We start from the raw sequence: 53,724 nt of genomic DNA, 5'->3' as shown, positions 1-53,724 counted from the left end.
GCCCGCCCGTCGTCAGGCGGCGTCCTCGGAACGGGAGTCGGGGGCCGCCGGGGTCCGGTCGGTCAGGTCGGTCCGTCCGGCCTGACCGGTCTGCCCGGTCTGCTGCTCGGGGGCGTCGGGCGCGGTGTAGAACACCGAGCGTCCCTGACGGGTGCGCTGCGCCTGGCCCTTGGCGACGAGCGCCTCCAGCGTGGTGCGCACGACGGTGGGCTTCACGGCCCGGTCGGTGTGGGCGCGGCCGAGGGTGGTGGCGATCTCCGCCGCGGAGCGCGGCTCGGACTGCTCCGCGAGGTGCTCCCGCACCAGGTCGACCAGCGTCGGCCGGTCCGCGGGCACGGCGGCCGGCTTGTGGCTCTTGGCGGGCGTGGACGCGGGGGACTTGGCGCTCTTGCCGGCCGTGGGTGCGGCGGACGCGGGGGACTTGGTGGACTTGGCGGCCTTGGTGACCGCCTTGGCGGTCTTGCCCGCGGGGGGTGTCGCGGACTTGGCGCCAGTGGAAGCAGCCCTGGAGGCCGCAGACTTGGTGCTCTTCGCGCGGCCGGCGGCGGGCGACGTCTTCTTCGCCTGCGGCTTCTTCGGGGTCTCCGTCGCGGCGGCCACCTTCTTGCGGGGCGCGGGCACCGTGGGCGTGGTGGTCGGTCCGGCGGGGGCGGAGGGGGCGAGGCCGAGGGCCTGCTGCAGGTTCACGAGCACGGTGTGGTCGTGCTGGAGCGTGGTCAACTGCTCCTGGAGCGCGGCGATCTCGGCGCTGAGGCGGGCCTGTTCCTCGACGTTGCGCTCGAGGTCGGTGGTCACCTGCGAGGCGTACTGGGATGCCAGTTCGGTGGTGGCCGTGGTGTTCTCGGACATGGCGCTGACCTCTCCGCGGACTCGGTCGGCAGTGTCCGCCCGGACCGCTGGAAACTCGGTGGGTCGACGAGGCGTTGAGTGTCTCGTGGCTGTCGTTGCGGCGAAGGGCGACCTGACGGGTGCCGTGTGCCGTGGGAAGCGATAGTACGCATCGGCGGAGTAGTTGGTTCCCTTTCACCGGTTCCCACCTCGCGAGATGGGCAGGCGCAAGCGTCAACTCGTCATGGGCTCAGACGAGTTGTGCGGCGAGGGGCGAGTTACTTGTCCTTCTTCACCCGGGTGACGTCCTGGGCCTGCTCGGACTCGTCCGGGGTGCCCGGCGTCGGGTCCGGGGACGGCGACTCGGTGGTGGCGGACGGGCTGGGCGTGGTCGGGTCGGGGGCTCCGGTGGCCGGGGGGTGCGACGTGCCGCGGGCCGGGCTCCGGCCGGGGGTCGGTTCGCCCTTGCCGTGGGTGGCGCCGTGGCCGGGGACGTGGTCGTTGCTCGGCCGGGCGGAGGGCGCGTCGGCCTGCTCGGCGAGGCGGGCGTCACGGAGCTGTGTGGCGGCGGAGCCGGAGGAGTCGACAGATCCGGAGGTGCCGCTGGAGCCGACGGCCGGAGCGGCGGCCGGGGCACTCGGCGCCGTGCGGTCCGTTCCGGTCTTCGCCCCGGGGCTGACCGGGGCCTCGGTGCCGCTGGCCGAACGGCTGTCCGTGCGGGACGCGCGGTCACCGGACGTCTGGTCCGAGGAACCGGCGGTCACGGCGAGGGTGGCGGCCATGACGGTGGCGACCGCGGCGGTTCCGCCGACGGTCAGGAGACGCCGTCGCGTGCGCCCGCCCGTGGACGCTCCCGCGGGTGTCGACGCGCCTGCCGCGACCGCCGCCACGACCCGTTCCGGGGCGGGCGGGACGTCGTGGTGGGTCGGGTGGTCGTCCGCCTCCGGCGTACCCCGGGGGACCATGCTCGTCAGGCCGGCCGGGAGCGGCGCGGACGCGGGCCCGAGGGTGTCGGCCAGGGCGGCCAGCCGCCGCGCGCACGCGCGGGCCGACGGGCGGTTGCACTCGTCCAGGTCGGTCATCTCCCTTAGCAGGGAGGCCAGTTCGTCCGGCAGGTCGGCGGGGAGCACCGGCTCGCGGTGCAGGCGCGCGATCGCCGACTCCAGGGGGACGCCGTCGTACTCCAGGCGGCTCGTCAGGCACTCGAGGAGGACCAGTCCGAGGGCGTAGACGTCGGCCGCCGGGCCCACCGGGCGTCCGAGCACCTGCTCGGGAGCGAGGTAGGCGGCGGTGCCGATGAGCGCGCCGGTCGCCGTGCGGGACGTGGAGTCGAGGAGCCGGGAGATCCCGAAGTCGGTGAGGTGGGGGTGGCCCGAGCGGTCCAGGATGATGTTCGACGGCTTGACGTCGCGGTGGACGATCCCGGCGGCGTGCGCGTGGTCCAGCCCCTGAGCGAGGCCGGCGCCGAGCGTCGCGGTCTCGGCGGGGGAGAGGGGGCCGGCGGCTATCCGGTCCTTGAGGGTGGGGCCCTCTATCAGCTGCATCACCAGGAAGGCGGTGCCCTGGTGGCGTCCCGCGTCGTAGACGGTGACCAGGCCGGGGTGGTGCAGCCGGGCCAGGATGAGCGCCTCGTTGTGGAACCGCTCCTCCATGTCGAGGTCGGTGCCGGTGCGGAAGATCTTGACGGCCACCGGCCGCTTCAGGCGGTCGTCGAAAGCGCGGTGGACGTCGGCGGCCCCGCCTGAGCCGATGAGCGCGTCCAGGCGGTACCGCCCCGCCAGCACTCGCTCGGAACACCAGGCGGACTGGCGGAGCCTCATGTCATCTCCTACTGCGTCACGGGGGGGGGTGGCGTCGGACGGCGCCCAAGGGGAAGGGGGCGTTCCTCCACGCGTACCCGGGAGACGCGGGAGTACCCCGGGTGTGCAGCCGTTTGCCCGGACGCGCGTCCTGGACCTGCGGCGACCCCGTCCCGGCACGGGTGCCCGCGGTGCCCCAATGCGCGTGTCAGGAAGATCGGATGTGCACCGGCACCGGCACCGTCAGGTGTCGTAGGGGAGTGTCGCGAGCGCCGGTCGTGCACCGGCACGGGTCCGTGCGGTGTGCCGAGGCGCGGGGTCAGGAGTGGCGGGCGTGCACCGGACTGTGCGCGACCTCGTCCGGGCAGGTGCCGCGGGAGGACTGCGCACGCCGGTCGTGCAGCCAGTCGTACGTCGCCAGCGCCAGCGAGGCCGCCATGCCGACGAGGCCGGTGCTCAACGCGGTGACGAGCGCCCCGCGGTAGTCGTGGCCGTGGCCCAGGACGACGTAGAAGAGGCCGGGCAGCGCGGCGGTGCCGACGGCCGCGCCGAGCCGCTGCCCGGTCTGCAGGGCGCCGCCCGCCGCGCCCGCCATGCGGACCGGGACGTCGCGCAGGGTCATGGTGATGTTGGGCGAGACGACGCAGCCGCTGCCCAGCCCGCCGAGGAACAGGACCGGGGCGGCGAGCCAGGGGGCGGTGTCCAGTGGCGCGAGGCGGAGCAGCAGGGCGGTGCCGCCCAGACCGAGGATCACCCCGGACAGCCCGCACACGGTCAGCAGCCGCCCGAACCGGTCGACCAGCCGGCCCGCGATCACCGCGGCGCAGGCCGAGCCGACGGCGAAGGGGGTCACCGCGAGTCCGGAACGCAGCGGCGAGAAGCCGAGGCCGTGCTGGTAGAAGAGCGCGAAGACCAGCCAGACGCCGCTGAATCCGATGAAGTACAGGGTGCCGACGCCCGCCCCGACGGCGTACCCGCGCACGGTGGTGAACAGCCGCGGGTCGAGCAGTGGCTGGGTGTCCCGGGCGACCAGGCGCCGCTGCCACCGCACGAAGGCGGCGAGGAGCGCGGCGCCGACGAGGAACAGCCACCACAGGCCGCCGAGGCCGCCGGAGTCGGCCTGCACCAGCGGGTACATCAGGGCGAGCACACCGAGGCCCAGCAGGAGGATGCCGGGCACGTCCACGTGTCCCCGTCCCGAGCGCTTCGTGCGGGGCAGCAGGCGGCGGCCGAGCAGGACGGCGAGGATGCCGATGGGGACGTTGACGTAGAAGATCCACCGCCAGCCCTGCGGGCCCGAGGCGAGGGCCAGGATGGCGCCGCCGGCCAGGGGGCCCACGGCGGAGGAGACGCCGACGGTGGCGCCGAAGAAGCCGAAGGCGCGGCCGCGTTCGGCGCCGCGGAACATCTGCTGGATGAGCGCCGAGTTCTGCGGGGCCATGAAGCCCGCCGCGAGACCCTGGGCCAGGCGGGCCACCACGAGCAGCGTGATGCTCGGGGCGGCTCCGCAGGCGGCGCTGAACAGCACGAACCCGCTCAGCGCGAGCAGGAAGATGCGGCGCCGGTCCAGGGCGTCGCCGAGGCGTCCCGCGGTGACCAGCGCGAGGGCGAAGCTCAGGGCGTACCCGGACACCACCCACTGCACCTGTGCGGGGGAGGCGTGCAGCTCACGCTGGATGGTGGGCAGGGCGACCGCCACGATCGTCACGTCGAGCAGGCTCATGAACCCCGCCACCAGGGTGACCCAGAGGGCCCGCCACCGGTGCGGGTCGGGCTGGTGGCCGTCGTCCCGGGCGCCGGGCTGCCCACCGTCCCCCGATGCCGTCGACGTGCTCACACCTGCTCCTCTCACCTGCTGGGACCCGGGCACCAGGTTCCCCCACAGGGCAGCGGCACACACCCGCACTCCCGGCGGGGAGTGCGGGAACCCCGACGTGGCTCCGGGGCGGCCCGAGGCGGCCACGAGCCGCACGCGAGGTGGCCGCCCATCTCGCGTGCGGCTTATATGAGGGAACAGACGCTTGCCGCGGACCACTCCTGACCCGAGCGACCCGGAAGGACGAGCTGCGTTGATATCCGCTGTGGTGATCCCCCTGCTCCTGCTCGCCGCGGTGTTCGCACCCGGCCTCTACGAGGACTGGAAGACCTACGCGCGCCGGACCCGGCTGCCCCTGCCTCCGGCCCGGCCGTCCCTGCGCACGAGGCTGCGCCACGCGACGGCGACGGGTGTCCGGCGCGGCGTGGCGTGGGCCGCCGAGCGGCGGAGCGGCGCCCGCCGACCCGTTCGGCGCACCCGGGAACACCGCCGACCCGCCTGGCGCACCCAGGGACACCGCTGAGTCAAAGGCGGCCCGCCCGACGCGCGCTGGGACCGCGGGAGCCCGCACGCGGCCCCGTTGGTCGAATCGGTGTTCCATTTGTGGAGGGAGGCAGGCTAAGGTCACACTCGGCGAGATCTTGTATGGAGGTGCCCGAAATGGAGAACAACGCGCCGGTACGCCGTGGGCGGCCGCCGGGCATCCGGCCTGTCGAGGGTCGGCTGACCGCTCGGCAGCAGGACATCGTCCGGTTCATCACGGCCACGGTGCAGCGCCAGGGCTACCCGCCGTCGATGCGCGAGATCGGCCAGGCCGTGGGGCTGGCCAGCACCTCCTCCGTCGCCCACCAGTTGATGGTGCTCGAACGCAAGGAAGTCCTGTACCGCGACCCGCACCGCCCGCGCGCCTACCGCGTCCGCGAAGCGGAACTCGCCGAACTGGCCGGTCTGTCGGAGCTCTCCGGCCTGTCCGAGCCCGCCCCGACCGCGGCCGAGCAGCCGAGCAGGTCGTCCGCCGTGGACGTGCCCCTGGTCGGCCGGATCGCCGCCGGCGTGCCGCTGCTCGCCGAGGAGATGGTCGAGGACGTCTACCCGCTGCCCCGCCAACTCGTCGGCGAGGGGGAGTTGTTCGCGCTGACCGTCTCCGGCGACAGCATGATCGAAGCGGCGATCTGCGACGGCGACATCGTGACCGTACGGCGCCAGGACAGCGCCGACCAGGGCGACATCGTCGCGGCCCTGCTGGAGGACGAGGCCACGGTCAAGGTGCTGCGCCGCCAGGAGGGCAGGGTCTGGCTGATGCCCCGCAACCCGGCCTACGACCCGATCCCGGGCGACGAGGCGCGCATCCTGGGCAAGGTGGTCGGGGTGCTGCGGGTGCTGTGAGGCACCGGCGGACCCGAAGAGGAGAAGCGCGTTGCCGTAGCCGTAGCCGTAGCCGTCGCCCGGAGGAGCCGTCCGTGGTCGTTCGCCGTGTCGTGCCCAACATCCCGTCCGACGCCGCGCAGGAGAGCCGCGCCTTCTACGGCCTGCTGGGTTTCGAGCAGGTCATGGACCTCGGCTGGATCACCACGCTCGCGTCCCCGTCCCAGCCGGCGGCACAGGTGAGCCTCATGGCGTACGACAAGACCGCGCCGGTGGTCCCGGACCTGAGCGTCGAGGTGGACGACGTGGACGCGGCCTACGCGGCCGTGCGGGGGGCGGGCGCGGAGATCGTGCACCCGCTGCAGGACGAGGAGTGGGGAGTGCGCCGCTTCTTCGTCCGTGACCCGAACGGCCGGGTGATCAACGTACTGGGTCACCGCTGAACCTTCCGTCCGGCGGTCCCCCGGGTGGTTCACCCGGACGGCCCAGCCTGGTCGGCGTCGGACGGGGCAGGCGCCCTTCCGAGAGGGACGTGTTCCTGTGCACGCCCCTCTCTTGTGGGTGTGCCGACGTGAATCTCCCCCCGAGCTCGACGGCACGCCCACGGTCATGTCCGGCCGGCCATCCCCGGCCATCCCCGGCCATCCCCGGCCCTCGGCCGGTCTCGCGGCCGAGAATGATCGTCGAAAGGCCAAAAGTATTCGGTATACGACTGTGAACCGCGGGCAGGCGTAGCAGTGTGCCCGGCGTTGTTCGGCGCCAAGGCGGTGGCCGCTGAAGTCCACTGCCACGGCCTGCTCCTGGCAGGAGTTCAGGGCCGGCGGGCGAGGTGTTTGCAGGGGAGAGGGATGGTCATGCTGCTTCCGGCCGAGAAGGAACTCCGTGCTGCGCTGGCTCGGTTCGCCCAGGCGCGAATCGAGCACGACCGGCGTCCCACGGGTGACACGAGCCGTGTGCTGGAGGACGCGACCTACACGCTGTGTGTGATGACGGGTGCCCGCACGGCCGACGACGCCCTGGCCGCGGCCGACGCGCTGCTGGACCGCTACTGCGTCAACCGCCGCAGCGCCGTCACCCAGGAGGAAGAGACGCTGGCGGCGTAACCGCACCTCACACGCGGAGGCCGCGCCGAGGGACCCCCTCGGCGCGGCCTCCGCGTGTGTGACCGTGCCGGCCGGCGTCCCTCGCGGCGGGCCGGTGGGCGAGCACCGAACCCCGAACCGGACCAGAATGAGCCGAAAGGTCCGGTCCGATCGCAAGGGTGCGGTGATGCACGACAACGCCGAGAGCGCAGCGGAAGAGCCCGAGGAGCCCGAGCCGTACGACGGGGAAGCCGAGCCCGAGTACGAGCTGGAGTACGACGAAGAATCCGAGCCGGAGGACGACGAGAGCGAGGGCGTCTACGACGAGGACGTCGACGCGGCGGAGGCCGCGGCCCCCCGGGCGGACCCCGACGTCTTCCTCGACGTCCCCCTGCTGAAGGTGGACGAGATCGACCTGGACGTCGAGGACCTGCGCGCCCACGTCTCCCTCCAGGCCGAGGTGCTGGACCTGCTCAAGCTCAACGTGGGCGCGGACGTCTCGCTCGGCCGCGTCCACCTCAACATCTCGGGCGTGGAGGCGCAGGCCCAGCTCAGGGTCCGCCTCGACAACGTCGCCACGATCATCAACCGCGTGCTCACCACGCTCGACCGCAACCCCGAGATCCTGCACGAGCTGGCCCGCGGGGTGGGCTCCGCCGTGCGGGACGTGGGCAGCGGAGCCCGCGTGGCCGTCGGTGAACTGGGCACCGGTGCCGGGGCGGCGGTGCAGGACGTGGGCCGGGGTGCCGGGGCCGCCGTCCAGGACGTGGGCCGGGGCGCCGGAGCAGCCGTGCAGGACGTCGGCCACGGCGTCGGCTCGGCGGCGGTGGACGTCGGCCGGGGCGCGGGCCGTGCCGTGGAGGACGTGGGCGGCGGCGCCGGCCGTGCGGTCCAGGACGTCGGCGGCGGCGCGGGACGGGCCGTCGGGGACGTCGGCAGCGGCGTCGGCCGGACCGCCGAGGAGGTCGGCGGGGGCGCGGGCCGCGCCGTCGAAGGCGTGGGCGGAGCCGCGCGGCGGACGGTCGCGGACGTCGGTGGCGAGGCCGGGCGCGTGGTCGGAGACGTCGCCGACGCCTCCACGGCCGCCGCCGGGACGGTCGGCGAGGAGGCCGTCGGCACCACCGGAAAGGTGAGCCGCAAGCCTGCGGGCGGCCCCGCGCGCCGTCGCTCCGAATTGACCGGCCGGAGGACCGCCTCGAAGGCGGCGGCGCCCGAGGCGGCGCCCAGGGCGGCGTCCAAGGCAGCGCACGCCGAGGCCGCGGACGAGCAGCCGGAAGAGGTCGTTCCCACGGAGGCGGAGCCGGAGACGCGGCCAGGCCCGCGCCCGCGCCGCAAGCGCACCCAGGACGGCGCACTCCCTCCGCGCCCACGCCGCCGCACCACCGGAGAAGCCGAGGAACCGCCCTGAACGACGGGTGCCGCAGCCCGGCAGCCGGAGCCGGCCGCCTGGGACATCGCGTTCGAGTCGACGGTCCGTGCCGACCGGCTGCGCTTCGAGGAGGAACCGTCGACGGACGTCCGCTTCCCCGGCACCGGCCGGCGGGACTCGACGAGCCACAGCGAACGGTCACGCCTGCCCCGGCCGGTCGAGCCGGGCCGTGACTACGACGACGTCACCGTGGCGTACCGCCTCGCGACCCGGATCACCGGCACCCCGGAGGGCGACCGCGACGGGCGGGCGTGAGGGTGAGGGTCAGCAGGCGTCGTAACGCCAGGCGTCGCCCTCCAGGGCCCACGGCTGTCCCTGCTGGTCGAACTTCGGCAGGCCGCTCACCTTGTAGCTGACCTGCGCCCGCGTGCCCGAGACCTTCGCGTGCACGTCCGTCGCCTGGTGGTCGGGGCCGTAGTCGGCGGCCGCCTCCGCGAGGACCGCCTTGTAGTCCGCGGGCGTCGTCGTCCCCTGGCAGCGCTTGGACAGCATGCCGTACGCCGTGTCGGCGTCGCCGGAGAAGTACGACGCGGTGTAGACGGCGATCGCGGCCTGGAGGTCGTCGTTCTCGTGCTCGGCCGGCACGCTCACCGTGGGCTCCGCCACGGGCGTGCCGCTGTCGCTGGCGGGCGCCGCGTCGTCGTCGGAGGACGAGCAGGCGGTCAGCGCGAGGAGCGCGGCGGCGGTGAGCGCGATGGCGGTGGTGCGGCTGTCCATGAGTCCCCCGTGAGCGTGCGGTGTGTCCGGTGGTCATGATGCCGCGCGGGGCCCGTCCGGTTCCGGGCGGGTGTGGGAGAGGCCGATCCGGTGTGCCCGGCTCCGGATTCTTGCCACCGAAGATATGGACGCGGCGTTCATATTCTGCTTATATGGACTCAGCGTTCATTTACGGCTCCGGAAGGGAACCCCCATGACCACCGCATCCAGCACCCCCCGCCGCGTCGCCCTCGTCACCGGCGGTTCCGGCGGCATCGGCCGGGCCGTCGTCGAGCGGCTCGCCGCGGACGGCTTCGCCGTCGCCGTGCACTACGCCGGGAACAAGGACAGGGCCGAGGCCCTCGTCGAGGAGATCGCCGCCGCCGGCGGCCGGGCCGTCGCGGTGGCCGGCGACGTGGCCGACGAGAAGGCCATGGAGGCCGCGTTCGACGCCGTCGAGGCGACGTTCGGCGGGGTCGACGTCATGGTGAACACCGCCGGGATCATGGTCCTGTCGCCGGTCGCCACCCTGGACCTCGACGACCTGGACCGGATGATCCGCACCAACGTCCGCGGTACCTTCGTCGTCTCCCAGCAGGCCGCCCGCCGGCTGCGCGACGGCGGCGCGATCATCAACGTCTCCACCTCCGTCACCCGCACCCAGCTGCCCACCTACGGCGGCTACGTCGCGAGCAAGGCCGCCGTCGAGGGCCTCACGCTGATCCTCGCGCGGGAGCTGCGAGGCCGGGACATCACCGTCAACACCGTCGCGCCCGGACCGATCGCCACCCCGCTCTTCCTCGAGGGCAAGGACGAGGAGACCGTCGCCGCCTTCAGCAAGGCCGCACCGCTGGAGCGCCTGGGCGAGCCCCGGGACGTGGCCGAGTCGGTGGCCTTCCTGGCCGGCCCCGCCCGCTGGGTCAACGGCCAGGTCCTGTTCACCAACGGCGGCCTCGCCTGACCCCACCGTCCGCACCCACGCCCGTACCCCCGGAGGGACCCCCATGTCATCCGTCGTCCTCATCACCGGCGCCGCCACCGGCATCGGCAACCTCACCGCCCGCGCCCTCGCCGCGGCCGGCCACACCGTCTACGCCAGCATGCGCGACGTGCGCGGCCGCAACGCCGCCCGCGCGGAGGAACTGCGCGCGCTCGGCCGCCGCGAGGGCCACGACCTGCGCGTCGTGGAACTCGACGTGCAGTCCGAGGCGTCGGCCGAGGCCGCCGTCGCGACCGTCCTGGACGAGGCCGGCCGGCTCGACACCGTCGTCCACAACGCCGGTCACCTCTACGTCGGTTACGTCGAGGCGTTCACCCCCGCACCACCTCGGTCGTCGTACCGCCGTTCCTCGGCCCGTACGTCGCCTCCAAGTCCGCCGCGGACGCGCTGGCCCAGGTCACCGCGTACGAGGTCGGACAGCTCGGCATCGAGACCACCGTCGTGATGCCGGGCCCCTTCACCCAGGGGACCGAGCACTTCCCCCACGCGAGCCGCGCCCACGACGACGCACGCACCCGCGCCTACGCCGCCCTGGACCCGATGGTGGCCCGCAACGAGGAGGCCACGGAAGGGCTGTTCCCGCCCGGTGCCGACGCGCACCCGCGGGCCGTCGCCGAGGAGATCGTCCGCGTCCTGGCCCTCCCGGCCGGCACCCGGCCCTTCCGCACGGTCGTCGACTTCAGCCAGGCCGGTGTCGAGGAGGTCAACGAGGTCCTGCGCCGCGCCCAGGAGGACTTCGTCACCCGGCTCGGCTTCGGCGAACTCCTCCACGTCAGGACCGCCCCGGCCCTGGGGACGCCGTAGGGCTTCCTAGACTGATCCGGTCCCGGCACCGAGCGAGGAGGAGGACACCGTGGCGAAGCAGGCCGAGGGCGTCGACGAACGCCCGGCCCGCGGGCGGGGGCGCCGCCCGGCCGACGAGGTCCGCGCGGATGTGTTCCGCGCGGTCGGCGAGGTGCTCCTCACCGAGGGGATCGCCGGCCTGACGTTCGAGCGGGTGGCCCGCCTGTCCGGTGTCAGCAAGACCACGCTCTACAAGTGGTGGCCCTCCAAGGGCGCCCTGGCCCTCGACGGCTACTTCCACGCCGTCGAGCAGACGCTCGCCTTCGAGGACACCGGCGACATCCGCGCCGACCTCCTCCACCAGCTGCGCGCCTTCGTGCGGATCATGACCACGACCCCGGCCGGCCGCGTGGTGACCGAGCTGGTCGGCCAGTCCCAGACCGACGAGGACCTGGCCACCGCCTTCCGCACGCTCTACTCCTCCGAACGCCGGCGCCTCGCGGGCGAACGCCTGGCCAGGGCCAGGGAGCAGGGCCAGATCAGGGCGGACGTCGACGTCCAGGTCCTGGTCGACCAGCTGTGGGGCGCGGTCTACCACCGCCTCCTGATCCCCGACGAACCGGTGACGGACGACTTCGTCGTCAGCCTGGTCGGCAACCTCTTCGACGGCATCGCGCGCACCTGAGGCGCGGTCGGCCCTTCCGGCGGCGATGAGTTCCGGTCGGCCCGGGAGTCCCCCCTCGTGACCGTCGTAGGGACGGTGTACGTCGCTGCCCGCAGCCGACACCCCGGAGGACACCATGACGAGCACCCCGGACCCCTCGACCAGCGCACTGCCCGGGCGTCCGCCCGTCGTCGACATCGCCACCTGGCGGGCCGAGCGGGCGGAGCTGCTGGTGCGGGAGAAGGCGCACACCCGGGAGGGGGACGCCATCGCCGCGGCCCGGCGGCGCCTGCCGATGGTGGAGTTCGACGGCGCCGTCGAGGTCGTCGGGGCCGACGGGCCCGTGCCGTTCCTCGACCTGTTCCAGGGGCGGGACGAACTGGTGGTCTACCAGCACATGTGGCACGACGGCGCCCCGCACCAGGGCCAGTGCGAAGGCTGCACCAACGCGGCCTGGCACCTCAGGGACGCCGTCTACCTCAACGCCCGCGGGGTGTCGTTCGCCGTCCTGACCACCGGCCGCTGGGAGGAGGTGGAGCCGTTCGTCGCGTTCATGGGCTACACCCAGCCCTGGTACTCGGTGCGCGACGTGCCCCCGCCGGTGGGCGGCGACATGGGGTACGTCTCCTGCTTCCTGCGCGACGGCGACCGCACGTTCCTCACGTACTCCACGACCGGCCGCGGCAACGAGGCGTTCAGCGCGACCTTCGCCCTGCTCGACATGACCCCGTACGGCCGCGGCGAGGCGTGGGAGGACAACCCCGAGGGCCGGTCGCTGGGCCACAAGCCGTGCTGGTACTGGCGCTCGGACGCCGACGGCAACCCCACCTGGGGCCCGACCAGCCGCCCGGTACCGCAGTGGACCCGCCCCGGCGCGACCCCCGTCGACACCCTGGGCCGCCGGGGGCCCCACCGCTGACGGTGACGGGCGACCGGCCCCGGTGATGCCCCTGGCCCCTCGGCCAGGGGCGGTCGGCCGTCGGCCCGTGCGCGAGGCCCGGACCGTGCGTCAGACGACGGCCTCCGGGCGGGCCGGGTCGAGATGGTGCACGGCCGTCGCTCCCGCGTGCGGGGCGAGCAGGGTCCGCAGTTCCTCGGCCGCGGCCCGCAGGAGGTCGCCGTCGCGCTCGGCGTGCAGGGTCTCGAGGGCGAAGACCACGTGGGTGGAGTCCTCGGTGACCCGGGTGCGGTGGGTGTCGCGGTGGTTCCAGTGGCGGGTGAGGACACCGGCCGCGTCGACGTAGACGACTTCGCCAGGCCTGGGGTGCTCCACGGTGTCCGGTTCACCGAGCGGGGTGAAGGCCTCGGTGCCGTCCGCCGGGCGGATCACGACGTCCCCCTCGACCCGGTCGAGGTCGAACGCGCCCGCGGGCAGGCCGTGCCGGACGGAGACGGCGTTGTAGGAGTCGACGGCCGGGTTGATCCGGGGCAGCGACCCCTTCTTCGCGAGGCGGCGGCCGAGCGCGTCCACGCTGGGCCGGACGCGACGGGGGTTGGTGCCGAAGGAACGGTAGGCGGTGTGCCAGGCCTCGATGCGCGGGTCGGTCTCGTCGGCGGGGGCCCAGCTGCCGTCGGCCAGGCGCCGTTCCAGGTCCTCGACGGCGGTGGCGGTCAGCGGCCAGGGTTCCCGGCCGCGCAGGCCGGTGGCGGTGACGAGGGCGATGAGGGTGCCGGGGAAGGCGTCGGCGACGGCGGTGCCGAGGCGGAAGGCGGGCATGGGGGCGTTCCGTTTCCGTGCGGGTCGGAGGTGTGGGGGAGTCCGAGCGGGGGCGGGCAAGTCGCGGGTGCGGCGCGGCGGTTCAGGGCGTCCAGGGGCCGATACGGTCCAGGCGGCGGCGCTGTTGGCGGGCGGCGGGTCCGTCGAGGCCCCGGTCGCGGGCGGTGAGGTGGTCGGCGACCGCGGCGCGGTGCTCGACGGGCTTGTGGTCGTCGTACTTGAACTTGGCCAGCACCTCGGTGACGTCCAGCCGCAGCCCGCGGATGCCGGACAGCATCCGGCCGTACGGGGGCCGGTCCGCGGCGACGGGGGCGTGGTCGCCGTCCGGCTGGAAGTGGGCGAGCTGGCGGCGCAGCAGGTCGGCCTTGTCCTCCGGGTCGTCGACGACGTGAGCCCGGCAGGTGAACCGGACGGCCGAGTAGTAGCTGGTCGGCACGCCATCGGCCGGCGGGGTGTCCGCCGGGGCGCGCCAGGGGCCGGGTACGAAGGCGTAGTCGCCGATGACCGTCAGCACGACGTCCGGGTCGTGCTCGATCGCCGCCCAGACGGGGTTGGGACGGGCGAGGTGCACGAGGAGCCGTGGCCCGTCGCAGGTGAAGTGGGTGGGGACGGTGTGCGGCGGCCGGCCCGGCGTCCCGTTGACGACGAGCAGCCCGAAGTCGTGGCCGTCGGCGATCCAGCTCTGCCACTCGGCGTCGTCCAGGCTCGCGTCCCAGGGGTGAACCAGCATGCCGTGCTCCTCCGTACCGTCCATCCCGTACGATCCAACCGAACGACCGGACCGTACATCAGACCGACCGCCGCCTGTCAATCGAACGACCGGGCGGTCCAGTGGAGTGATCCGGAACGATCCATCCAGGACCGAGGAGGGATGACCAGGTGGCGGAGACGGCCGCGGCGCTGCGGACGGTCGCGCACAACGTCCGGGCGGCGCGCACCCGGGCGGGCCTGTCGCTGGAGGAGCTGGGCCGGCGGGCCCAGGTCAGCAAGGGCGCGCTGGTGGCACTGGAGAAAGCACAGGGAAACCCCAACCTGGCCACCCTGGTCCGGCTGGCCGACGCCCTCGGCCTCCCCGTGTCCGCCCTCATGCAGGGACCGCCCGAGGGCCGCGTCCGCGTGGTGGCCGCGGACGCCGTGGCGCCGCTGTGGACGGGGGAGCGGGGGAGCGAGGCACGGCTGATGCTCACGACCTCGGGTCCGGCCCCGGTCGAGGTGTGGCGCTGGCGGCTGGAACCGGGGGAGGAGTACCCGAGCCACCCGCACCAGGCCGGGGTGGTGGAGACCATCAGTGTGACCGCCGGCCGGATGACCTTGCTCGTCGACGGCACGGAGCACGCCGTGGCAGCGGGGCAGACGGCCACCTTCGACGGCAGCGCGTCCCACACGTACCGCGGCGCGGGCACGGAGACCTGTCACCTCGTCATGACCGTCCACCTGCCGCCGGGGCCCGCCTCCGCGACCTGAACCGCCTCGTCGGCGGACACGGGGCACGGGCGCCTGTCCTCGGGCCCGCCCACACGGAGGACCCGGGGCCGGCGGCGCCGTGGCCCGGGATGCGGGACCCGGCGCTCGCACCTACCGTCGAAGCGTCCCGCCGGTGAAGAGGTCGGGCTGGGGCGTCGACACGGGAGGAGACCGGCATGGGCCGCGCCAAGAGCGCCCGCGGTAGGAACACGCGCAGGCAGCCGAAGGGATCCGGCGCCCGGCCCTCCCCCCACGGCGGCCAGGAGCCGCCCGGTACGGCGGTCCCGGCCGCACCGGCTCCCCGGGTCGCCCCTCCGGCCCAGGTGGCCCGGTCGGCGCAAGTCGCCTCGGGCGTACGGGTGATGGCTCCCGAGACGGCTGTCCAGGCCGACCCGTTCCCGGTCCAGGACCCTGCCCCGCCCCTCGCGTCCCCGAGCGGGGCGACCCCCCACCCCTCCCGGCCCGGCCGGCAGCTGACGCAGGTCGACCTGTGGTCGGTGGCGGCCACCAGCGCCCTGGTGTGTCTCGCCCTGGGCGTGTGCCTGGCGGTGGCCGCCTCCCTCACCTGGGTGGTGATCGACTTCCTCAACCCCAAGCCGGAGGCGGGACCTTCGCCCGTCTGGGGACTGACCTTCCTCACCGTCACCCTCATGGTCGAGGTGCTCCTCGGGACGGCCCTGGCCACCGCCGCCGCCTACTTCTACAACCTCGCCTCCCGCTGCACCGGCGGCGTGCACCTGAAGGTGCGGGACACCGAGGGGCCCAGCGCCGTGGAGGTCAGGACCCTGCGGGAGTACCGGCGCCTGCGCACCACCCTGCACCGGTACGCCGCCGCCCGCCTGCGGCCCGCCACCCCCGTCGGCGTCCAGGTGCGGCAGGTCGCGGGCGTCCAGGGCGCCGAGCACTGACGGTCCGGCACCGCGGGGTTCCACGCCGGAGGCGGTCGGGCCCCACTTCCGTGCCGGTGCCGCCGGGCGCCTCACGCCTGGGCGAGCAGCGGGTCGTACGGTGACGAGCGGCGCCGGCCGGTCATGAACGACACGAAGTCCTTCACGAAGGCGCTGCGCGAGTACGTCGTCCCGGAGGCCGCCGTGTCACGGTGGAAGGCGGTGCGGAACAGGGCGCGGTACTCCTGCGCGTCGATGGTCTGGTTGCCGTCCTTGTCGGTGACGTCGAAGAGGACCTCCGCCACCTTGATCAGCGCCGGCCCCGCCAAGGACGGTACGGCGGCCGCGTACTCCTGGGCGCTCACCCGGCCGTCGCCGTCGGTGTCGAGGGCGGCCTGGAGTTCCCGCCACCACGCGGCGAAGGCGTCGTAGAGCCGGTTCTCCTCGGGCTCGTCCAGGTCCAGGCGGGTGGACAGCTCGCGGGCCATGGCGGCCAGGTCGGGCCAGTCGAGGTAGCCGTTGCCGGTCTGGTCCAGCACCTCGGCGAAGAACTCCTCCGCGTCACGCCGCTGTCCGCCGTCCGCCGCCGTCGGCTCCGGCTCGGGGGGCAGGGGACTGATCAGCCGGATGAGGGCACCGGCCCGGTGCATCGCGTCACGCAGGGCGGTGACCGTGCGGGCGCGCGGGTCGTCGCTGCCCGGGGAGAGGGCGAGCAGGTCGGTGATGGCCTCGGGCCTGCGCCAGCTCTCGGGCAGGACGCGGGTCAGGCCGGCGGCCAGGTAGGCGCCCTGCATCAGGGTCTGGGCGCCGGGGAGTTCGGGCAGCCCGGCGCGCCGGCGGAAGGGCTCGGGCAGCGACGCCACGGTGACCGCTCCGACGACCGGGCCGACGACGGCACGACCCGCCGCCCACAGGGTGGGCAGTCCGTTCAGCAGGGCCGGCGCCGGGAGGTGGTCGAACAGCTTGTAGAGGACGATGCGCATCGCCTCGGTGTTCTCGAGTTCCTCCTCGACGATCCGGTCGTAGTAGCGCCAGAAGTCGGTGAGCGAGGCCGGGAGGTGGTCGGCGTGCCCCTCCAGCGCGGCGAGGAACCCGCGGAACTCCTCGTACAGGCGCTCCATCACGTCCTGTTCGAGGGGCTGGCCGCTGAGCCGGCACATCGTCACGGTGCTCTCGAACAGGGTGGCGACCACCCACGCCCGTACGGCGGGGTCCATCGCGTCGTACGGGCGGTGCCGGTCGTCGGCGCCGCTCATGCGGGCGTGCAGGCGGTTGAGCCGCTGCGCCTCCCGCTGCCGGGCCTGCTCGTCCGCGCCCCACATGCGCTGCAGGCTCACGAGGGTGTTGCGCAGCCGCCGCCAGGGGTGCGTGACGAACGTGGAGTTGTCGATCAGGGCGGCGCCGACCTGGGGGTGTGCGGCCTCCAGGACGGTCGCCCGGATCATGGCCAGGGCCCAGCGCGGGTCGTGGAAGAACTCGTGGAACTCCGAATGGGGTCCGAACAGCGGGTGGGTCGCCTCCCCTGCCGTGCGGCCCGACGGTCCGCCGTCGTGGTCCGCCGTGGGGGCACCGGGGCTGTCGGGGGAACCGTCGTCTGCGTGGGTCACGTTCGGTCTGCTCCGTTCTGGTGCTGGTGGGGGGGCTGGTCCGGGGTGGGGCCCTGGGGCCGGCCGCGGCCGGGACCCTGGCCCCGGTCCTGTCCCGGCCCCTCGCCCGGGCCCTCGCTCTGTGCGGGCACGACGCCGCCGAAGCGCCGCTCGCGCCGCTGGTAGGTGTGCAGGCAGTCGAGGAAGTGCGCGGCGCGGAAGTCGGGCCACAGCACCTGCGGGAAGACCCACTCGGCGTAGGCGACCTGCCAGAGCATGAAGTTGGAGATGCGCTGTTCGCCGGAGGTCCTGATGACCAGGTCGACGTCGGGGGTGTCGGGGAAGGGCAGGTGCGCGGCGAAGCTCTCCTCGGTGACGGTCTCGGCGGGGACGCCGCTGCGGATCAGGGACCGCGCGGCAGCCACGATGTCCCGGCGCCCGCCGTGGTCGAAGGCGACGGTCAGCGTCATGCCGCGGTTGTCCCGCGTGAGGGTCATCAGGTCGGCGAAGTCCCGCGCCAGCGGCTCGGGCACGCGCGGGTCACCGACCCCGAGGAAGCGGCAGCGGATGCCGCGTGCGTGCAGCAGCGCCGCGTGCTTGCGGACGACGCGGCGCACCAGCTGCATGAGGAAGCCGACCTCCGTGCTGGGACGGCTCCAGTTCTCGGTGGAGAACGCGTACAGGCTGAGCCATCCGACGCCGGCCGAGCGGGCCGCCTCGATCACGTCGATCACCGCGGCCTCGGCCGCGCGGTGCCCCGACGTCCGGGGCAGGGACCGCTGCGCGGCCCAGCGCCCGTTGCCGTCCATCACGCAGGCGACGTGCCGAGGCGTCCTGCGCACACTCATGACCGCCCCCCATGACGACGACACCGCAGCTCACCGCCCTGCTGCGGTCACTTCCCCCAGGGTGCCAGCGCCGGTGGGGGCAGCCGGCCCGCCCGGAGACAGTTCACCCGTCGCACGTCTGTCCGGGGTGATCGCCCGGCGGTCCGGCGGGAGGGGTTCAGGCGGGAGGGGCTCAGGCGACCGTGAGGACGATCTTGCCCCGGATGTGGCCCCGGGCGGCGCGCTCGTGAGCCGACCGGGCGTCCGCGAGCGCGTACGTGCTGTCGATCGCCACCCGGACCGTCCCGGCGTCCAGCAGCCGTCCCAGCTCGGCGAGTTGGGCACCGCTCGAGCGGACCTGGGCGCTGGAGACCGTCACGCCGAGCGCGGCGACCTCCGCCTCGTCGAAGACCCCGGGCAGGACCGGGAACAGGGAGCCGCCGCGCCTGAGCGTGCGCAGGAACCGCCGGCTGTCGGGGCCGCCGACCGCGTCGAGCACGAGGTCCACGTCGTCCACGAGGTCCTCGGGACGCTCCTTGGTGTAGTCGAGGAACCGGTCGGCGCCGAGGTCGCGCAGGAACGACGCGTGGCCGCCCGACGCCACGGCGACGACCCGGGCGCCCTTCCACTTGGCCAGCTGCACGGCGAAGTGCCCCACACCGCCCGCGGCACCGTTGACGAGCACGGTCGTGCCCGCGTCGAGCCGCGCCGGACGGTGCGGTGCGTCCTGGAAGGGGGAGGGGTGGTCGTGTCCCACGTCGATCAGGAACTGCCACGCCGTGAGCCCGGCCATGGGTGCCCCGGCGGCGTGCACGTGGTCGACGCCGGCCGGCTTGCGCGCCAGGTGCGCGGCGGGCGCGGCCACGTACTCGGCGTACGCGCTGCCCTCGAAGCTGGGGAAGCGCAGCAGTCCGAACACCTCGTCGCCCACGGCGAGGCCGTCCACGTCCGCGGCCACGGCCGCCACGACGCCCGACACGTCGGTCCCGGGGACCACGGGCAGGGTGACCGTCACCTCCGTACCGGGCACGGTGGTCAGCCCGTTGCGAAGGTGCCAGTCGGGGGGATTGACGCCCACCGCGTGCACCCGCACGAGCACCTCGCCCGGCCCGGGCTCCGGGATCGGCACGTCCTCGTACTGCAGCACCTCGGGGCCGCCGTGGGCGTGGAGCCGGACGGCCTTCATGGTGGCTGTCGACATCGTTTCCTCCTGCACGGGATACGGGGATACGCTCATCCGGATCGGCGGTCCATATAAGTGAACCACTGATCCGAATATATGGACCACTGATCCGGATAGCAAGAGGGCTCGCGAGGGCCCAGGAGGGACGGGGAGCGATGCGCGCCGACGCCAGGAAGAACCGCGACCACGTGCTCGCCGTGGCGGGCAGCGCCATCGCCGAGCAGGGTGTGGAGGTGTCGCTGCGGGACATCGCGCGCCGGGCCGATGTCGGGCTCGCGACCCTGCTGCGTCACTTCCCGACGCGCGAGGCGCTGCTCGACGCCCTGCTGCGGGCCGAATTCGACGAAATGACCGCTAAAGCGGGGGAGTTGGAGGAGTCGGCCTCACCCGAGGACGCCCTCGTCTTGTGGGTGCGGGACTGCGTGGCCTGGACGACGGAGTACCGGGGCGCAACCGTGCTGATGGCCGCCGCGATCAAGGACCCCGACTCCGCGCTCCACGCCTCGTGCGTCACCCTGCGCGCGGCGGGCGCCCGGCTCCTGCACCGCGCGCAGGAAGCGGGCGTGGCGCGCCACGACATCGACGGCGACGACCTGTTCGCGCTGATCGCCATGCTGGCGTGGCTGGGTGACCAGCCCGCGCTCGCGCCCCGGGCCGGCCGGCTCTTCGACGTGGTGGCGGGGGCGGTGCTGGAGGGTGCGGCGAGGGTCGGCCCGGCCGCGTCCGGCGGATCAGGGGCGGGTCGGGGCTGAGCGGGCGGCGAACCCGTCGAGGAGTGCGAAGGTGCGCTCCGGCTGTTCGAGGTGGGGCAAGTGGCCTGCCTCGGCGACGAGTTCGAACCGGGCCTGCCGGAACGACGCGGCGTACGCCCTGCCGTAGGCCGGTGTCACGATGCGGTCGCTCTCTCCCCACAGGACGAGGGCGGGCACGACCACGGCCGCGAGGCGGGCCCGGAGCGTGGGGTCGCTCATGGCGGGTCCGCCGGAGTAGAGGCGCAGGCTCGCCATGTTGCCCTGGACGACAGCCCGTTGTTCGGCCGGCACGGTCGCCGGGTCGCGGTAGAAGCGGTCCGGGTCGTGGTAGGCGTGCTCGGCCACCCCTCGCGCGTCCAGGGCGAAGAAGTCCTGGACCGGTGCGTCGGCGACCTCGATGCCGACCGCGTCGACCAGGGCGACCCCGCTGATCCGGCTCCCGGTGTCCATGGTCGCCATCTCGGCGGCGATCCACCCGCCGAGCGAGGAGCCGACGACCAGGACGTCGGACAGGTCCCGCTCGTGCAGCAGGTCGAGGTAGGCGGCGGCCAGGTCGGCGACGCGGAGGAAGTGCTCGGGCCGGGGCGTGCCGTTCCAGCCCGGGTGGGTGGGGAGCAGCACGGGCGCGGTGGCCGCGAAGTGCTCCGCGAGGGGAGCGACGGTGGCGGGGCCGCCCCCACCGTGCAGGACGAGGACGGGGCGGCCGGCGGCGGGGCCGTGGGAAGTGAGCGTCAGTGGAGTCATGCCGGCGACAGTAACTAAGGATGTTTAATTAAGCAAGCTTAGTCGAGGTGTTAGCCTGACCCCATGGCCGTTGAACTGCAGATCCTCGGACGGGCCGTGAAGGCTGTCCAGTACCGCCAGCACCGGGCGCTGGACAGCCGGCTCGCGTCCGTCGGCAGCACGCTCGCGCAGTGGGACGCGCTGCGCGCGATCAGCCGGACGCCGGGTGCCAGTGCGCGGGAGCTGGCCGCAGCCACGTTCCAGAGCGAGCAGGCGTTCGGCACGCTCGCCGGACGGCTGGTGGCCCAGGGGCTCGTGGACCGCCGCCCCGGGCGCGGTCGCCGCATCGAACACCACCTCACCCCCGAAGGGGAACGGCGCCTGGAGGCCGGCCACGAGGTCGCGGACGCGGTGCTCGCCGAGTGCTTCGGAGTGCTGACGGCGGCTGAGCGGGAGGCGCTGTTGGAACTGCTGCGCAAGATCGAGGGCGGCGCGCAGCAAGGCGCCGGAACGTCGCAGGACGCCGGGACGTCGCCGGTGCGGGCGCCGGGGAGCTGACGGCCGGAGCCCGGGCCGAGCGGCGGCCCTCACCCGCCCGCCCGGTTATCCTGCCTCGTTCGCACCGGCCAGGGAGGTCCCCCAGCATGAGCAGCACCGCGTCCCCGTTCCCCGAGCGCATCCGGCTCACGGGGGAGGGCCTCGTCCTGCGGGACTGGACGGAGGCGGACGTGCCGGCGATGCCGGCGCTGTTCGACCACCCCGACATCGCGTACTGGACCCCGATCGTCTCCCCGTTCGACGAGGAGGCCGCGTGGGCCCGCCTGGACCGGGACCGGCACCTGCGCGCGGACGGCACCGCCATGCTGCTCGCGGTCACCGTCGACGGCGGCGCACCCCTCGGCGAGGTGATGCTGCGACGCGCCCCCGAGGGCACCGAGCTCGGCTACGCGATCGGCCCCGCGCACCGCGGGCAGGCCCTGGCGGTCCGCGCGGTGCGCGTCATGGCGGCGTACGCCTTCGAGGAACTGGGCGCGGACCGGGTCGTCCTGGAACTGGAGGCGGAGAACGCGGCGAGCGTCGCGGTCGCCACCAAGGCGGGCTTCCAGCTGCTGGACGTACCGCTGATCAGGGGCGAGGAGAAGGGCCGGCCGTTCGCCCTGCAGACCTGGGGGCTGGACCGCGACTGAGGGCGGGAGAAGGCCGACCGGACCGCGACCGAGGGCGGGTAAAAGCCGACCGGGCGCCGCTGAGCGCGCGCGACGCCCGGTCCGGAGGGGCTGCCCGCCTAGTCCAGGCAGAACTCGTTGCCCTCGACGTCCTGCATCACCAGGCAGGACTCGTTGTTCTCGTCGGCCAGGAGGAGCTGGAAGCGGGTGGCGCCGAGGGCCACCAGGCGGGCGCACTCGGCCTCCAGCGCGGCCACGCGCTCGTCGCCGACCAGGCCCGTGCCGACGCGCACGTCGAGGTGCACCCGGTTCTTGACGACCTTCCCTTCGGGCACCCGCTGGAAGTACAGCCGCGGGCCCACCCCCGTCGGGTCGCTGCACGAGAACGACGCACCCCGCTCCTCGGGCGGCAGCGAGGCGCTGTACGCGTCCCAGGTCGTGAACCCCTCCGGCGGTGACGGCGGGACGTATCCCAGGACTTCGCACCAGAAGCGGCCGACGCGCTCGGGCTCCGCGCAGTCGAAGGTGACCTGAACCTTCTTGATCGTTGCCATCCGGCCACCGTAGCAGGGGGATTGGGGCGGGCGACTCTCCTTTTCCGGGGCGCTCGCCGCGTCCGCGGGGGCCGGAAGACCCGGCGGCGCAGGGGTGTTGTCACCGGACATGAGGATCGGTGAGGCCTCCCGGGTCAGTGGCGTGAGCGCCAGGTCGTTGCGGTACTACGAGGACGAGGGGCTGATCGTCCCGGGACGCCGCGGCAACGGGTACCGCGACTACTGCGGGTCCACCCTCGACCGGGTCCGCGTCATCCGCTCCCTGCTGGAGTCCGGGCTGCCCCTGCGGCTGGTCCGGGACGTCCTGCCGCACCTCGCCGTCGGGCAACCGGAGGCGGTGTGCGCGGAGTTCGTGCGGGAGGTCGAGCGCTACCGCGACGGGCTGGCGGCGCGCATCGCCGGGCTCGAGGAGCAACGCGCGGCCCTTGACGCCTACCTGCGGGGCGTGCGGAGGGCGGCGCGGTGACGGGGGTGCGACGGGCGACATCGTGACCGTCAAGGAGGGAGCCGCGGCCCCGACTTGACCTTCACGCGGGTGTCAGGGTCCTACGGTGCGCCCCATGAGCAGCGACGAGTGGCGGCGGCAGGCCGCAGAGCAGACGGTACGGGCCCTGGTCCAGCACTCCCACCGGGGACCGCAGGACCTGACCCTGACGACCCGGCTGCCGTGTCCCACGGCGGGACCCGGCGAGTACCTGGTCCGGGTGGGCGCCGCCGGGGTCAACTTCGCGGACGTCATGCAGAGTCACGGCACCTACGGATCCGGCCCGCAGCCACCCTACGTCGCGGGCTTCGAGGCCGCCGGTGAGATCGTGGGGGTCGGCCCGGACGTCGACGGGGCCCTGCCCCTCGGCACCCACGTCGTCGGGACCGGGCCGGGCGCCTTCGCGCAGTACATGACGATGCCGGCCGGGGGCGTGCTCCCCGTCCCCACGGGCTGGAGCGACGCCGCCGCGCTCGGTCTGGTGCTCAACTGGGCCACCGCGCTGGCCGCGTTGAAGCCGTTGGGTGAGGTGCGGGCCGGCGACGTGGTGCTCGTCCACGCGGCGGCAGGCGGCGTGGGGCAGGCGGCTGTCCGCCTTGCCCGGCACTACGGCGCGCGCGTGATCGCCACGGCGTCACCGGGCAAGCACGACACGGTCCGGGCGCTCGGCGCCGACGAGGTGCTGGACGGCGCGCGGCCCGACCTGGCCGAGGAGGTCGTCCGCCGGACCGGCGGCGTCGATCTGGTCCTGGAGTCGGTGGGACGCGCCACGTTCCGGGCGAGCCTGGCGGTCACGAAGCCGTTCACCGGGCGCGTGGTGGTGTTCGGTGCCGCGTCCGGCGACGTCACCCTCAGCACACATGACCTGGTCTTCACGCATCAGGTGCAGATCAAGGGCCTGCACATCGGCGCGCTGGCGACGGCGGCCCCCGCCCTCTACCGGTCCCTGCTCGACGACCTCACCGTGCTCATCGCCCGGGGCGTCTACCCGCCCGGGACCCCCCGGGTCCACCCGCTGGCCGACGGGCCGGAGGTGCTGCGGCGGCTCGCGGCGGGCCGGACCCGAGGCAAGCACGCCCTCGATCCCTGGAGCTGAGCAGCTCCACGGTACCGGGTGCAACGGGCGAAGTGCCGGGTATCCGCCAGAATGAGGGGGCCGTGGTGCCCGAGCGCGGACATCGCGCCCGCCGCCACCGGAACGACGGTTAGGGTGAGGCGGACCGAGTACGAGAGGAGGCCTGGTGGAACTGCGCCTGATCGACCGCAGCGACGACCTCGTCGTCGCGGCCCTGCCCGACGACGTCGACCTGTTCACCAGCTCCGACGTCCGCGCCGCGGGCGAACGCCTGCTCGACGAGGGCTGCCGCTACCTGGTCCTCGCCGCCTCGCCGGACCTCTTCATCGACTCCAGCGGCCTCACCGTGCTCCTGACCTTCTGGCACCGCCTGAACGACACCGGGGGCGCGCTGGTGCTGGCCGTGCCCGACGAGCACCTGCGCTGGCGCATGAACATCCTGGGCCTCGACTCGGTCCTGCCGATCACCGTGACCCTCGACGAGGCCGTCACCCGCGCCCACCGGCTCCGCGACACGCCGCAGCGGCCCGAGCAGCCGGTGCGGCGCATCAGGGACGCGGAAGGCGCCTGACGCGGGTCAGGCGGCGCTCTTCTTGCGGCGGGTGCCGCCGCGGGCGAGGGCGTCGACGAGCTCGTCGCGGCTCATCTTCGACCGGCCGGGGACGTTCTGCTCGGTGGCGCGCTCGTACAGCTCGGCCTTGCTCAGCTTGCGCAGCTCGCTCTTGGTGCCGGGGGTGCGGCCGCGGGCCCGCGCCGAGGCGGCACCGGCTGTGCGGGGCGGGGCCTGGCGGCGCGTGGGGGTCTTCGCCGGTGCCTTCTTCTTCGCGCCGGACGCCGCCCGGCCGGCCTTGCGCCCGCCGCTCTTTCCGCTCTCGTCGCGGGCCGGCTCCTGTCCGTCGCGGCCGTCGCGGCCGTCGCGCGCGTCGCGCTTGCCGTTCCCGGCGCGGTCGGCCCGGTCGGGCCGTCCGGCACGGCCCGACCGGGCGGACTCGAGGCTGCCCTCCAGGACCTGCATCAGGTCGATGACGTTCGTCGCCTGCGGCGGCTCCTCGCCCCCGGTGATCTCCTCACCCTCAGCCTTGGCCCTGACCAGCTCGCGCACCTTCTCCTGGTAGGTGTCCCGGTAGCGGGACGGCTCCCAGTCGGTGCTCAGGGCGTCGACCAGCTGGAGCGCCATGTCCATCTGCTTGCCGCGCCCGGCGCGTGACGAGGGCAGCTCGGGCAGCTCCTGTTCCGGGTCGCGGACCTCGTCCGCCCAGTGCAGGGTCTGCAGCACCAGCACCGAGTCCTCGGCGCGCAGGGCGGTCAGGTACTGCTTGTTGCGCATGACGAAGGTGGCGATGCCGACCTTGTCCGCCTCGGCCAGGGCCGCCCGCAGCAACTCGTAGACCTCGGTGTACTCCTTGCCGCGCGGCGCGACGTAGTACGTGCGGTCGAAGTAGACCGGCTCGATGCGGTCCAGGTCGACGAAGTCGCTGATGTCGATGGTCTTCGAGCGGCCCGGGGCGATCTCGTCCAGCTCGTCGGGCTCGACCACGACGTACTGGCCGTCGTCGACCTCGTAGCCCTTGACGATGTCCTTGAACTCGACCTCGTCGCCGGTGCGTTCGTTCACCCGCTTGGTGCGGACGCGGTCCGACGTACCGCGCTGGAGCTGGTGGAAGTGAACCGCGTGGTCCTGGGTGGCGGTGTACAGACCGACGGGCACGGTGACGAGTCCGAACGTGATGACACCTGTCCAGATCGCCCGAGCCATGCCGCCACTCCCTCCTGTCCGCCCGTCCCGGCCGCGGGTGTGCCGTGACCGCCCCGCAGCCGGCGCGGGTGCCTGCGTCCCTCCACGCTCGCACCCGCGCCGCGCCCCCGCGCGCCGGGCCGCCCGAACGGTGGTGGACCGCCGTACAGCCGGCCGAACCGGCACCGAGGCCGCCGCTACGGCGGCACGCGGTCGGCCGCGTGTCCGCAGGTGACAAACCCGGCGACGTCGGCGATCGTCCCCGGGATACTGGTCGCCCATGGATGAGGTCCAGGTCGTCGTCGCCCACGCCGAGCGCGCGACGCTGCGCGTCGGTGACGTGTTCCTGAAGGTGGACGCCGATCAGGCGCGCCTGGACGTCGAGGTCGAGGCGATGTCCCTCGCGCCGGTGCCGACCCCGCGGGTCCTGTGGCGCAAGCCGCCCGTGCTCGCGACCGCCGCACTTCCGGGGACGACGCTCGGGCGCCTCGGCGGGCCGGTGACCGGGTCGCCGGCGGCGTGGGCCGCGGCGGGTGCCGCCCTCCGGAAGCTGCACGACGCGCCGCTGCCGTCCTGGCCCGGCCGGGCCGGCCGGAGCATCGACGCGCTGGCGGAGGAGCTGGCCGACGAGTGCGACCTGCTGGTGAGGAACGGCGTCCTGCCGGCCGACCTGGTCAGCCGCAACCGCCGGGTCGCCGAGGGCGCGCTGCGGCCGTGGACTCCCGCGTTCACGCACGGCGACCTCCAGATCGCGCACGTCTTCGTGGACGGCGACGAGGTCACCGGCATCATCGACTGGTCCGAGGCGGGCCAGGGGGACGCCCTGTACGACCTCGCCACCTTCGTGCTCGGACACGAGGAGCACCTCGACGACGTTCTCGCCGGCTACGGCACCGACGTCGACCGCGACGTGATGAACGGGTGGTCGTCGTTGCGGAGTCTGTTGGCCGTCCGCCCCCTGATCGAGCAGGGCTTCGACCCCTTCGCGCCCGGCTGCGAGGTCGACGCGCTGAGAGCCCGCATGTGAGGCCGGTCGTCGGCGGGCGACGGCGCGGAGTCACCAGGGTCGGCACGCAACGACCCCGACTCTCCGCAGGGGAACGGAGAACCGGGGCGTGTGGGACGGGCAAGTGCGCGGTCGAACGCGGGAGTTGCGATGCCGTCAGTGCAAGGCCCGGCGCCGCAGCAGGTGCGGAACGCGGTGGATGAGCCAGGCGGTGGCCAGGCCGACGGCGGCGCCGCCCACGACGTCGCTGGGGTAGTGGGCGCCGCTCTGTACCCGTTCGACGGCGACCGCTGCCGCCGGTACCGCGCACAGGGCGCCGGCCGACGGCCACACCGGTGCGACGGCCGCGGTGAACGCCACGGCGGCCGCGGTGTGCCCGGAGGGGAAGGACGAGGAGTCCGGGCGGTCCTCGACCTCGTCGTGCGGGATCCACTCCTTGGGCGGCCGGCGCCGACCGGTCACCTGCTTGCACACCCCGTTGGACACCAGCTGCGCCACCACGACCGCGGCGATGCCCGCGGCTGCCGCCCTGCGACCGCGCCGGCCGCCCCGCCACGCCATCACCCCGGCCGCGCCGCACCACAGCTTCGTGCTCTCCGCGGCCTCCTCGACCGCCGACAGCACCTTCGCCACCTCGGCCGGGATGCGGGAAGCCGCGGTCTTGGTCAGGGTCCGGTCGTTCTCGCGCACTTGGTCCAAGAGCCTCATGCAGTGCCGGTACCCCAGGTCAGCGGCTTGCACCAGAATCGATTCCCCGGTGGGGGCGGGTCAGGCGTTCGTCAGAGCGTCAGCGGATCGGTGGCCGCGTAGCTGGCGCCGGCCAGGTCGGAGGGCGGTGCGTCCTGGTCCAGGAGCCCGGCGACCAGCGTGGCGACGGTGCGGTGCCAGAGGCCGGAGCGGCGGAGCATGGCGTGGTCGCCGTCGCGGACGACGATCATGCCGGCCCGGGCTCCGGCCGCCCGCGCCCGCTGCACGTAGTCCGCGGAGGCGCGGGGGCTGGTCACCCGGTCGCCCGCGCCGTGGACGACGATGGCGTGCTTCCCGCTCAGTTGACCGGCCGGTTCCCCCGGCGGGAGCCAGGGCGCCAGCGCGAGGACGCCGCGCACCTGCGGGTGGGAAGCCGCCCGCAGAGCCGCCCTGCCCCCCATGGAGTGGCCGATGAGAACGGTCGGTACCGCGCCGATGGTCTGCCGCAGTTCGTCGAGCGCGCGGCAGGCGTCGTGCACAGGATCGTCGTGGTTCCAGCCACGGTGGCGGTAGCGCACGTGTGCCAGGACGACGTCGTCGAGTGACGTGGCGGATGCCGCCGCGCGCAGGACGGGGCGCATCCTCAGTGCCGCCAAGTGCCAGGGCCGCGACGTCTGGTAGCTGTCCGTCCGTCCCCCGTGCAGGGTGATGATCGCGGCACGCGGCTGCCGCGGGCAGCGCCGCAGCCACAGCGCCGACGTAGCCGGCTGACCGTCATGGTGTCGCACGCTCGACACCATCCCTTCCTCTCCTGGGCCGACACCGCACGTCCGTGTGCCCGTTCGGTCGGGCGGTGCGGTCGGCGGTCGACCAGGTAACCCGTGGTCAACCGCGTAATCCGGAGCGGAACAGCGGGCGGATTGGTCCGAAATCTTTTTTCACCTGATCAGGTCTGCGACCAATCCGCCGCGCGGGCAGGACCGGATTCCCGGCGTGAGGGATGAAGAGAAGGACCAGCGAGTACGGCCAGGGTGGCCACGCCTGGCGCTGGGTGCGCTGAGCGGAGTGCTGGCCGGCTTCACCGCGCTGGCGGTGGCCGAACCGGTGGCTGCGGCCGTGCGTCCGCAGTCCAGTCCGGTCATCGCGGTGGGCGGGGCGTCCATCGACGCGACGCCCGCCGCGGTCAAGGACTGGGCGGTCCGCCACTTCGGCACCGACGACAAGCTCGTCCTGCAGCTCGGCATCCTCGCCGTGCTGACGGTGCTGGCCCTGGCGTTGGGAGTGCTGGCGGTGCGGTACCGGCGGGTCGGAGCCGCCGGGGTCCTTCTCTTCGGAGCCGTCGGGGCGGCAGCCGCGGCCGGCCGGCCGGATTCCACCGGCCCCGCCGACGCGCTGCCCTCCGTCGTGGGCGCCGTGGCGGGGGCGCTGCTCCTGTACGTGCTGGTGGGGCGCCTGACCGCGGTGGGGCGGCCGGCGGCGCCGGCATCCGACCCCGCCGGGGGAACGGGAGACGGACTGTCCGTGCCCGCGGGCTGGGACCGGCGGGGATTCGTCCTCGCGGCCGCATCCGCGGCAGCGGCCTCGGCTGCCGTGGGCACGGCCGGCCGGACCCTCACCTCCTCGCGCGGCCAGGACGCGATCGCTTCCCGCAAGGAGGTCGTGCTGCCGTCGCCCGGGTCCCCGGCGCAGCCGGTCCCCAGGAGGGCCGGGCTGCGCATCCCCGGGGTCAGCCCCTTCGTCACGCCCAACGCGGAGTTCTACCGGGTGGACACCGCCCTGGTGGTGCCCCAGGTGGACGCCACCGCCTGGCGGCTGCGGATCCACGGCAAGGGCGTGCGACGGCCCGGCAGTTACTCCTTCGACGACCTGCTGCGCAGGGAGCTGGTCGAGCGGGACATCACCCTGACGTGCGTCTCCAACGAGGTCGGTGGCCCGTACGTGGGCAACGCCCGGTGGATCGGCGTACGACTGGCCGACCTGCTCGCCGAGTGCGGAGTGAAGCCCCCGTCCCGGGGCGGGCCGGCGGACCAGCTGGTGTCCAGGTCGGTGGACGGCATGACGATCGGCACCCCCGTCGAGGACGTCATGGACGGCCGCGACGCCCTGCTGGCCCTCGGCATGAATGGCGAGCCGCTGCCCTTCGACCACGGCTTCCCGGTCCGCATGGTCGTCCCGGGCCTGTACGGATTCGTCTCGGCCTGCAAGTGGATCAAGGACATCGAACTCACTACGTTCGCCTCCTACGACCCCTACTGGGTCAAGCGCGGCTGGGCCCGCAAGGCCCCGGTCAAGACCGCTTCGCGGATCGACACCCCCAAGCCGTTCGCCCGTCCCAGGGCGGGCACGGTGATGGTCGCCGGGGTCGCGTGGGCCCAGCACCGGGGCATCGACAAGGTCGAGGTCCGCATCGACGACGGCCCCTGGCGGGAAGCCGACCTGGCCGCCGAGGACACGCGCGACACCTGGCGCCAGTGGTCACTTCCCTGGCAGGCCACCAAGGGCGGCCACACCCTCACCGTCCGCGCCACCGACCGCACCGGCGCGGTGCAGACCGACAGACGCACCCGCACCATCCCCGACGGCGCCACCGGATGGCACTCCGTCGTCGTGACCGTGGACTGACTCGCCCGACCCCGGCCCAGCCGCCGGGCCCTCCCGAGCACCCCCGCGGCCCCCGAACCACCTGTCCGCACCACCTGGAACGCAGCGCACCCCCGCTGCACTCACCACTGGAGATCATGATGAACACCCGTATCCGTCGTACCGCCGGTCTCTTCGCCGCGGCCGCCGTACTCCCCCTGGCCCTGACCGCGTGCTCCAGCGACAGCAAGGACTCCGACACGTCCGGCTCGTCCGGCAAGGCGTCGGCGTCGGCCACCCAGGGCGGCGACGACATGGGCGGCTCGACGGCCTCCGCGAGCATGGACCAGCCGTTCGGCCCCGCGTGTTCCGCCGTGCCGAAGGACGGCGCCGGTTCCTTCGACGGCATGGCCAAGGACCCGGTCGCCACCGCGGCCTCCCACAACCCGGCCCTGTCCACGCTGGTGTCCGCCGTGCAGAAGGCCGGCCTGGTCGACACCCTCAACAACGCGCAGGACATCACCGTGTTCGCGCCGACCAACGACGCCTTCGCCAAGATCCCGAAGGCGACCCTCGACAAGGTCCTGAACGACAAGGCGCAGCTGACGAAGATCCTCACCTACCACGTCGTCGGCCAGAAGCTCACTCCGAAGGACCTGGAGAACGGCTCCTTCGACACGCTGGAGAAGTCGAAGCTCACGACGGCCGGTTCGGGCGAGTCCTACACCGTCAACGACTCCGCCAAGGTCGTCTGCGGCAACGTCAAGACCGCCAACGCCAACGTCTACATCATCGACACCGTCCTGATGCCGCAGAGCTGACACCACCGGGAGCCGAGGACGCACGCCCCACCCGGCCGCCTTGACGGGAGCGGCCCGGGCGGAGTGCGTCCTCCCAGCGGGGCATCCGCCGGGCCCTACCGGCAGGGCCTGGCGGATGCCCCTCGCCAGAGGGCCGGTCGGCGGACCCCACGGCCCGCCGGCCGGCCCTCTGAGCATGCCGTTCACCCGTCAGGGGAGGGAGACACCACCATGGAGAGACCGTCCGACGCCGCGTCGAGCGCGCCGGCCGCCCGGACACGGAGCCCGCACCGCACGGCACCCCGCACGGCCGTCATCGGCAGCGGAGTGGCGGGGCTGACCGTCGCGCACATCCTGAGCACGTCCCACGACGTGACCCTGTACGAGGCCGACGACCGGCTCGGCGGCCACGCCCACACCCACGACCTGACCGCACCCGACGGCCGTACGCACCGCGTCGATTCGGGGTTCATCGTGCACAACCGCCGCACCTACCCGAACCTGTTGCGCCTGCTGCGCGAACTCGGCGTGGCCACACAGGCGTCGGAGATGAGCATGTCGGTCCGCTGCGAGGGCTGCGGACTGGAGTACGGCGGTGCCCGCGGCCCGCGCGGACTGCTCGCCCGGCCCCGCAACGCCCTGCGCGGCGCGTACCTGCGCATGCTGGCCGAGGTGCCGCGCTTCCACCGCGCCGCCCGACGCCTCCTGGACAGCGGGGCCGACGACACGCTGACGCTCGGCGCCTTCCTGGACCGGGCCGGATTTTCACCGGTGTGGCGGACCGTGACCGGCGGCTCGCGCACCTACGTCGACCGGATCGCCGCCGGCCTGCACGAGGTCCGCACCGGCACACCCGTACGGTCCGTGCTCCGGCACACCGACGGCGCGGAGGTGACCGCCGCGGACGGCACCACGGCCCGTTACGACCACGTCGTCGTCGCCACCCACCCCGACCAGGCGCTGCATCTGCTCGCCGACGCGACACCGCAGGAGAAGGAAGTCCTCGGCGCCTTCCGCTACGCGCGCAACACCACCCTGCTGCACACCGACACCTCCCTGTTGCCGCGGGCGGGCGCGGCCCGCGCCTCGTGGAACTACCTGATGCCCGCCTGTCGGGCCACCGCCGACCGGGTCCGGGTCACCTACGACATGAACCGGCTGCAGCGCCTGGACGCCGACCGGGCCCACCTCGTCACCCTCGGCGGCCAGGACCGCGTCGACCCCGCACGGGTGCTGGCCCGCATGACGTACGAACACCCCGTGTACACCCCCGAGTCGGTCGCCGCCCAGCGCCGCCTGCCGCACCTGACCACCGCCGTCACCGCGTTCGCGGGTGCCTACCACGGCTGGGGGTTGCACGAGGACGGCTGCCGCAGCGGCGTGCAGGCCGCCGCCGCCCTGGGGGTCAGGTGGTGACCGCGTCCGGCCGGCCGGCGGGACCGCCCGCCCTCTACCCGTGCACGATCACCCACGTGCGCCGGGCCCCGCACCACTACGCGCTGCGGCACCGCACCTACCTGTGGCTCGTCGACCTCGACGACCTGCCCGTCCTGCCGCGCCCCGTCCGGATGCTCGCCCGCTTCCGTGCGCGTGACCACTTCACGGGCCGTGCCCCGACGATCAGGGCCGCGCTCGACGGCTTCCTCGACGAGCACGGGGTCGACCTGCGCGGCGGCCGGGTGCTGATGCTCGCCCACGCCCGGATCCTCGGGCACGTCTTCAACCCGCTGTCCCTGTACTGGTGCCACGGCCCCGACGGCGTCCTGCTCCGCGTCGTGGCGGAGGTCCACAACACCTACGGCGAACGCCACGCCTACCTGCTCCACCCCGACGCGGCCGGCACCGCGCAGGCCGCCAAGGACTTCTACGTGTCACCGTTCCACCCGGTGGACGGCACCTACGAGATGCGCCTCCCCCCGCCCGGCGAGCAACTGCGCCTGTCGGTACGGCTGCAGAGACCGGGCAGCCCGCCCTTCACGGCGGCCGTCCACGGCCGGCGACGCGACACGACGGTCCTGTCCCTGCTGTGCCTGGCCCTGCGCCACCCCTGGTCGACCCTGCGGGCGTCGGCCGCCATCCGCTTCCACGGCATCCGCCTGTTCCTGCGGGGCCTGCCGGTGCAGCCGCGCCCGGGCCGCCGCACCCCGAAGAGAGCCTCATGACCACAGTCGAACCCCGTCCCGTGACCCGCCCGCGCCCCCGCGAGCACCGGGCCCTCCCCGTCGATGCCGGGCGCTGGCCGGACGTGGCCACCGTGCCGAGGGCGTCCTGGCCGGTACGGGCCGTCACCCGGTCGGGTCGGGTTCGGTGAGTCGTACATGGCGGGCGAGTGGGACGCCCCGGACCTGGTGGGAGCGCTCACCGTGCTCGCCGCCCACGCCGCCGACCTGGTGCCGCCACCGTTGCAGCGGCTGCGCGACCTGTGGGCGCAGCGACAGCCGGCCGCGCAGCGCAACACCCCGGACGGCTCGCGCAGCAACATCAGCCGCATCATGAACCGGGGACTGTGGCGGCTGACCCGGCACCCCAACTACTTCGGCGACTTCTGCGTCTGGTGGGGGCTGTTCCTCATCGCCTGCGACGGGGGCTGGCGGGCGGCGGCGGTGTCCGTCGCCTCGCCGCTGGTGATGAGCGTCCTGCTGATCAGGGGAAGCGGGAAACGGCTCCTGGAACGGCACATGGCCGCGCGCCCCGGGTGGGACGCGTACGCCGCCCGCACCAGCGGCTTCTTCCCCCGGCTGCCGCGCCGGAGCTGATCCGCGGGCGGGCTGCCGCGGTGACCCGGGCCACCGCGGCCCCCCGTGGTGCCCGCGCGGTCAGTGGTGCCGGCAGTCCCAGTGGCCCTTGACCCAGTGGTGCTCCCAGTGGGCGGGCACGTAGACCCACTTGTAGGAGTAGCTGTCCTTCCAGTAGCCCTTGTGCCACGTGCCGTGGTGGTCGTAGTGGCCGGGGTGCCAGGTCTTGTGGTGGACCGGCTTCTTCTCCCAGTGGGCCTTCACCCACTTCTTCTCCCAGTGGCCCTTGTGCCACTGGCACGCGTCGTGGTGCTGGGTACCGCTGACGACGGATGCCGGCGCGGGTGCGGCGCTCGCGGTGCCCGCCAGGCCGACGGCGGCACCGCCGGCCAGGAGGCCCGTCGTGGCCGCTCCCGCCAGCAGTCGCCGCACTCGTATGGAGGTACGCATCGCTCTGTCTCCTTGGCGGTGGTCGGATGCTTCCCCGGCTCACGGGCCGGATGCGAGGTATTCGAAGCGGGCGTCGCGACGGATGACGGCGGGACGAAGAAACTCCGCCGCCCACGTGCCCGACGGCCTCCATCCGCCGATACCTCGGCTACGAATCCCCTGTGCCCCCATCCGCCCGAACGGCCGTACCCGAGGGAGCCGTCATGTCGGCCACAGCACCGTCCCCCACCGCCCCGCGCCATGCCGTCGACCTGCCCCGGGGCCTGCACACACCGGCCGTCGCCCGTCACATCACGCAACGCTGGCTCGAGACGGCCGAGCAGACCCACCGCCTCGACGACGCGGTACTGATCGTGTCCGAGCTGGTGACCAATGCCGTCCGCCACACCGGAGCGTCCTGCCGGCTCGCGCTCAGTCTGCAGAACGGCCGGCTGGACATCGCCGTCGCGGACCACAGCGAGGACCTGCCCGAGATCGACCGGCACGCGGGCCGCACGGCGTACGGCGGCGGCTTCGGCATGAACATCATCGAACAGCTCGGGGGAGACATGACCGTGGTCCCCGGGCTCGGCGGCAAGACGGTGCACGTCGTCCTGCCCCTGCGCCCCGGGTCCGACGCCCGGCGAAGCGAGTGACACCGTGCCCGTCACCCCCGTGCCACGGCCGTCCTGCACCGCGTGGCCGAGGATGGAAGAGTCGGGCTCGTCACGCGCTGCGGGTCCCGCCGGACCGCGGCGCACAGCATGACGGGAGTGGGCATGCTGCACAGGTCCGGACCGCAGGACAGGGCCGAGGAACTGCTGGTCCGCGTGGCCCGCGGCGACAAGGACGCGTTCGCCGGGGTCTACGACGCCTTCTCCCGCGCGGTCATGGGCCTGGCGTGCCGGATCCTGCGGGACCCGGCGCAGGCGGAGGAGGTGACCCAGGACGTCATGATCGAGGTCTGGCGCACGGCGGACCGCTACGTCCCCGAGCGGGGGTCCGCCAAGGCCTGGGTGCTCACCCTGGCGCACCGGCGGGCCGTGGACCGCGTGCGCGCCGCCCAAGCCGGCACCGAGCGCGAACAGCGCGCCCGCGCGCTGCTGCCCGAGGGCGCCTTCGACGTCGTGGCGGAGACTGCCGAACACCATGACGAGCAGCGGCGCATCTACCGCTGCCTCGCTTCGCTGTCGCGCAGTCAGCGCGTCCCCCTGGTGCTCGCCTACTACCAGGGTCTGACCTACCTGGAGGTGGCCCACGCCCTCTCCGCCCCGGTGGGCACGATGAAATCCCGCATGCGAGCTGCCCTGCGGCAGCTGCGGGCCTGCATGGAGGCCGGCAGGTGACAACCGAGGAAGACCCGCACGAGGCGCTCGCCGCCTACGTGCTGCACGCCCTGCCACCGGCCGAGGAAGCGGCGTTCGAGACCCACCTCGCCGGCTGCGCCACCTGCCGCGCGGAACTCCCCGCGCTCCGCGAGGTGGTCGCCGAGCTGGCCGCCGCCGGGAGCGCCCCGGTACCGGAGCACCTCCGCGCCGCCACGCTGGAGGCCATCACCCGCGTGGACCAGGAAGGCGCCGTCCGGCCGACCCGCACGGCAGGACGCCGGAAGCCGGCCCTCCTGCTCGCCGCGAGCATCGCGGCGGCCGTCCTCCTGGCCGGGACGACGGCGTGGCAGTACACCGAGGCCGAGCACGCCCGCACCCAGGCGGCCCAGGCCCGCTCCTCGAGCCAGGCGCTCACGGACCTCCTCGTGGCACCGGACGTCACCGTGCACACCGCCGAGCTCGCCGACGGAGCGAGGGGAGCGGTCGCCGTCTCCCGGGGCGGACGCAAGGCGGTCTTCGCCGCCCAGGGCCTCCCGGCACCGGGCAGCGGCAGGACCTACGAGCTCTGGTACGCCTACGGCAGCGGCGACCTGCGCCCTGCCGGGCTGGTCCCGGGGGACGCGCGCCACGCCGCCCACGTGCTGGAGGGCCCTCCGGACGACGCGGTGGCGGTGGGCATCACGCTGGAGCCGGCGAGCGGCTCGGAGCAGCCGACCACCAAGCCGCTGGGCATCATCCCGATCACGTCGTGACCCTCAGTCCGCGGACCGTACGGTGGGCGGGGCGAGGGCGACCGGTCCCGGGCCGGATCCGCTCCCGCTCTTGCAGGAGTCGTGGCAGTCCTTCTCCAGGCTGCAGCACAGGGAGCAGATCGCCCCCGCGTGGAAGGGGCAGTTCGCCACGTCCGGACGCTCGAAGTCGGTCGTGCACACGGTGCAGGTGAGCAGGGCCGCGGAGGGCAGGCCGTCAGCGGCGAGCAGCGGCTCCTCGAGGTCGTCGACGCGGGCGATGTAGTACCTGCCCTTCGTGAGCACCGCGAACAGCGGTGAGAGGACCATCGCGAGGAACAGGGCGATGAAGGGGGAGTACGCCTTGCCGTAGTCGCCGAACGCCTCGAAGTAGGCCGCGATGGAGACGGCGGAGGCGATGAGCATGGAGCCGAAGCCGACCGGGTTGAAGTGGTGCAGGTGGGCGCGCTTGAACTCGATGTACGAAGGGCTGAGCCCCAGCGGCTTGTTGATGACGAGGTCGGCGACGACCGCGCCGATCCAGGCGATCGCCACGTTGGAGTAGAAGCCGAGGACGGTGTTGAGGAAGCCGAAGACGCCGCCCTCCATCAGGGCCAGCGCGATGCCGACGTTGAGGAAGATGTAGACGACGCGGCCGGGGTGGCGGTGGGTGAGCCGGGAGAAGAAGTTCGACCAGGACAGCGAACCGGAGTACGCGTTCGTCGAGTTGATCTTCACCTGGGAGAGGATCACGAAGAACGTGGCCAGGCCCAGCGCGACGGGCGCGGCGAAGGTCTTGAACCCGTGGACGTACTGCTGGATCGGCTCGTTGGCCTTGGCCAGTCCCACGCTGCCGGCGATGTAGAAGGCGAGGAAGGCCCCGCCGATCTGCTTGGCCGCGCCGAGCACCACCCAGCCCGGGCCCGCCGAGAGCACCGTGGCCCACCACTGCCTGCTGTTCTGCGGCGTCTTGTCGGGCATGAAGCGCAGGTAGTCGACCTGCTCGCCGATCTGCGCGATCAGCGACAGGGCCACGCCGGCCCCCGCGCCGATCCCCAGCATGCTGATGCCCGAGCCGGTGGGGGAGTTGCCGGCGAAGTGCGTGAACTGCGAGAACCTCTCCGGCTCCTGCACGGCGATGGACACGAACGGCGCGACCATCAGCACCAGCCACACCGGCTGCGTCCACACCTGCATCTTCGACAGCGCCGTCATGCCGTAGATCACCAACGGCAGGATGATCAGCGAGCAGACCAGATAGCCGACGGCGAGCGGGATGTGCAGCCCCAACTCCAGGGCCTGCGCCATGATGGAGCCCTCGAGGGCGAAGAAGATGAAGGTGAAGCTGGCGTAGATGACCGAGGTCAGCGTGGACCCGAGGTAGCCGAAGCCCGCGCCCCGCGTCAGCAGGTCCATGTCGATGGAGTACTTCGCCGAGTAGTACGAGATCGGGATGCCGGTCAGGAAGATGACCACCGCCGCGGCCAGGATCGCGACCAGGGCGCTGGAGAAGCCGTGGGAGATGGCGATCGAGCCGCCGATGGCGAAGTCCGCGAGGTAGGCGATGCCCCCGAGCGCCGTGGTGGCCACCACGTAGGGGGACCAGCGGCGGAAGGACTTCGGCGCGTAGCGCAGCGAGTAGTCCTCCAACGTGTCGTTCTGTGCCCAGGTGTTGTACGTCCGTCCGCCCGTGGTCGCCGGCGGTGCTTCCCGGTCGATGATCTCCGTCACGGCATTCCCTCTTCCCAGCCCTGGGGACGACCCGGGTGACCCCGGGTGGTTGCACGGAAGAGTCACGCCGCACTGTTTCCCGGGCGTTTCTCTTCCTTTGCAGCAGAGGTCTTTAACCGGCCTTTATGCGACGCGCGGAGCTGCGCGCCGACCCCAGTTGATCGGGTCAACTGCCGTACTGCGAACATGCGTACCCACAGGACGTCCGACCAACGTCACAGGGGGAACCTTCCATGAACCACCGGATATCGCGCCGGACCGGGGCGCTCACGACCACCCTCGGTGCGGCGCTGCTCGTCGGTGCCACCGCCCTCCCGGCCGCGGCGGCACCGACGGCCGCCGTCCAGTGCACGTCCGCCACCGCCGGCCTCGCCGAGAAGCTGACCAAGGACATCACGGCGGCCCTCGCGAACCGCCAGGGCACCGTCGCCCTCGGCGTGTACGACCGCTCCACCGGCACCACGTGCACCCTCAACGGCACGACGGCCTTCGACTCGGCCAGCACCGTGAAGGTCACCGTGCTCGCCACGCTGCTGTGGGACGCGAAGAAGACCAACCGGTACCTGACCGACACCGAGGCCGACCTCGCCAAGGCGATGATCACCGCGTCGGACAACGACGCCACCAGCACGCTGTGGAAGCAGCTGGGCGTGGCGAAGATCCAGGGCTTCCTGACCGCGGCCGGCATGACGAAGACCGTGCCGGGGGCGGACGGTTACTGGGGCCTGACCCAGGAGAACGTCGAGGACGAGCAGAAGCTGCTCAAGCTGATCACCGCCAAGAACACCGTGCTGAGCGACAACTCCCGCGCCTACATGCTGAAGTTGATGGGTCAGGTCGTCGCGGACCAGCGCTGGGGCACTCCGGCGGGGGCGCCGTCGTCGGTCGCCGTGCACGTGAAGAACGGCTGGCTCCAGCGCTCCACGCACGGCTGGCGGGTGCACAGCCTGGGCACCTTCGACGGGGCCGGCCACGACTACATGATCAGCGTGCTGACCCAGGACAACAGCACCATGGACTACGGGGTCACCACGATCCAGAACGTGGCCAAGGCGGTCCACAAGGCCCTGGTGCCGGCCACGCCGGGCGTCACCCGCTACACGCCGACCGACTCCCCGCGCGAGGCGTTCGTCGCCGTCCCGCCGCGCGGCTGACACCACCGGCCGCACCGGCCCGGTAAACGACACGTGCGGGTGTGCACCCGGTGGTTCCGGGGTGCACACCCGCACGGTTCGTGGGGCGGGGGGCGTCAGCCGCCCACGTACCAGCTCATGCCGCCGTTGGCCGCGACCGCCAGCAGGACGAAGAACAGGACGACGTCGATGACACCGAGCACGAGGCCGGCCGTCGCCATGCCGGCGCCGTTCCTCGCGCCGGCCTGACGCCGGGCGATCACACCGAAGACGATCGCCAGCGGGCCGAGGACGATGTTCAGGAAGAACAGGCCGACGATGCCGCAGCACAGGCTTGCGATCGCCAGGCCGTTCGTGCGCGATCCGGAGGACGCGGCAGAGGGGGTGCCGTAACTCGTCATGGAATACTCCCGGTTGCCGATGGCACGGACCGAACGGGCCGCACTCTCCTTGCTCTTGACTTGACTCCCGGATGCCCCTTCGGGGCCGTCTCATGTCAAGCATTCGTCAAGTCCGGTACGGTGCGGGCCCGCACGCGGTGCGCCAGGAGGTCACCGGGACAGCGTGCGAGCCCTCAGTCGATGCCGTGCACGGTGGTCAGGTCGCTCAGCCCCGACACCCTCAGGACCGGCGCCAGCAGGGGAGTGGCGATCAGCTCCAGCCGGTCGGCGTGGGCGAACAGCACGCTCAGCCCGGCGCTGTCGAGGTACTCGACGTCCGTCAGGTCCAGCACGAGCGGGCCCGCGGTGGTGGAGAGGGCGTCGGCGAGCGCGTCGATGTTGCTCATGTCGATCTCTCCTGAGACGGCCAGGTGGTGCGTGCCGTCCGGTCGCCGGCCGGGGACGAGCGTGAGCGGGGTGGTCATCAGGCGATCCTCGTGTGCAGGTGGACGGTGGTGCCGGCGGCGCCGGGATTGACGGTGACCTGCTGCATCAAGGAACGCATCAGGGTGAGGCCCCGGCCGCGGTGGGCGTTGAGTTCGGGTTGCGGGGCCTTCCAGCGGCCGGTGTCGGTGACGGTCACGCGCAGGTCCCCCACGAAGGCCTCGGCGCGCAGCCGCACCGTCTCCCCGGGGGCGTCCCGGTGGCCGTGCTCGATCGCGTTGGCACACGCCTCCCCGGCCGCCACCAGGACGTTCTGGACGGTGTGCGGCGGGAGCTGGCACTGGGCCAGCCAGTTGCGCAACGCCTTGCGCACGGGGGCGAGTTGGGCCGACTCGGCGGGGAAGGCCACGTCCAGCGGCGCGGGGTGGCGGTACAGCAGCAGCGCGACGTCGTCGTCGTAGCCCCCGGCCGGGGCCAGCCGCGTCATGATGCGGGTCGCCAGGTCGTCGACGGCCGTGTCCCGGCCGTCCTGCACCGCCTCGCTGGCCTGGTCGATGCCCGCGGTCAGCGGACGGCGCCGGCGCTCGACCAGGCCGTCCGTGTACAGCAGCAGCGTGCCGCGGGCCGGCATGACGTACTCGGCCTCGGGACGCTCCCTGCCCGGCCGCACCGCGAGGGGCAGCGAACGCCCGTCCTCCAGCAGATGGGTGGTGCCGTCCGTGTGGGCGAGGATGCCCGGGGGGTGCCCGGCGCTGGAGTACGTCAGCCGCCCGGTCTCCGGGTCCAGGACCCCGCAGAACACGGTCGTGCACAGCGCCCCGGGCACGGTGGCCGCGAAGTAGTCGAGCGCCATCAGCGTCTGTGCGGGGCTGGCGTCCTGCAGCAGCAGCGCCCGGCAGGCACTGCGCAACTGCCCCATCACGGTGGCCGCTTGAAGGCCGCGCCCGACGCAGTCACCGACCACGATGCCGATCCGCCCGTCGGGCAGCGCGATGGTGTCGTACCAGTCGCCGCCGACCTCGAGCGGCTGGGTGGCCGGCTCGTAGCGGACGGCGAAGCCCTCGGGCAGGTTGGACGGGCCGAGGATGGCCCGCTGCAGGGCGATGGCGGTCTCGCGCTGCTGGTCGATCTGGTGCGCCCGGGTCAGACCCTGGGCCAGGTGCCCGGCCAGCAGCGTCAGCAGGAGCTGGTCCTCCTCGGTGAACGGCCGCTGCTCGCCGAGGTCGATCCACACCACCATGGGCCCGGTGGGGTGCTCGACGGTGATGCCGGCCCCGGTGGACTGCGGCAGGGAGGTGAGCGCCGGCTGCCGGCGCACCTCGCCGATCGCCGTGCGCCGCTCCGCCGGGAGGTCCCGCCAGGCCGAGGTGTCGGTGCTGGTGAGGGACGGCTCCGCGCCCCCGTCGAACACGGCGGCCAGGACGGACCGGGCGCGCCACAGTGTCTGGAGCTCCTCCAGCGCGCCGGAGAGGGCCTCGGGCAGGCTGGTGGCCCGCGACAGCCGGGTGCTCAGCGAGGCCAGGGCGCTCTCGCGCTGGATCGCGTAGTGCTCGGCGGTGACGTCGCGGAAGGTGCCGACGGTGACCCGGCGCCCCGAGTCGGGGTCCTGGGCGTGCGCGAAGCTGGCGGTGACCCACACGCGGTGGCCGTCGCGGTGCGTGACGGGGATGGTGTACGAGCCGCGGCGGTCGCCCAGGAGCTGGCCGAACGCCTCGCTGACCGCCCGGTGCGCCTCCGGGTCGCCCTGCTCGTCCGGCCACCAGGGGTGGACCGGCGGGTACGGCAGGCCCTCGGGCCCATAGCCGAGGATGTCGGTGAACGCGGCGTTGATCTCGATGACGGCGCCCTCCTCGTCGCAGACGAAGAAGGCCTCCTGCAGGGAGTCCACGAGGGCGTTGCGCCAGCGGGCGTGGTGGGTGCGCAGCCGGGCGAGCTTGACGTTGGCCTCGACGCGGGCGAGCAGTTCGGCGGCGGCGAACGGCTTGACGAGGTAGTCGTCGGCGCCGGCCTGCAGCCCCTCGATGGACGCCTCCTGCCCGGCGCGGGCGGACAGCAGCAGCACCGGCAGGGAGGCCGTGCGGCTGTCGCCGCGCAGCGCGGCCACCAGCTCCAGGCCGTCCATGCGGGGCATCATCACGTCACTCACCAGCAGGTCGGGGGGGTCGCGCCGGACGGCCTCCAGCGCCTCGCGGCCGTCGGTGACCGCGTCCACGTGGTAGCCGGCGCCGGCCAGGAGACGGCCCAGGTACTCGCGCATGTCGGCGTTGTCGTCGGCGATCAGCACCCGGGCCGGCAGGCCCACGTCGGCGGGGCGGCCGGCCGTGACACCGTCGGGGAGGATCTGCTCCTCGGGTGCCCCGGACCGCCGGTCCGCCGTGCCCTGGGGCAGCCAGCGCAGGGCCTCCTGGAGGTAGGGGTCCGCGCTGCTCACCCCGGCCGGCACGGTGGCCCCGGCCGCGGGCGCGACGGCGTCCGCCGGCAGGTGGGCGCCGCCGAACGGCAGGCGGATGGTGAAGGAGGTGCCCCGGCCCTCGGCGGACCGGGCGGTGATGGTGCCCCCGTGCAGCGTGACGAGCTCCTGCACCAGGGCCAGACCGATGCCGCTGCCCTCGTTGGAGCGGGAACGGGCGTTCTCGATGCGGTGGAACCGCTCGAACAGCCTCGGTACCTCCGCGGCCGGCACACCGACGCCGGTGTCCTCGACGGTGACCATCGCCTGGCCGTCCTCCTCGCCCACCGTGACGCTCACCGAACCGTCGAAGGTGAACTTCAGGGCGTTGCTGAGGAGGTTGAGGATCACCTTCTCCCACATGTCGCGGTCGACGTGGACCGGACGGCCCAGCGGGCGGCACTCGACGTGGAACGCCAGGCCGGCCTTCTCCATGGCGGAGCGGAAGACACTGGCGAGCTCGGCGGTGACGGCGGCCAGGTCGACGGGCTCGTAGCGGGCCTGCATGCGGCCGGCCTCGATGCGGGAGAAGTCCAGCAGCGTGTTGACGAGCTTGCTCAGCCGCAGCCCGTTGCGGTGGATGATGTCCAGCTCGCTGACGGCCCACGGGTCGTCCGCCAGCCGCCCGCGCAGCTCCGCCAACGGACCCATGATCAGGGTCAGCGGGGTGCGGAACTCGTGGCTGATGTTGGAGAAGAACGTCGTCTTGGCGCGGTCCAGCTCGGCGAGCTCCTCCGCGCGCTGCTGCTGGGTCTCGTAACTGCGGGCGGAGCCGACGCCGGACGCCAGGTGCCCGGCCGTCAGCTCGACGAAGCCGCGGTAGCCGTCGTCCAGGGCCCGGTAGCGGTTGAGGCCGGCCACCAGGAAGCCGTAGGGGGCGTTGCCCTGCTGGAGCAGCGGGACGACCAGCGCCTGTCGCGGCGGCAGTTCCCAGTCCCCCGTCGGCAGGTCGGGCAGGTCGCTGAAGCGTCCGTCCTCCAGGTCCACGACGGCCGTCCCGCCACCGGCGAGTTCCGCGGCCGGCCACAGGGCGTCCGCGTCCCCGGTGCCCAGCACCGGGACGCCGAGCGGATGGCCCTCGGGCACGCCCGTGGAGCCGACGAGCCGGGAGGAGCCGTCCTCGCGGAACAGGTAGGTCAGCGTGAAGGGCAGGTCCCTGTCGTTGCGGGCGAGCTGCCGTCCGGCGAACTCCAGCACCTCCTGCTCGGTGCGGATCACGCTCGGGTCGGAGCCCAGGTCGCGCAGGGTGGCCATGCGCCGCTCGCCGATGACCCGCTCGGTGTCCTCGCTGACCACGCAGAGCATGCCGACCACGGTGTCGTGGTCGTCGCGCAGCGGGCTGTAGGAGAAGGTGTGGTAGCTCTCCTCGGTGTAGCCGGAGCGCTCCAGGAACAGCAGCAGGGCCTCGTCCCAGGTCGCCTGCCCGGTGGCCAGCACCCGGTCGATGCGGGGACCGATGTCGTCCCAGATCTCCGCCCACACCTCACTGGCGGGCCGGCCGAGCGCCCAGGGGTACTTGCGGCCCAGCGTGTCGCGCCGGTAGGCCGCGTTGCAGAAGAAGGTCAGCTCCGGGCCCCAGGCCATCCACATCGGGAACCGGGACGACAGCAGGATGCTCACCGCGGTGCGCAGGCTCTGCGGCCAGTTGACGGGCGGCCCGAGCGGAGTGGACGCCCAGTCCACGAGGGCCAGGTCGCGGCCGATCTCCCGGTCGGCGGCGAACACCTCGGTCCCGTCGGCCCCGGCTGCCGGCCCCTCGTGCTCAGTTCCCCCCGAGTGCGTCATGCCACGCCCTCCCGTCCACGCGGATCACTGTGCTCTCCTGCCGCTCGTACTGGTCGGGACGGGCCGCGACGCCCTCGGCCCGCAGCACCGGCTCCTGCGAGGCCGTACGACTCCGTAGGATAATCCAGCTGATCCGGGTACCCGACCTGCGTGGGCGTGGACCGGTGCAGCCCGGCCGCCGTGCAGCGGCAGGGCGCGGCGTGTGGTCCGGCCTCGTCGACGAAGAGCAGCAGCCGCGGAGCAGGGGTACGTACCGGGTACGTGGCCAGGCCCGCAAAGCCCCCCACAGGAGAACGATCGGTGACCGAGACAGAGCGCACTCTGACCATCACGCAGCAGTCCGATCCCCGCGGAGCGCTCGTGGTGCGCGTGGACGGGGAACTGGACCACCACACCGCGCCCGAACTACGTCACGCGCTGGCCGAGATGTCCTTCGGCGCGGACACCCCCGTGATCATGGACCTGTCGGGTCTGGAGTACTGCGACTCCACCGGCCTGACGGTGCTCATCACGAGCTACCACCTGGCCACCTCGGCCGGCACCACGCTGAGCATCGTGGGCCTGAACCCCGATCTCACCCGGGTGTTCAAGATCGCGGGCATCGACCTGGTCATCCCCCTGCACGCCAGCGTCGACGAGGTGCTGGAGCCGACGCAGGCCTGAGGGGGACGGCCTGGCGGGGCGCGTCGGCACGTCGGTAGGATGCCCCCTCCGGGCGGTGGGCCGAGGTCGGCCGCCCCCGTCCAACACGTCGGGGAGCGGTGGGGCTGAGGTGGCCGCGGACACGTGCAGGGACCTGCTGGTGCAGGACATCGGGCGGGGCGACCACGTCTGCCTGGCGTACGACGACGACGCCGAACAGCGGCACGTCCTGTCGCACTACCTGGCCGACGGACTGCGGCAGGGCGAGCGGGTGCTCTACTTCGCCGACCGGAACGCTCCCGACGAGGTGCTGGGCTGGCTCCGTGCGGTCGGCATCGACCCCGGGCCCCTGGTCTCCCGCGGGCAACTGGCGGTCACCACCGCGGACGACAGCTACCTGGCGTCCGGCACCTTCGACCCCGACACCATGGTGGCGGTGCTGCGTCAGGAGGTCACCGCGTCCCTCGCGGCGGGCTGGACCGGGTTCCGCGTGAGCGGGGAGATGGGCTGGGCGCTGCGGGGGGTGCCCGGCGCCGACCGGCTCGCCGAGTACGAGACCAAGGTCGACGCCGTGTTCGCGGAGGGCCGGTCCTCCGCGATCTGCCAGTACGACGCCCGTCTCTTCGACGCCGGGCACCTGCACGCGTTCGACCGGTGCCACCCCTCGGCCGCTGAGCTGCGCCCCCTGTACGAGGACGCCCAGCTGCGCCTGGTGCCCGCCTTCCGTTCCGGCCGCCACGCGCTGCGGGTCGTCGGCACGGTCGACCACCGGAGCACCGCCCCCCTGGCGGCCGCGCTCGAGACCCTCCTGGACCGGCCGGGCGACCTGTACGTGGACATGGCGGAGCTGGAGTTCATCGACCTGGCGGGCGTCCGTGCCCTCGCGCACGCCGCCGACCGGATGGCCGCCGGCCGGCGCCTGCACGTCGTCCACCTGGCTCCCCTGATGGCCCAGGTGGTGCGCCTGGTGGGCTTCGACGACATCCCGGCGCTCAGCGTCGACACCGCGGAGGACCCCGCGTGACGGCTCCCGCCCCGCACCGCCCCCACGGGGGACTGACGCACCAGGGCCTGGTCTACGGCAGCGACGAGGAGTTCCTCGCCGCTACGGTCCCCTTCTGCCGGGAGGGCCTCACCCGCGGTGACGCCGTGCTGGCGGTGACCACCGGCACCAACATCGGGCTGCTGCGCCGCGCCCTCGCCGATGTCAGCGGCCAGGTCGAGTACGTCGACGCGCAGGACTGGTACCACCACCCCGGCGCGACGCTGGGCGCGTACCACCGCTACGTCGACCGATGTACGGCCACCGGCGCGCACCAGCGGGTCCGGGTGATCGGCGAGCCCGTGTGGCACGGCCACGCCGTCCAGCACGGGGACGGCGCCGGGCGGCTGGTCCTGCGGCGGTGCGGCCCGCACATCGTCGCCGACGTCATCAACACCGGTGAGGCGGAGGCCGCCTGGTACCTCGGCCACCTCCCTCCCGACCCCCGGCAGCCGCGCGGCCACGGCATGTGGGCCGTCCGCCACCTCTGCGACCTGCTGGAAGTGCACACCGACCAGGAGGTGACGACGGTCCGCCTGCACATGGGCCTGGACTGACCCCGTCAGCTGCCCGCCGCGGCGCCTCTTGAAGAGGCCCTGGCAGTCACCCCGCGCGGGGGACCGGCCGGACCCCGGGCACGGACATCGCGAGGAGCGCCACGTCGTCCTCGGCCCCTTCCAGCGTCTGGGTCCGCAGCAGCTCGACGGTGGCGTCCACCAGGTCCGCCGCCCCGCCGGCCGCCGGACGGGCCGCGAGGAACGCCTCCAGCCCCTCCCAGCCGAGCCACCGGTCGGCGCCCGTGCGGACCTCGGGCAGGCCGTCGGTGTACAGCAGCAGGGTGTCGCCGGGGTCCAGGCGCAGGGCGGTCGCGGCGAACCGGGCCTGCGGGAACGCCCCGACGAGCATGCCGCCGGCCGGCCGCACGGCCTCGACGACGGTGGGCGTGCCGGTGCCCCCCGCGGCGTCGGCGGGGCGCAGCCGGTAGGCCGGGGGGTGCCCGCCGGTGGCGAGCCGGACGTCGAAGCCGCCGTCGCCCCGCGCGGTCAGCGTGCCGACGACGGCCGTGCAGAAGCGGCTGCCGGCCGTGACGTCCTCCAGGAGCGCCTTGTTGAGCACGTCCAGGACCGCGACGGGGTCGGCGGTGTGCTGCGCGGAGACCCGCAGGGTGTGCCGCACCAGCGAGGTGAGGGCGGCGGCCTCGGGACCCCTGCCGCACACGTCCCCGAGGAAGAAGGCCCACTCGCCGTCCCGCAGGGCGAAGAGGTCGTAGAAGTCGCCGCCGACCTCGTGGGCGGAGGCGGTGTGGTAGTGGCAGGCCAGCTCGAGGCCCGGCACCGTCGGCAGGGCGGGCGGCAGCAGGGTGCGCTGCAGGGCGGAGGCGAACGCGGCGACGGACGAGGCGTCCCTCTCCGCCCGGATCCGCGCCTCGCGCTCCACCCCGGCCAACTGCTCCTTGGCGGCTGCGCGTTCCCGCTCGTCCCGGACGGCCTGCAGGGCGGACAACCGGAGTTCGAGCTCGTCCATGACGATGTCGGCGAGCTCGGTCAGCAGCGCGGTGTCCTGCGGGCTGATCGAACGCGGCACGGTGTCCAGGATGTTGAGGGTGCCCAGGCGGTGCCCGTCCCGTGTCACCAGGGGGGCCGCCGCGTAGAAGCGGATCCCGAGCGACCCGGTGACGAGGGAATTGCCCCGCGCGACGTCGTCCAGGAGGGTGTCGGGTATGACCAGGGCGCCGTCCCCCAGCACCGCCGACGCGCACAGCCCCGGGTCACGGCCGATCTCGCGGACGCCCTCCAGGCCGTGCGCGGCCTTGAACCAGATGCGGTCCACGTCGACGATCGTCACCGTCGCCAGCGGCACGTCGAACAGACGCGCGGCGAGCGCGGCGATGCGGTCGAAGGCACCGTCGGGCGGGGTGTCGAGGATGTCGTAGCGGCGCACCGCCTCGATGCGTGCCGCCTCCACATCGGCCGCCGCCTCCCGGTCGGCCGCCGCGGACGGGGGCACGAGGCGCGGGGAGACCTCGCTCTCCCACGCCCCCTCAGTCATGCGTCACCCGCCTCGTCAGCGAGCGGGCGGCCTCACTCGTGCGTGCGGAGTGGTGCGCCTGGGCACGCCGACCCGCTGCCGAGGGGGGGAACTGGAGCGCGAGCAGCGCCACTTGCCTCTCCCACGTCGTCGCCTGACGGCCGGTCGGACGTCAGATAGTTGTCGCCGGACAAATATATCGCCTTACGGTGGGGAGTCGCCCGTGGCGGGGCCGGTGGAGCCGCGCGGCGCGTACGGGCCGGTCGTGGTGATGCGGGTGACGGCCTCCAGGGTCAGCGCGCGGTCGTGGGGCTCGGTGGCCAGGGCCCGATGGAGGGTCAGGCCCTCGATGAGGGCGTCGAGTTGGCGGGCCGTGTCCGGGTCGAAGTGCCGTTCGAGGTGGACGCGGCTGCGGTGCATCCACGCGTGCGTCAGCTCCCGGTACGCGGGCCGGCGGGCGGCGAGGGTGTACAGCTCCTGGGCGAGGACGAGGTCGCGCCGACTGCCCTCGGACAGGACGTGCACCAGGTCGGCCACGGCCCGGCGGGCCTGGTCGGGGTCGGCCGGGCCGGCGAGGTGGGCGTCGAACACGGCGGCGATGTGGTCCGTGAACCGGCCGAACGCCTCGCGCAGCAGGTCGTCGATGCCGTCGAAGTGGTACGTCATCGAACCCAGGGGAACGCCGGCCCGGGCGGCGATCCTGCGGTGGGAGACACGGGCGATTCCCTCGTCGGCGATGAGGTCGAGGGTGGCGTCGAGGATGCGGTCACGACGCCATGGGTCGGTGTGTCCGGTGGCCATGACACCTCCTAGAGGTGCCGCACCGGCCGGGCCGGGTTGCCGACGGCGACGACGTTCGGGGGGACGTCCTTGGTGACGACGGAGCCCGCGCCGATGACGGAGTTGTGCCCGATGGTGACGCCCGGCAGCACGATGGCGCCGCCGCCGAGCCACACGTTGTCGCCGATCGTGATCGGCCGGGCGGCCTCCAGCTTGTCGCGCCGCGGACCGGGCTCCAACGGGTGCGTGGGGGTCAGCAGTTGGACGTTCGGGCCGATCTGGCAGTCGGCGCCGATGAAGATGTCCGCGACGTCCAGCGCGGTCAGGTTGTAGTTGACGAAGGTACGGGCGCCGATGCGGATGTTGCTGCCGTAGTCGACGTACAGCGGGGGCCGCACGTGCGCCTCCTCGCCGAGCGCGCCGAGCAGTTGGGCCAGCAGGGGCCGGGCGGTGTCCGCGTCCTCGGCGTAGGCCGCCTGGTAGCGCGCGGCCAGCCGGACGGCCTCCTGCTGCCTGCGGGCGATCTCGGGGTCGTCGGCGATGTAGAGGTCGCCCGCCCGCATGCGTTCCAGGTTCGTGCGCGGGTCACCCGCGAAGTGGTCGGTCGCCATGCGTACGATCGTACCCACCGGGCGTACGATCGTACGCTCCGTTCGGTGGCCCGGGCGTGACCTGCGGCGGAACGCCGTTACCCGGGCCGGGCCGTGGGCGTTCTCCCAGCGGCGCCACCTCCGGCGCCGGACGAGACGAACGGAGCGATCTTGATGCGTGGGACGAAGCTGGGAGCGGTCACGTTGCTGGCCGGCGCCGCGATGCTCGGCGGCGGTACGACGGCCATGGCGGCCCCGCAGCCGGCGGACGCCGCGACGAGCGGCCTCGCCGGCATCGCCGCGCCGGTCGTCGGCGAGCCCGTGGCCGAGGCGGTCGGGGCGGTCGGCGAACCGCTGGTCGAGGCGCTGGTGCCGTGCCCCGCCCCCTGGGCCGGACCGGGCATCGACATCAGCGAGCAGTACCTCTCCTGCGTGAGCGGCGCGCTCGCCGACTGACCGCGTCGGCCGGGCGCCCGGCGGTCCGGGGCCCCGTGCGGCACTGCGCGCTGCTCGGCCCCCGGGCCCCCGCCGCCGGGTCAGCGGTGCTTGACGCCCGGCCGGGCGCCCGGGGCCAGGGTGGGCCCGGTGACGGGGACGTCACCCAGGGCCCGTTCACGGCCGCGAGCAGGTCGTCGGACAACTCCACCCCGGAGGCGGCGGCGTTGGCGTGCACCTGCTCGGGCCGGGAGGCACCGGTGATGGCCGAGGCGACCTCGCCGCGGCGCAGCACCCAGGCCAGCGCAGGGTCGGCATGCTCATCCCCGCCTCCTCGGCGAGCGGCACCAGGCGCTGGACGGCCTCCAGGGTGACGTCGCTGTAGACAAGGTCCTGCGACACCGCCATGTCCGCGCTGGCGAACCGGCTGCCCTCCGGCACGGGCTGCCCCGGGCGGTACTTCCCGGTGAGGACGCCCTGGGCGAGCGGGGACCACACGACCTGCGAGATGCCGTGGGACGCGCACAGCCCGAAGACCTCGGCCTCCGGCGCCTGCCACAGCATCGAGTACTGCGGCTGGGAGGAGACGAACAGGTCCGGTCCTGCGACGTCGAGGGCGGCGCGGATCTGCTCCGGCGTCCACTCGCTGAACCCGATGCAGCGGGCCTTGCCCTGGTCCACGACCTTCTGGAACGCCTCCACCACGTCCTCGACCGGGACGCCCGGGTCGAAGCGGTGCGCCTGGTACAGGTCGACGTGGTCGGTCCTGAGCCGGGTGGGGGACGCGTCGATCTGCCGCGCTATGTGCGCCGGCGCCAGGCCCTGGTCGGCCGGGTCGTCCGACATCGGGAAGTAGACCTTGGTGGCGAGGACGTAGGAGTCGCGGGGGTGGGCCGAGAGGATCTCGCCCCACGCGGTCTCGGCGGCGCCCCGGCCGTAGGGGGTGTCGAAGAAGGTGATGCCCGCGTCGAACGCCGCTTCGGTGCAGGCCCGGGTCCGGTCCGCCTCGATGCCGCCGGAGTAGGTGAGCCAGGACCCCAGCGAGATCTCGGAGACCTCGAGGTCCGAGCTGCCCAGTGTGCGGTAACGCATGTGGCTCCCCAGGGGTCGCGGTCGTGTGTCGCCTCGGACCCCGGGTTCCGGGGAAGGCGCGGCCTACTTCGACTCGACCCGGCCCACCGCGCCGTCCCCGGTCGTCAGGGCCTCGCTCGCGGTGCGCCAGGCGGGGTCGCCCGGCTGGAGCCGGCTGCGCAGCCAGGCCGAGGTGAGCCGGCCGAGGGCGGCCACCCGCCCCGGGTCCTCGTCGGTGGTCTCGGCGGCGTCGTACCCGGAGATCCCGCCGAGCAGGTGCCCGGCGCCGAAGAGGGTGAGCAGCGTCTTGGGCGCGGGGGCGAGCCGGTAGGGGTCGGCGTGCCAGTCGGGCCCCACGTCGGTGAAGTGCCGGGAGTCGTCCTCGTCCCCGGCGACGACCAGGGCGGGTGTGGTCATCGTGGAGAAGTCGGTGGACCGGAAGAACGGCACCGCCCCGGCCATCGGCCCGGTGAGGACGTCGCCGCCCCTGCCCGGCGCGGCGAGCAGCACGCCCGCGCCGATGCGGGGTTCGCTCAGGTCCACCACCTCGCCGGTGTCCGGGTCGGTGGTCCGGGCGCCCAGGAGCAGGCTCGCGGTGTGACCGCCGAGCGAGTGCCCGGCGACCGCCACCCGGTCGTGGTCGACGCGCCCCGCGAGCTGCGGCACGGTCTTCTCGATCTCGTCCAGCCGGTCGAGGAGGTCGCTCATGTCCCGTGCGCGGGAGCGCCAGAAGAACGGCGCGCCGGGGGCGCCGGCCAGCCGGTGGCTCAGGGTGCGGGAGCTGAGGTGGGTGGGCTGGAGGACGACGAACCCGGCCGCCGCCCAGAGCTGGGCGAGGGGCGCGTACCCGTTCAGCGAGGAGAGGTGGTGCGAGCTGCCGTGCCCGTGCGAGAGCAGGACGACGGGCAGCGCGGTCCCGGTCACCGGCGCGGTGACCCGGACCTCGAGGTCCACCGGCCGCCCGGGCACGGACAGCACCACCGGGCTGTACGACAGCACGGGCCGGGTGGCGGCGGCGGAGGGGGAGATGTGGGCGGTGGGTGCGCGCATGGCGAGGAGATCCCTTCGAAGCGGAACATCGTTCCGGTAGTATCCGGAGCGACGTTCCGCTTTGTCAAAGGTTCCTGCTCACCGGGGTCACGGTGCCCAGGCATCTGCCACGGCCCAGGTGGTGTCCTCGGTGAAGGACGCCGGGTTGTCCCAGGCGTGGGCGCCCCCCGGGGTGGCCAGCCACAGTTCCGCGTCGATGTGGCGCAGGTACTGGCCCGGGAAGTTCGACGCCATCAGCCGTACGCCACCGCTGCCGGGCACCGCGCACCAGGTGGCGTCCGCCCGGAACAGGTCCGAGCCGTCGCTCGGGTCCTTGCGGACGCGGAAGTCGCGGTGGCGCAGGTACTCGCCGGGGTAGTTGCGCGACTCGAAGGAGTAGCAGGAGGAGTCGGCGAGGCCGGGCACGATCCGCCAGGTGGCGTCCTGCTTCAGCAGGTCGGTGCTGGAGCCGTTCACCACCTCGGTGTAGCCGAGCCCGTCCCGGTGCCGGGCGTAGCGGTCGGTGAAGCCGGGGGTGGTGACCCGCAGCGACTTGTACGCGCCGGTCGGCAGGGTGACGCGCGGTGCGGGGTTGCGCGAGGCGTCGATCAGGGCCTGGTTGGCCGCCCTGACCCGGGCCTGGTCGACCTTGACCACCTGACGGTCGTACGTCAGCAGGCCGTTGGCCTCGTTCTCGACGTCCGTGATCTCCGTGTAGACGGACGCCGACAGGCCGGCCGGCATCTGCTGGAGTCGCAGGGCGTCCAGAAGGCCGGTCAGGCGGTCGTTCAGCCGGGCGGTGGTGGCCTGGTCCTCGTAGCTGAACCCGCCACCGGGGTACCACTCGTGGCCGGTCACCCGGTATCCGAGCCCTCCGTACTCGCCGAGGACGGCCGCGCGGGTCGCGGTAGGCGGGGTCACGCCCGGGCCGACGTACACGTGGTGGTCGATGACGTCGCCGTTGCCCCCGTCCACGGCGCCGCAGCAGTTGACGCCGCTCATGTTGTCCACCAGCCGCGAGGGGTCGTACGCCTTGATGTCGGAGGCGATGCGGGCCTGGTCGTACTGGCCCCAGCCCTCGTTCTGGTCGACCCACAGCACGAGCGCGGGGGAGCTGCGGTGCTGGTCGACGACGCGGTGGAACTCGCTTTCCCACTGGGTGCGGGCGGCGGCGCCGGGGGTGCGCAGGTCCATGGCGGGCATGTCCTGCCACACCAGCAGTCCGAGCCGGTCGGCCCAGTAGAACCAGCGCTGCGGCTCGACCTTGATGTGCTTGCGGACCATGTTGAAGCCGAGGTCCTTGTGCTTCTGCAGGTCGTACCTCAGGGCGTCGTCGGTGGGAGCGGTGTAGATGCCGTCGGGCCAGTAGCCCTGGTCGAGGGTGCCCGTCTGGAAGACGAACCTGCCGTTCAGGACGGGGCGCAGCACGCCGTCGACTTTCGCGAGGGCGATGGAGCGCATGCCGGTGTAGCTGCCCACGGAGTCCACGGTCGCGGTGCCGGCGAGCAGGTCGGCCCGGACGTCGTAGAGGTACGGGTCGTCGGGCGTCCACAGGTGGGGTGCGGGCACCGGCACGGTGAAGGTGCTCCCGACCGGTCCGGTGGCGGTGCCCACGACGGTGCCGCCCGCCGAGACCGTCACCCGTGCGGTGTGCCCGTTGACCCCGGCGCCCAGGACGGTGACCCGGAGGGTGCCGGCCGTCGGGTCCGGCACCAGGTCCAGGCGCGTGAGGTGCGCCGCCGGGGTGGGCTCCAGCCACACGGTCTGCCAGATGCCCGAGGCGGCGGTGTAGAAGATGCCGCCCCCGGGGTGCGGGGTGACGTCGTTGACGCGCTGCTTGCCGATGGCCTGGTCGCCGTTCTGGGTGGGGTCCCAGACGGAGACGACCAGGGTGTTGGTGCCGGAGGTCAGCAGGTCGGTGATGTCGTAGGAGAAGGCGTCGTAGCCGCCGCTGTGGGGGGTGCCGGCCTGGCGCCCGTTGACCCAGACCGTGGTGCGCCAGTCGCTCGCGCCGAAGTTCAGCTGGACCCGCCGGCCGCTCCAGCCGGCCGGGACGGTGACCGTGCGCCGGTACCACAGCCGGTCGTCCTGGGTGATCTTGCGCTGGACGCCCGAGAGCGCGGACTCGGCGACGAACGGCACGCGGATCTGTTGCGGCCACACGGACGGCTGGCCCGCGTCCGCCGCAGTCACCGCGAAGTCCCAGAGGCCGTTGAGGTTCAGCCAGTCGGAGCGGGTGAGCTGGGGGCGCGGGTACTCGGGCAGCGGGTGGTCGAC

The 53,724-nt window shown here is 73.4% G+C and carries 56 protein-coding genes and 2 pseudogenes (1 of these 58 running past the window's edge); 33 read left to right on the top strand and 25 right to left on the bottom strand.

The genetic code is table 11. From position 1 onward, the window contains the following. Positions 1 to 12: 12 nt before the first annotated feature. From AQJ30_RS25765 to AQJ30_RS25755, 3 genes are all read right to left on the bottom strand, one after another. A complete protein-coding gene (locus tag AQJ30_RS25765) occupies positions 13 to 849 on the bottom strand; it encodes a BlaI/MecI/CopY family transcriptional regulator (RefSeq protein WP_067238550.1) in 837 nt (278 codons plus the stop codon). Between the two features lie 257 nt (positions 850 to 1,106). Continuing rightward, entirely contained in the window at positions 1,107 to 2,648 is a 1,542-nt protein-coding gene (locus AQJ30_RS25760) for a serine/threonine-protein kinase (protein ID WP_067238547.1), read from the bottom strand. 298 nt (positions 2,649 to 2,946) lie between these two features. Then, positions 2,947 to 4,464 carry an MFS transporter gene (locus AQJ30_RS25755; RefSeq protein WP_107119702.1) on the bottom strand — a complete coding sequence of 506 codons (1,518 nt, stop codon included), beginning with the start codon at positions 4,462 to 4,464 and terminating at the stop codon, positions 2,947 to 2,949. A 232-nt stretch (positions 4,465 to 4,696) separates the two neighbouring features. Here AQJ30_RS25755 and AQJ30_RS25750 point away from each other — a divergent pair, with 232 nt between their 5' ends. The 5 genes from AQJ30_RS25750 (at position 4,697) to AQJ30_RS39970 (ending at position 8,298) form a co-directional block, all read left to right on the top strand. Beyond that, entirely contained in the window at positions 4,697 to 4,966 is a 270-nt protein-coding gene (locus AQJ30_RS25750) for a hypothetical protein (RefSeq protein ID WP_159052389.1), read from the top strand. A gap of 137 nt (positions 4,967 to 5,103) precedes the next feature. Further along, positions 5,104 to 5,829, top strand: coding sequence for a transcriptional repressor LexA (gene lexA / locus AQJ30_RS25745; RefSeq protein ID WP_107119701.1), 726 nt, complete (start codon positions 5,104 to 5,106; stop codon positions 5,827 to 5,829). A 74-nt stretch (positions 5,830 to 5,903) separates the two neighbouring features. After that, entirely contained in the window at positions 5,904 to 6,251 is a 348-nt protein-coding gene (locus AQJ30_RS25740; RefSeq protein ID WP_067238540.1) for a VOC family protein, read from the top strand. Positions 6,252 to 6,662: 411 nt separating this feature from the next. Next, complete coding sequence (locus AQJ30_RS25735) at positions 6,663 to 6,911, top strand: DUF5133 domain-containing protein (RefSeq protein ID WP_067238715.1); 249 nt, start codon at positions 6,663 to 6,665, stop codon at positions 6,909 to 6,911. Positions 6,912 to 7,077: 166 nt separating this feature from the next. Further along, positions 7,078 to 8,298: a TrbL/VirB6 family protein gene (locus tag AQJ30_RS39970; protein ID WP_067238537.1), complete on the top strand. Its 1,221-nt coding sequence runs from the start codon at positions 7,078 to 7,080 to the stop codon at positions 8,296 to 8,298. 285 nt (positions 8,299 to 8,583) lie between these two features. On the opposite strand, the gene AQJ30_RS25725 is transcribed toward AQJ30_RS39970, so the two are convergent. Further along, positions 8,584 to 9,036: a hypothetical protein gene (locus AQJ30_RS25725; RefSeq protein ID WP_067238535.1), complete on the bottom strand. Its 453-nt coding sequence runs from the start codon at positions 9,034 to 9,036 to the stop codon at positions 8,584 to 8,586. A gap of 193 nt (positions 9,037 to 9,229) precedes the next feature. Here AQJ30_RS25725 and AQJ30_RS25720 point away from each other — a divergent pair, with 193 nt between their 5' ends. From AQJ30_RS25720 to AQJ30_RS25705, 5 genes are all read left to right on the top strand, one after another. Continuing rightward, positions 9,230 to 9,976: an SDR family oxidoreductase gene (locus AQJ30_RS25720; RefSeq protein WP_067238532.1), complete on the top strand. Its 747-nt coding sequence runs from the start codon at positions 9,230 to 9,232 to the stop codon at positions 9,974 to 9,976. A 43-nt stretch (positions 9,977 to 10,019) separates the two neighbouring features. After that, entirely contained in the window at positions 10,020 to 10,460 is a 441-nt protein-coding gene (locus AQJ30_RS39540) for an SDR family NAD(P)-dependent oxidoreductase (protein ID WP_245727120.1), read from the top strand. Beyond that, positions 10,460 to 10,819 (top strand): hypothetical protein, encoded by a 360-nt coding sequence (locus AQJ30_RS39535; protein WP_245727118.1) that lies wholly within the window; start codon positions 10,460 to 10,462, stop codon positions 10,817 to 10,819. Before AQJ30_RS39540 ends, AQJ30_RS39535 begins: the two co-directional genes overlap by 1 nt. A gap of 49 nt (positions 10,820 to 10,868) precedes the next feature. Further along, positions 10,869 to 11,483 carry a TetR/AcrR family transcriptional regulator gene (locus tag AQJ30_RS25710; protein ID WP_067238529.1) on the top strand — a complete coding sequence of 205 codons (615 nt, stop codon included), beginning with the start codon at positions 10,869 to 10,871 and terminating at the stop codon, positions 11,481 to 11,483. A 115-nt stretch (positions 11,484 to 11,598) separates the two neighbouring features. Next, complete coding sequence (locus AQJ30_RS25705) at positions 11,599 to 12,381, top strand: DUF899 family protein (protein WP_067238527.1); 783 nt, start codon at positions 11,599 to 11,601, stop codon at positions 12,379 to 12,381. Positions 12,382 to 12,471: 90 nt separating this feature from the next. Here AQJ30_RS25705 and AQJ30_RS25700 read toward each other — a convergent pair whose 3' ends face one another. Both AQJ30_RS25700 and AQJ30_RS25695 read right to left on the bottom strand, forming a co-directional pair. Next, complete coding sequence (locus tag AQJ30_RS25700) at positions 12,472 to 13,179, bottom strand: B3/B4 domain-containing protein (protein ID WP_067238524.1); 708 nt, start codon at positions 13,177 to 13,179, stop codon at positions 12,472 to 12,474. A gap of 82 nt (positions 13,180 to 13,261) precedes the next feature. Further along, positions 13,262 to 13,909, bottom strand: coding sequence for an FMN-binding negative transcriptional regulator (locus AQJ30_RS25695; RefSeq protein WP_067238713.1), 648 nt, complete (start codon positions 13,907 to 13,909; stop codon positions 13,262 to 13,264). A 149-nt stretch (positions 13,910 to 14,058) separates the two neighbouring features. Here AQJ30_RS25695 and AQJ30_RS25690 point away from each other — a divergent pair, with 149 nt between their 5' ends. Then, complete coding sequence (locus tag AQJ30_RS25690; RefSeq protein ID WP_067238521.1) at positions 14,059 to 14,643, top strand: helix-turn-helix domain-containing protein; 585 nt, start codon at positions 14,059 to 14,061, stop codon at positions 14,641 to 14,643. Between the two features lie 176 nt (positions 14,644 to 14,819). After that, complete coding sequence (locus AQJ30_RS25685) at positions 14,820 to 15,551, top strand: DUF3566 domain-containing protein (RefSeq protein WP_159052388.1); 732 nt, start codon at positions 14,820 to 14,822, stop codon at positions 15,549 to 15,551. A gap of 71 nt (positions 15,552 to 15,622) precedes the next feature. Here AQJ30_RS25685 and AQJ30_RS25680 read toward each other — a convergent pair whose 3' ends face one another. From AQJ30_RS25680 to AQJ30_RS25670, 3 genes are all read right to left on the bottom strand, one after another. Then, on the bottom strand, positions 15,623 to 17,035 hold the full coding sequence (locus AQJ30_RS25680; RefSeq protein WP_067238711.1) for an oxygenase MpaB family protein: 1,413 nt from the start codon (positions 17,033 to 17,035) through the stop codon (positions 15,623 to 15,625). A 98-nt stretch (positions 17,036 to 17,133) separates the two neighbouring features. Beyond that, a complete protein-coding gene (gene uppS / locus AQJ30_RS25675; protein WP_079084298.1) occupies positions 17,134 to 17,964 on the bottom strand; it encodes a polyprenyl diphosphate synthase in 831 nt (276 codons plus the stop codon). A gap of 172 nt (positions 17,965 to 18,136) precedes the next feature. Beyond that, entirely contained in the window at positions 18,137 to 19,144 is a 1,008-nt protein-coding gene (locus AQJ30_RS25670; RefSeq protein ID WP_211279114.1) for an NADP-dependent oxidoreductase, read from the bottom strand. 137 nt (positions 19,145 to 19,281) lie between these two features. Between AQJ30_RS25670 and AQJ30_RS25665 the strand changes: the two genes are divergently transcribed. Further along, a complete protein-coding gene (locus AQJ30_RS25665) occupies positions 19,282 to 19,878 on the top strand; it encodes a TetR/AcrR family transcriptional regulator (protein WP_067238514.1) in 597 nt (198 codons plus the stop codon). Here AQJ30_RS25665 and AQJ30_RS25660 read toward each other — a convergent pair. Next, entirely contained in the window at positions 19,858 to 20,622 is a 765-nt protein-coding gene (locus AQJ30_RS25660) for an alpha/beta fold hydrolase (protein WP_067238513.1), read from the bottom strand. The genes AQJ30_RS25665 and AQJ30_RS25660 overlap by 21 nt on opposite strands. 63 nt (positions 20,623 to 20,685) lie before the next feature. Here AQJ30_RS25660 and AQJ30_RS25655 point away from each other — a divergent pair, with 63 nt between their 5' ends. Then, positions 20,686 to 21,159, top strand: coding sequence for a MarR family winged helix-turn-helix transcriptional regulator (locus tag AQJ30_RS25655; RefSeq protein WP_067238510.1), 474 nt, complete (start codon positions 20,686 to 20,688; stop codon positions 21,157 to 21,159). Positions 21,160 to 21,245: 86 nt separating this feature from the next. Beyond that, positions 21,246 to 21,788 carry a GNAT family N-acetyltransferase gene (locus tag AQJ30_RS25650; protein WP_067238509.1) on the top strand — a complete coding sequence of 181 codons (543 nt, stop codon included), beginning with the start codon at positions 21,246 to 21,248 and terminating at the stop codon, positions 21,786 to 21,788. 98 nt (positions 21,789 to 21,886) lie between these two features. On the opposite strand, the gene AQJ30_RS25645 is transcribed toward AQJ30_RS25650, so the two are convergent. Continuing rightward, a complete protein-coding gene (locus AQJ30_RS25645; RefSeq protein WP_067238506.1) occupies positions 21,887 to 22,321 on the bottom strand; it encodes a VOC family protein in 435 nt (144 codons plus the stop codon). Between the two features lie 109 nt (positions 22,322 to 22,430). On the opposite strand from AQJ30_RS25645, the gene AQJ30_RS25640 reads away from it, so the two are divergent. The 3 genes from AQJ30_RS25640 to AQJ30_RS25630 all read left to right on the top strand — a co-directional run bounded on the left by AQJ30_RS25640 (position 22,431) and on the right by AQJ30_RS25630 (position 24,451). Beyond that, entirely contained in the window at positions 22,431 to 22,787 is a 357-nt protein-coding gene (locus AQJ30_RS25640) for a MerR family transcriptional regulator (RefSeq protein WP_067238505.1), read from the top strand. 94 nt (positions 22,788 to 22,881) lie between these two features. Further along, a complete protein-coding gene (locus AQJ30_RS25635; protein WP_067238502.1) occupies positions 22,882 to 23,901 on the top strand; it encodes an NADPH:quinone oxidoreductase family protein in 1,020 nt (339 codons plus the stop codon). A 145-nt stretch (positions 23,902 to 24,046) separates the two neighbouring features. Further along, entirely contained in the window at positions 24,047 to 24,451 is a 405-nt protein-coding gene (locus AQJ30_RS25630; protein WP_067238500.1) for an STAS domain-containing protein, read from the top strand. Positions 24,452 to 24,457: 6 nt separating this feature from the next. On the opposite strand, the gene ku is transcribed toward AQJ30_RS25630, so the two are convergent. Continuing rightward, positions 24,458 to 25,636 (bottom strand): non-homologous end joining protein Ku, encoded by a 1,179-nt coding sequence (gene ku / locus AQJ30_RS25625; protein WP_067238497.1) that lies wholly within the window; start codon positions 25,634 to 25,636, stop codon positions 24,458 to 24,460. 259 nt (positions 25,637 to 25,895) lie between these two features. On the opposite strand from ku, the gene AQJ30_RS25620 reads away from it, so the two are divergent. Continuing rightward, on the top strand, positions 25,896 to 26,642 hold the full coding sequence (locus AQJ30_RS25620; protein ID WP_067238496.1) for a phosphotransferase family protein: 747 nt from the start codon (positions 25,896 to 25,898) through the stop codon (positions 26,640 to 26,642). Positions 26,643 to 26,777: 135 nt separating this feature from the next. Here the strand turns inward: AQJ30_RS25620 and AQJ30_RS25615 are convergent, their stop codons facing one another. Then, complete coding sequence (locus AQJ30_RS25615; RefSeq protein WP_067238493.1) at positions 26,778 to 27,329, bottom strand: phosphatase PAP2 family protein; 552 nt, start codon at positions 27,327 to 27,329, stop codon at positions 26,778 to 26,780. Between the two features lie 71 nt (positions 27,330 to 27,400). Next, complete coding sequence (locus tag AQJ30_RS25610; protein WP_245727116.1) at positions 27,401 to 28,096, bottom strand: alpha/beta fold hydrolase; 696 nt, start codon at positions 28,094 to 28,096, stop codon at positions 27,401 to 27,403. A gap of 205 nt (positions 28,097 to 28,301) precedes the next feature. On the opposite strand from AQJ30_RS25610, the gene AQJ30_RS25605 reads away from it, so the two are divergent. The 6 genes and pseudogenes from AQJ30_RS25605 to AQJ30_RS39005 form a co-directional block, all read left to right on the top strand. Beyond that, the gene (locus tag AQJ30_RS25605; protein ID WP_067238488.1) at positions 28,302 to 29,930 is read left to right on the top strand and encodes a sulfite oxidase; all 1,629 of its coding nucleotides are present in this window, start codon (positions 28,302 to 28,304) and stop codon (positions 29,928 to 29,930) included. Between the two features lie 119 nt (positions 29,931 to 30,049). Then, positions 30,050 to 30,709, top strand: coding sequence for a fasciclin domain-containing protein (locus tag AQJ30_RS25600; protein ID WP_067238485.1), 660 nt, complete (start codon positions 30,050 to 30,052; stop codon positions 30,707 to 30,709). A gap of 210 nt (positions 30,710 to 30,919) precedes the next feature. Further along, positions 30,920 to 32,104 (top strand): NAD(P)/FAD-dependent oxidoreductase, encoded by a 1,185-nt coding sequence (locus AQJ30_RS25595; protein WP_079084296.1) that lies wholly within the window; start codon positions 30,920 to 30,922, stop codon positions 32,102 to 32,104. Next, complete coding sequence (locus AQJ30_RS25590) at positions 32,098 to 32,850, top strand: DUF1365 domain-containing protein (RefSeq protein WP_245727114.1); 753 nt, start codon at positions 32,098 to 32,100, stop codon at positions 32,848 to 32,850. Before AQJ30_RS25595 ends, AQJ30_RS25590 begins: the two co-directional genes overlap by 7 nt. Beyond that, positions 32,847 to 33,174, top strand: a pseudogene (locus tag AQJ30_RS39010) (SAM-dependent methyltransferase); the annotation flags it as partial. The gene AQJ30_RS25590 and the pseudogene AQJ30_RS39010, both read left to right, overlap by 4 nt. Further along, positions 33,163 to 33,444: pseudogene (locus AQJ30_RS39005) on the top strand (DUF1295 domain-containing protein); the annotation flags it as partial. The pseudogenes AQJ30_RS39010 and AQJ30_RS39005, both read left to right, overlap by 12 nt. A gap of 60 nt (positions 33,445 to 33,504) precedes the next feature. Here the strand turns inward: AQJ30_RS39005 and AQJ30_RS25580 are convergent. Next, positions 33,505 to 33,873: a hypothetical protein gene (locus tag AQJ30_RS25580; protein WP_067238480.1), complete on the bottom strand. Its 369-nt coding sequence runs from the start codon at positions 33,871 to 33,873 to the stop codon at positions 33,505 to 33,507. 203 nt (positions 33,874 to 34,076) lie between these two features. Between AQJ30_RS25580 and AQJ30_RS25575 the strand changes: the two genes are divergently transcribed. The 3 genes from AQJ30_RS25575 (at position 34,077) to AQJ30_RS25565 (ending at position 35,932) form a co-directional block, all read left to right on the top strand. Beyond that, positions 34,077 to 34,508, top strand: coding sequence for an ATP-binding protein (locus AQJ30_RS25575; protein ID WP_067238477.1), 432 nt, complete (start codon positions 34,077 to 34,079; stop codon positions 34,506 to 34,508). 123 nt (positions 34,509 to 34,631) lie between these two features. Further along, complete coding sequence (gene sigK, locus AQJ30_RS25570; protein WP_067238476.1) at positions 34,632 to 35,198, top strand: ECF RNA polymerase sigma factor SigK; 567 nt, start codon at positions 34,632 to 34,634, stop codon at positions 35,196 to 35,198. Continuing rightward, entirely contained in the window at positions 35,195 to 35,932 is a 738-nt protein-coding gene (locus AQJ30_RS25565) for an anti-sigma factor (RefSeq protein WP_067238473.1), read from the top strand. The genes sigK and AQJ30_RS25565 overlap by 4 nt, the downstream gene beginning before the upstream one ends. Before the next feature lie 3 nt (positions 35,933 to 35,935). On the opposite strand, the gene AQJ30_RS25560 is transcribed toward AQJ30_RS25565, so the two are convergent. Then, positions 35,936 to 37,639 (bottom strand): purine-cytosine permease family protein, encoded by a 1,704-nt coding sequence (locus tag AQJ30_RS25560; RefSeq protein WP_067238471.1) that lies wholly within the window; start codon positions 37,637 to 37,639, stop codon positions 35,936 to 35,938. 233 nt (positions 37,640 to 37,872) lie between these two features. Between AQJ30_RS25560 and AQJ30_RS25555 the strand changes: the two genes are divergently transcribed. Next, complete coding sequence (locus AQJ30_RS25555; protein ID WP_067238470.1) at positions 37,873 to 38,793, top strand: serine hydrolase; 921 nt, start codon at positions 37,873 to 37,875, stop codon at positions 38,791 to 38,793. A gap of 95 nt (positions 38,794 to 38,888) precedes the next feature. Here AQJ30_RS25555 and AQJ30_RS25550 read toward each other — a convergent pair whose 3' ends face one another. The 3 genes from AQJ30_RS25550 to AQJ30_RS25540 all read right to left on the bottom strand — a co-directional run bounded on the left by AQJ30_RS25550 (position 38,889) and on the right by AQJ30_RS25540 (position 43,830). Next, a complete protein-coding gene (locus tag AQJ30_RS25550) occupies positions 38,889 to 39,173 on the bottom strand; it encodes a DUF4190 domain-containing protein (protein ID WP_067238467.1) in 285 nt (94 codons plus the stop codon). A gap of 173 nt (positions 39,174 to 39,346) precedes the next feature. After that, complete coding sequence (locus AQJ30_RS25545) at positions 39,347 to 39,637, bottom strand: STAS domain-containing protein (RefSeq protein WP_067238462.1); 291 nt, start codon at positions 39,635 to 39,637, stop codon at positions 39,347 to 39,349. After that, positions 39,637 to 43,830 (bottom strand): SpoIIE family protein phosphatase, encoded by a 4,194-nt coding sequence (locus AQJ30_RS25540; protein ID WP_067238460.1) that lies wholly within the window; start codon positions 43,828 to 43,830, stop codon positions 39,637 to 39,639. Before AQJ30_RS25540 ends, AQJ30_RS25545 begins: the two co-directional genes overlap by 1 nt. A gap of 300 nt (positions 43,831 to 44,130) precedes the next feature. On the opposite strand from AQJ30_RS25540, the gene AQJ30_RS25535 reads away from it, so the two are divergent. The 3 genes from AQJ30_RS25535 (at position 44,131) to AQJ30_RS39855 (ending at position 46,071) form a co-directional block, all read left to right on the top strand. Further along, complete coding sequence (locus tag AQJ30_RS25535; RefSeq protein WP_067238457.1) at positions 44,131 to 44,493, top strand: STAS domain-containing protein; 363 nt, start codon at positions 44,131 to 44,133, stop codon at positions 44,491 to 44,493. Positions 44,494 to 44,602: 109 nt separating this feature from the next. Then, entirely contained in the window at positions 44,603 to 45,496 is an 894-nt protein-coding gene (locus tag AQJ30_RS25530) for an MEDS domain-containing protein (protein ID WP_067238455.1), read from the top strand. Beyond that, a complete protein-coding gene (locus AQJ30_RS39855; protein WP_067238452.1) occupies positions 45,493 to 46,071 on the top strand; it encodes an MEDS domain-containing protein in 579 nt (192 codons plus the stop codon). Before AQJ30_RS25530 ends, AQJ30_RS39855 begins: the two co-directional genes overlap by 4 nt. A gap of 46 nt (positions 46,072 to 46,117) precedes the next feature. Here the strand turns inward: AQJ30_RS39855 and AQJ30_RS25520 are convergent, their stop codons facing one another. The 3 genes from AQJ30_RS25520 to AQJ30_RS25510 all read right to left on the bottom strand — a co-directional run bounded on the left by AQJ30_RS25520 (position 46,118) and on the right by AQJ30_RS25510 (position 48,933). Next, positions 46,118 to 47,563, bottom strand: coding sequence for a PP2C family protein-serine/threonine phosphatase (locus AQJ30_RS25520; protein ID WP_079084294.1), 1,446 nt, complete (start codon positions 47,561 to 47,563; stop codon positions 46,118 to 46,120). Between the two features lie 183 nt (positions 47,564 to 47,746). Further along, positions 47,747 to 48,343, bottom strand: a complete 597-nt coding sequence (locus tag AQJ30_RS25515; protein ID WP_067238450.1) for a TetR/AcrR family transcriptional regulator — start codon at positions 48,341 to 48,343, stop codon at positions 47,747 to 47,749. A gap of 8 nt (positions 48,344 to 48,351) precedes the next feature. Next, positions 48,352 to 48,933 carry a sugar O-acetyltransferase gene (locus AQJ30_RS25510; protein WP_067238703.1) on the bottom strand — a complete coding sequence of 194 codons (582 nt, stop codon included), beginning with the start codon at positions 48,931 to 48,933 and terminating at the stop codon, positions 48,352 to 48,354. A 153-nt stretch (positions 48,934 to 49,086) separates the two neighbouring features. On the opposite strand from AQJ30_RS25510, the gene AQJ30_RS25505 reads away from it, so the two are divergent. Next, on the top strand, positions 49,087 to 49,368 hold the full coding sequence (locus AQJ30_RS25505) for a hypothetical protein (protein WP_067238447.1): 282 nt from the start codon (positions 49,087 to 49,089) through the stop codon (positions 49,366 to 49,368). 156 nt (positions 49,369 to 49,524) lie between these two features. Here the strand turns inward: AQJ30_RS25505 and AQJ30_RS25500 are convergent, their stop codons facing one another. The 3 genes from AQJ30_RS25500 to AQJ30_RS25490 form a co-directional block, all read right to left on the bottom strand. Continuing rightward, positions 49,525 to 50,439: an aldo/keto reductase gene (locus AQJ30_RS25500; RefSeq protein WP_245727112.1), complete on the bottom strand. Its 915-nt coding sequence runs from the start codon at positions 50,437 to 50,439 to the stop codon at positions 49,525 to 49,527. 63 nt (positions 50,440 to 50,502) lie between these two features. Further along, entirely contained in the window at positions 50,503 to 51,468 is a 966-nt protein-coding gene (locus AQJ30_RS25495) for an alpha/beta hydrolase family protein (RefSeq protein WP_067238439.1), read from the bottom strand. 87 nt (positions 51,469 to 51,555) lie between these two features. Further along, positions 51,556 to 53,724, bottom strand: the 3' portion of a protein-coding gene (locus AQJ30_RS25490) for a glycoside hydrolase family 2 (RefSeq protein WP_067238437.1). 225 nt of this gene lie beyond the right edge of the window; only the last 2,169 of its 2,394 coding nucleotides appear in the window; its start codon lies off the right edge, out of view; the stop codon is at positions 51,556 to 51,558.

The organism is Streptomyces longwoodensis (assembly GCF_001514125.1).
Lineage (GTDB): Bacteria > Actinomycetota > Actinomycetes > Streptomycetales > Streptomycetaceae > Streptomyces > Streptomyces longwoodensis.
This window is presented reverse-complemented; position numbering and strand designations above follow the sequence as displayed.

Coding starts and splice junctions, on each gene's coding strand:
- AQJ30_RS25620 (WP_067238496.1), top strand. CDS start 25,896: ATGGATGAGGTCCAGGTCGTCGTCGCCCACGCCGAGCGCGCGACGCTG.
- AQJ30_RS25595 (WP_079084296.1), top strand. CDS start 30,920: ATGGAGAGACCGTCCGACGCCGCGTCGAGCGCGCCGGCCGCCCGGACA.
- AQJ30_RS25615 (WP_067238493.1), bottom strand. CDS start 27,329: ATGAGGCTCTTGGACCAAGTGCGCGAGAACGACCGGACCCTGACCAAG.
- AQJ30_RS25665 (WP_067238514.1), top strand. CDS start 19,282: ATGCGCGCCGACGCCAGGAAGAACCGCGACCACGTGCTCGCCGTGGCG.
- AQJ30_RS25660 (WP_067238513.1), bottom strand. CDS start 20,622: ATGACTCCACTGACGCTCACTTCCCACGGCCCCGCCGCCGGCCGCCCC.
- lexA (WP_107119701.1), top strand. CDS start 5,104: ATGGAGAACAACGCGCCGGTACGCCGTGGGCGGCCGCCGGGCATCCGG.
- AQJ30_RS39535 (WP_245727118.1), top strand. CDS start 10,460: ATGCCGGGCCCCTTCACCCAGGGGACCGAGCACTTCCCCCACGCGAGC.
- AQJ30_RS25600 (WP_067238485.1), top strand. CDS start 30,050: ATGAACACCCGTATCCGTCGTACCGCCGGTCTCTTCGCCGCGGCCGCC.
- AQJ30_RS25765 (WP_067238550.1), bottom strand. CDS start 849: ATGTCCGAGAACACCACGGCCACCACCGAACTGGCATCCCAGTACGCC.
- AQJ30_RS25495 (WP_067238439.1), bottom strand. CDS start 51,468: ATGCGCGCACCCACCGCCCACATCTCCCCCTCCGCCGCCGCCACCCGG.
- AQJ30_RS25575 (WP_067238477.1), top strand. CDS start 34,077: ATGTCGGCCACAGCACCGTCCCCCACCGCCCCGCGCCATGCCGTCGAC.
- AQJ30_RS25720 (WP_067238532.1), top strand. CDS start 9,230: ATGACCACCGCATCCAGCACCCCCCGCCGCGTCGCCCTCGTCACCGGC.
- AQJ30_RS25725 (WP_067238535.1), bottom strand. CDS start 9,036: ATGGACAGCCGCACCACCGCCATCGCGCTCACCGCCGCCGCGCTCCTC.
- AQJ30_RS25705 (WP_067238527.1), top strand. CDS start 11,599: ATGACGAGCACCCCGGACCCCTCGACCAGCGCACTGCCCGGGCGTCCG.
- AQJ30_RS25520 (WP_079084294.1), bottom strand. CDS start 47,563: ATGACTGAGGGGGCGTGGGAGAGCGAGGTCTCCCCGCGCCTCGTGCCC.
- AQJ30_RS25500 (WP_245727112.1), bottom strand. CDS start 50,439: ATGCGTTACCGCACACTGGGCAGCTCGGACCTCGAGGTCTCCGAGATC.
- AQJ30_RS25760 (WP_067238547.1), bottom strand. CDS start 2,648: ATGAGGCTCCGCCAGTCCGCCTGGTGTTCCGAGCGAGTGCTGGCGGGG.
- AQJ30_RS25635 (WP_067238502.1), top strand. CDS start 22,882: ATGAGCAGCGACGAGTGGCGGCGGCAGGCCGCAGAGCAGACGGTACGG.
- AQJ30_RS25685 (WP_159052388.1), top strand. CDS start 14,820: ATGGGCCGCGCCAAGAGCGCCCGCGGTAGGAACACGCGCAGGCAGCCG.
- AQJ30_RS25545 (WP_067238462.1), bottom strand. CDS start 39,637: ATGACCACCCCGCTCACGCTCGTCCCCGGCCGGCGACCGGACGGCACG.
- AQJ30_RS25650 (WP_067238509.1), top strand. CDS start 21,246: ATGAGCAGCACCGCGTCCCCGTTCCCCGAGCGCATCCGGCTCACGGGG.
- AQJ30_RS25735 (WP_067238715.1), top strand. CDS start 6,663: ATGCTGCTTCCGGCCGAGAAGGAACTCCGTGCTGCGCTGGCTCGGTTC.
- AQJ30_RS25505 (WP_067238447.1), top strand. CDS start 49,087: ATGCGTGGGACGAAGCTGGGAGCGGTCACGTTGCTGGCCGGCGCCGCG.
- AQJ30_RS25540 (WP_067238460.1), bottom strand. CDS start 43,830: ATGACGCACTCGGGGGGAACTGAGCACGAGGGGCCGGCAGCCGGGGCC.
- AQJ30_RS25655 (WP_067238510.1), top strand. CDS start 20,686: ATGGCCGTTGAACTGCAGATCCTCGGACGGGCCGTGAAGGCTGTCCAG.
- ku (WP_067238497.1), bottom strand. CDS start 25,636: ATGGCTCGGGCGATCTGGACAGGTGTCATCACGTTCGGACTCGTCACC.
- uppS (WP_079084298.1), bottom strand. CDS start 17,964: ATGAGTGTGCGCAGGACGCCTCGGCACGTCGCCTGCGTGATGGACGGC.
- AQJ30_RS25700 (WP_067238524.1), bottom strand. CDS start 13,179: ATGCCCGCCTTCCGCCTCGGCACCGCCGTCGCCGACGCCTTCCCCGGC.
- AQJ30_RS25640 (WP_067238505.1), top strand. CDS start 22,431: ATGAGGATCGGTGAGGCCTCCCGGGTCAGTGGCGTGAGCGCCAGGTCG.
- AQJ30_RS25645 (WP_067238506.1), bottom strand. CDS start 22,321: ATGGCAACGATCAAGAAGGTTCAGGTCACCTTCGACTGCGCGGAGCCC.
- sigK (WP_067238476.1), top strand. CDS start 34,632: ATGCTGCACAGGTCCGGACCGCAGGACAGGGCCGAGGAACTGCTGGTC.
- AQJ30_RS25670 (WP_211279114.1), bottom strand. CDS start 19,144: ATGTCGACAGCCACCATGAAGGCCGTCCGGCTCCACGCCCACGGCGGC.
- AQJ30_RS25510 (WP_067238703.1), bottom strand. CDS start 48,933: ATGGCGACCGACCACTTCGCGGGTGACCCGCGCACGAACCTGGAACGC.
- AQJ30_RS39970 (WP_067238537.1), top strand. CDS start 7,078: ATGCACGACAACGCCGAGAGCGCAGCGGAAGAGCCCGAGGAGCCCGAG.
- AQJ30_RS25550 (WP_067238467.1), bottom strand. CDS start 39,173: ATGACGAGTTACGGCACCCCCTCTGCCGCGTCCTCCGGATCGCGCACG.
- AQJ30_RS25580 (WP_067238480.1), bottom strand. CDS start 33,873: ATGCGTACCTCCATACGAGTGCGGCGACTGCTGGCGGGAGCGGCCACG.
- AQJ30_RS39540 (WP_245727120.1), top strand. CDS start 10,020: ATGTCATCCGTCGTCCTCATCACCGGCGCCGCCACCGGCATCGGCAAC.
- AQJ30_RS25695 (WP_067238713.1), bottom strand. CDS start 13,909: ATGCTGGTTCACCCCTGGGACGCGAGCCTGGACGACGCCGAGTGGCAG.
- AQJ30_RS25555 (WP_067238470.1), top strand. CDS start 37,873: ATGAACCACCGGATATCGCGCCGGACCGGGGCGCTCACGACCACCCTC.
- AQJ30_RS25515 (WP_067238450.1), bottom strand. CDS start 48,343: ATGGCCACCGGACACACCGACCCATGGCGTCGTGACCGCATCCTCGAC.